Source organism: Geothrix campi, assembly GCF_024609265.1.
In the GTDB taxonomy this organism is placed as follows: domain Bacteria; phylum Acidobacteriota; class Holophagae; order Holophagales; family Holophagaceae; genus Geothrix; species Geothrix campi.
Genome location: NZ_JANHMP010000001.1, coordinates 110,973 through 166,018, shown reverse-complemented (window position 1 = coordinate 166,018; position 55,046 = coordinate 110,973). Strand labels below are relative to the sequence as shown.

Here is a 55,046-nt window from a genome sequence, read left to right as displayed (position 1 = left end):
TGTGCCGAGCAGAGGCTGGCCACGGTGGAGGATATCGACGCGGCCATGAAGCTGGGCTGCGGTCATCCCATGGGCCCCCTGCACCTCAGCGACTTCATCGGCCTGGACACCATGCAGAGCGTGGCCGAGGTACTCTTCGAGGCCTTCGGGGAACCCCGCTTCAAGGCCCCCTCCGTGTTGCGCCAGCTGGTGGCCGCCGGCCGCCTGGGCCGCAAGTCCGGCGCGGGGTTCTACCGCTGGGAGGGCGATAAGCGTCTGGAGGCTGTTCCGCTCTGATCTGCCTGGGATAGTCTGGCAGTCATGCTGGACCTGCTGCTGATCCCCGCCGCGATCCTACTGGCCCTCGCCCTGCGAGCGGTCCGGCGGGGGGAACACCGGCTCCACGGGCACCTCATGATGGCGGCCTTCACCGTGATCGGCCTGCGCGTTCTGCTCCATCCGCGGAGCCTGGGCCGGCAGCAGCTCCTCCTGTGGCTGGCCGTCATCGCCGCCGCTGGATCCACCATGCTCCTGGGTCGCGCGGCCCTGGCCTGGCGGGAGGGCCGCAGCGCCCGGTCCGCCATCCCGCGCATCCATCGGGCTTCAGGAGCCTTCACCCTCACGCTGTCGGCCCTCACCCTGCTGGTCTGGCTCCTGCGGAACCGCTAGGGGGTTGCCCCTCACCAGGGATCCTGGACGGTCTTTCCCGCCTCCGCATGGCGCAGGGCCTTGAGGCCGATGTCATGGCGAACCTGCATACCGGGCCACTGAACCTGCGGCAGGGCGGCCTCGATGGCGGCGCGGGCCGCGGCGAGATCTGGTGCGGAGGTGGCCAGGTTCATCACGCGGCCGCCATTCGTCAGCCACCGCCCATCCTGCTTGCGCGTTCCGGCGTGGATGACGGTGACGGCGGGCGTCCCGATCTGGATGGGCACCCCCTTCTTCGCCCCTTCCGGGTAGCCTTCGGCCGCCAGCACCACGGTGATGGCCGTGTGCGGCTTGAGTTTCAGATCGCGGGCCACCAGCCGGCCCTCGGCCACCTCCAGGAGCAGGGCCGCCAGGTCCTCATCCAACAGCTGCATGAGCACCTGGGTTTCGGGGTCCCCGAAGCGCACGTTGTACTCCAGCAGCTCCGGGCCGGTCGCCGTCCACATGACCCCCAGGAACAGCACCCCCCGGGCCGCAAGACCATCCCTCTGAAGGCCGCGCACCGTGGGCTCCACCAGCTCTGTCCGCATCCTCTGGATGTCCTCGGGACGCAGGAAGGGGATGGGCCCGAAGGCGCCCATGCCGCCGGTGTTGGGTCCGCGATCGCCTTCGTAGATGCGCTTGTGGTCCTGGCAGGCGGGCAGCATGGCAAACGCGGCGCGATCGGCGCCCACGTCCACCAGCACATGGAGTGACAGCTCCATGCCGATCAGGGGTTCCTCGAACACCACCGTCTTGCTGGCCTCCCCGAACTGGCCGGCCATGAAGGCCCGGAACGTCGCCAAGGCTTCGTCTTCGCTCTCTGCCAGCACAACGCCCTTGCCCGCCGCCAGGCCATCGGCCTTGAGGACGATCGGATAGCCGTGGGTCCAGGTGTGGATGAGGGCTTCGCCCACGGCAAGATCCGTCACCGTATGGCTGGCGGCGCAGGGGATGCCGTGCCGGTCCATGAAGGCCTTGGCGAAGGCTTTGCTGCCCTCCAGTCGGGCGGTGGCGGCCTCATGGCCAAAGACCGGGATGCCCAGGGCCCGCACCGCGTCCGCCACACCTGCCACCAGGGGCACCTCGGGCCCGGCCACCACCAGATCCGGGCGGTTCGAAGCGCACCAGGCCGCCACGGCCGCGGGGGCCTCCAGGTCCAGGGTCACGCAGGACCCCACTTCCGCCAAGGCATCGCTGCCCGGCGCCGACACCAGCTCCACGGGACTGGCCGAGGCCTTGAGCTTCAGCGCCAGCGCATGTTCCCGGCCGCCAGAACCGAGGAGCAGGATCTTCATGGGTGCCTCCGTCTTCCAGTATCGCCCAGCCCGGCCGTACCCCGTTCGCCGGGTATCGCGCGTCTCCCGATACCCCCGGTCTGCCCCCTCCAGGGGCCCCTTCGCCCATCCTCAAGCCGCTTCGCCCCAGATCCGTGGCCGGATCCAGTGCCCGCCCGCATCTTGTGGGGCATTCACCCGCCCGTCGGATCGCCGCACCGGGCTCTCCTCAACCTGCCGCCGAGGGCACTCCCCGACGGCCCTTGCCCCCGGAGGCAACATGAACCGCATCTCGACTTCCCTCGCCGTGGCCGTGGCAGTCTTCGCCGGCCTGGCCCTCCATGCCGAGGACTTCCAGCCGCTGCTGAAGACCACCCGGGCCACCTGGCCCGAGAAGCAGCACATCGGCGTGATCTGCGACTACAGCGCCAGTCGCGACGAGGTCATGGCCCTGGCCAAGGCCGCGGGCGAGGGCGCCCTCATCACCGTGGCCGACACCCGCCACATCGAGCAGGCCACCCCCGCCGCTCATCTCATCGCCAACCACGGAGCCAATTACCTGGTGCTCCTGCCGGGGGATCGGGTGTTCCGGGACGGTTCCTTCGGGGCCACCCTGGCCATCTCCCAGCTCGGAAAGAGGGGCGTGCCGGCCCTCGGCACCACGGCCGTGGCCCTGAAGCAGGGGGCGGTCTTCAGCATGGGTGACGGCACGAAAGGCGAATTGCTTGTCACGGACCGCCTCATCGGAACTGTCGACGTGATCCTGCCCAATCGCACCCTGGCCCAGAAAGCCGCATTGGTGCTCCGCAAGGAAGGCATGGCCACCATCGCGGTGCTCGCCGCCGAGTGACGGGTCCCGTTACCCAGGAAAGGCCTGGCTCCGCCGGGCCTTTCCTGTATCAGAGCCACTTCCCGAATTGTTCCCGAAACGTGCGACTGAGGGTCAGCTTGGTGCCGTCGCGCATGATCACCAGGTGGTCCCCGCCGGTCCAGGGCTGGAATTCCTTGATGCAATCGAGGTTCACGATGGCGGAGCGGTGGATGCGCCTGAATTGTGCCGGGTCCAGCCGCGCCAGGAGGCTCGCCATGGTCTGGCGGAGGAGGTGGGAGGTGCCCTCCACATGCAGACGGACGTAGTTGTCTTCAGCTTCGATCCATTGCAGAGCGCTCGTCCTGACCAGCACGTGGCGGTCCCCCTGGCGCACCAGCAGGCGGTCCACCCAGGGGCGCTCCTCGCGCAGGCTGGCCAGCAGGGCTTCCATGTCCGGCGCTTTCTCCGAAGGGGTCCGAAGGCACCATCGGCGGGCGCGTTCCAGGGCCTGGTGGAAGCGCTCCGGGGAGAAGGGCTTCAACAGGTAGTCCAGGGCGTGGACCTCGAAAGCTTTGAGCGCGTGCTGATCGTAGGCCGTGATGAAGAGCGTGGGCGGCATGCGGTCCGGACCCACGGCCTCCACCACGCCGAAGCCATCGAGTTCGGGCATCTGGATGTCCAGGAAGACCAGATCCGGAGCCTGGTCCTCGATGGCCTTCACCGCCTCCAGGCCGTTGGAGCACTCGCCCACCAGCTCGATGTCCGTGGAGCGCCGCAACAGATGGCGGATCCGCTGGCGGGCCAGCATCTCATCGTCCACCACCAGGGCGCGGAGATTCATGGTGCCTCCCCCTCCCCTGGTTCCAGGGGCAGATGGAGGACCACCAGGGTGCCCATGCCCGGCCCACCGCGAAGGTCCAAGCGGTGGCGCCCCTTGTAGATCAGGCCGAGGCGACCCCGGACATTGCTCAGACCCACGCCCTCCCGGTCTGAGGTGAGGCCTTCTCCGTCGTCCTGCACCTCCAGCACCAGGTACTCGGAATCCCGCGAGGCCCGCAGGCGCAGGGTGCCGCCGCCGGGCCGATCGGAGAGCCCATGCTTCAGGGCGTTCTCCACCAGGGGTTGGAGGATGAAGCTGGGCACCCGCACATCCTGGAGGCTGGCCGGAACGTCCACTTCGATTCGCAGACGATCCTGGAAACGCACCTGCTCGATGGCCAGGTAGGCTCGGATGAAGGCCAGTTCCTTGTGCAGCGGCACCATCTGGTCTGGTGGAGCCTCCAGGGTCATCCGGAGGAAGGTCCCCAGGCGGCTGATCATGTCGTCGGCCCCGTCCGGATTCGCGTGGACGAGGGCCGAGATCGAGTTGAGGGTGTTGAACAGGAAGTGCGGCTGGAGTTGCATCCTCAGGGCCTGGTTCTGCGCCTCGGCAAACCGGGCCTGCAGCTTCGCGGCCTCCACTTCCCGGGCTTTGTACTTCCGGTAGATCCGCACCCAATGGAAGGCCCCCACCACGGCCCACATGAAGAGCAGGTTCGTATGGAAATAAGCCCGGTAGAACTTGGGCAGGCCCTTTCGCAGATGGACCGGATCGAACACCTTCCCCCAGCCGGAATCCACCAGCAGGGAGATCAGGTAGGCCAGGAAGAGCCCCAGGGCCGCGACGAGGATGCTGGCCACGAGATGGAGGCCCCAGGTCCGCCAGTGGGACCAGGCGAAGGATTCGATGGGCCGACGGTCCGCCAGCCAGATCAGGAAAAGACCCAACAGTCCCCAGGTCCCGTTCTGAAGGAGGTTCAGCGCCAGCAGCCGGAGGACCGAGGCGGAAGGGTACAGGGCCAAGTCCCAGGTGGCCATGTAGAGCCCCATGAGGGCCCAGATGCCCCAGTACCAGCGCCACTTCATCCCCGAGGGACCCATGCCACAAGCCTAGATACCTGAGCCGGTTCCCGCCAGCGGGTTGGGGCCAGCCGAGGGATTCCAGGGGCGATCTCCCCAAAAGATCATCCATTGATCATGAATGATGGCACCCCGGTTGCCTGGATCGGGAGTAGGATGGGCCCGCGCGGAGGTCGCCATGGCCACGATCACCCTGAACGGGAACCCCCTCCACACCTGCGGCGAGCTGCCCACCATCGGCTCTGCCACCCCCGCCTTCACCGTCACTCGCACGGATCTCCGCGAGGTCGCCAGCGTGGACCTGGAAGGCAAGCGCGTGTTGCTGAGCATCTTCCCCAGCCTGGACACGACGACCTGTGCGGAGAGTGTGCGGAAGTTCAATGCCCTGACGGCGGACCTCAGCGATACCGTCCTGCTGTGCGTGTCCATGGACCTGCCCTTCGCCCAGGATCTCTTCTGCGGATCGAAGGGCCTGGAGCGCGTCGTGCCCGTCTCCACCTTCCGCCACCCTGAATTCGGCGCCGATTTCGGCGTCACCCTCATCGACGGACCCATGCGGGGTCTCCTCGCCCGGGCGGTGGTGGCACTGGACGAGAATGGCACCGTCATCCATACCGAACTGGTGCCGGAGCTCACGCGGGAACCCGACTACGATCTGGCCGTCCACGCCATCCGGAGCCACCACCATCCATGCCCAGAGGATGCGCTGGAGAGCACCGAATAGGCGTTCGGACCGAATCGGGAAATGCCTCCACGAAGGACACGAATAGGCCCCGGGGCGCAAGAAGATCACGAAGGTAAGGTGGGCAATCCCCTCCGCCTTCGTGATCTTGTCCTTTTCTTCGTGTCCTTCGTGGAGGTCTTTTCTATCAGACCTTGGCCATGAGTCTCGCCCGGGTGTAGGGGATGAGCCCACCGGCGTCCATGATGCCTTTGCGGGCGGCGGGGAGCTTCACCTGGTCGTAGGCCTTGCCCGTGGTCTTGTTGAGCACCTGGTCCGCCGTGATCTCCAGGTCGTCGCCTTCGCTCGCCTCGATGCCGGGGCAGATCACGACCTGCAGGCCCAGGTTGATGCTGTTCTGCAGGAAGATGCGCGAAATGCTCTTGGCGATCACGGCCACCTCGTACCCCTTGAGCGTGGAGCAGGCCTGCTCGCGGCTCGACCCGCAGCCGAAATTCTCGCCCCCCACGATGATGGAGCCGGGCGCAAAGGCCTTGGCCTTGAGCTGGGCGTTGAACTCCGTACGGTCGAAGAACGCGAACTGGGGCGTTTCGGTGGGCAACACGGTGGCCATGAAGCGGCCCGGATAGATGTCGTCGGTGCTGATGTCATTGCCGAGCTTGATGATGACCTTGGACATGGTTCAGCCCTTTCTCGGATCGGTGATGACGCCCGTGATCGCGGAGGCGGCGGCCACCACGGGGCTGCACAGGTAGACCTCCCCCGTGGGATTGCCCATGCGGCCCTTGAAGTTGCGGTTGGTGGTGCTGAGCGCCTTTTCGTGGTCGCCCAGGGCGCCTTCATGGACCCCCAGGCAGGGGCCGCAGCCTGAGTTCATCACCACGGCGCCGGCCTTCATCAGGTCGTGGACGTAACCTTTGTCCAGAGCCTGGGCGAAAATCTTGCTCGAGGCCGGAAACACCAGCATGCGCGTGCCCTGGGCCACTTTCTTGCCCCGCAGGATGTCCGCCGCGGCGGCCAGGTCGTCCAGCCGCCCATTCGTGCAGCTGCCGATGACGATCTGCTGGATCCGGGTGCCGGCCACATCGCCGATGGGCTTCACGTTGTCCACCATGTGGGGGCAGGCGATCTGCGGCACCAGGGTGGATACATCGATCTCCACCGTCCTGACATAGTCTGCATCCAGATCGGGTGTGACACAGGGGATGGGGTCCGTCACCCCCGCCTCTTCCCGAAGGTACCGCAAGGTCTCCGCGTCACCTGGGACGATGCCCGACGTGGCACCCGCCTCCACGCTCATGTTGCAGATGGCGATGCGGCCGCTGGTGCTCATCTTCCGGATGGTCTCGCCGTGGAACTCCAGCACCTTGTAGTTGGCGCCCTGGGCCGTGAGCTTGCCGATGAGGTGGAGGATGAGGTCCTTCGGCCCCACGAAGGGCGGGAACTCGCCTTTGACCACCACCTTGATGGTGGCGGGGACTTCGATATTCACTGCGATGCCCAGGCTCCATACAGAAGCCATTTCGGTGGCGCCGATGCCGAAGCTGAAGGCGCCCATGGCCCCGTGGCTGGTGGTGTGGGAGTCGGTGCCCACCACCACGAATCCAGGCCGCACATAGCCGTACTCCGGCAGGATCTGATGGCAGATGCCACCGACATCGCCGCGGATGTCATGGAACTTGGTGATGCCATGGTCGGCCACGAAGCCCCGGATCTTCTTCTGGTTGGTGGCGGTCTTCGGCGATTCAGCCGGCACGCGGTGATCGAAGATGATGGCGACCCGGGAGGGATCCCACACCTTGGCGGTCAGCCCAGTGCCTTCGTACACCTCGTGGAACTGGTTGATCACCAGCGCCGCGTTCTCATGGGACATGGCGAGGTCCACCTTCGGCTCCACCACATCCCCGACCTTCACGGACGGCAGGCCCGCTGCGCGGGCCAGGATCTTCTCGACGACCGTCATGCCCATAACTGCCTCCTCAGATCACACCTTTGGTTTTCAGTTCAGCTAGATCGGAATCAGCCAGGCCCAGGCGCCCGTAAATTTCCGCATTGTGCTCGCCCAGAGCGGGCGGCGGAGCCTCGACGGACCCAGGAGTCTTTTCGAAGAGGGCGGTGAGACCGAAAACCTCGATCTCGCCCACACCGTTCACCTGCACCTTGCGCAGCACCTCCCGGTGCTGGATCTGCGGCTGCCTTAGCGCCGCCTCCAGGTCGAGGATCTCGCCACTCGGAACATCCTTCGCATTCAGTTCCCCTACCCAGAAACGGGTAGATTTCTGGGCCAGCTTGGCCTCCAGCAATGGCGTCAACTCACGCCGGTTCTTCTTGCGGGTATCCCGTTCCTGGAACCGCGGATCGGCCTTCAGTTCCGGCACTTCCAGCACGTCGCAGGCCGCCTCCCACTGTTCCTGCTTGTTGGCGGCGATGTTGATGTGCCCATCCTGCGTACGGAAGGTACCGCTGGGCGCCGCCGTGAAGTTGTCGTTGCCCATGAGCACGGGCTGTTCACCGCCGATGAGAAGGTTCGCGGCCACCCAACCCATGAGGGGCATGATGCTATCCAGCAGGGCGATGTCGATGGCCTGCCCCTGCCCCGTGCGCTCCCGGTGGAAGAGCGCCGCCATCACGGCGAAGGCCGCGTTCAGGCCGCCCACCGTATCGCACACCGGAAAGCCCGTCCGCAGGGGGCTCAGCCGCTCATCACCGTTCACGGCCATTTCGCCCGACAGGCCCTGGATGATCTGGTCGTAGGCCGGCTTGAGGGCGTCCGGTCCGGTCTGGCCGAAGCCGGAAATCGCGCAGTAGATCAGCCTCGGGTTGAGCTCCGCCAGAACCTTGTAGCCAATGCCCAGCCGGTCCATGACGCCGGGGCGGAAGTTCTCCACCACCACATCCGCGTCCTTCACCAGTTTCCGGAACAGCTCCTTGCCTTCGGGTGACTTGGTGTTGAGGGTGATGGATTTCTTGTTGCAGTTCTGGGCCAGGAAGCTGGTGCCCATGAGCTTCTTGTTCAGCTCGGGGACGATGCCCAGCTTGCGGGCCAGATCCCCGTCCTTGGGGTTCTCCACCTTGATGACCTCGGCCCCGAGGAGGGCCAGATGCAGGGTGGTGAAGGGGCCCGACAGGACGTTGGTGAGGTCCAGGACCTTGATGCCGTCGAGGATCTGCCTGCTCATACCGTCACCTTTGCAGCGATGGGCCCAGTCTTGTGGACGCAGCCCGGCAGGTCCCGACCGAGGTGGGCCGCCACGTCCTGCGCCACCTTGATCAGGGTGGGGAGGTCGATGTCGGCCCGCTGACCCGAGCGCTGGAGGCCGTGCACCAGATCCTCGGTGGCCACATTGCCCGCCGCCACCTTGGTGAAGGGGCAGCCGCCGAGGCCGCCGAAGCTGGTCTCGATGGCCTTGGCGCCCGCTTCCATGGCTGCGTAGACACTCGCCATGCCCAAACCATAGGTATTATGGATGTGGGCAGTGAGCTCAGCGCGCGGATCCAGCTCCAGGACGCGCCCGACGTAGCGCCGGACCTGGTCGGGATGGGAGTGGCCGGCCGTATCTGCAAGGCTGATGGAGGTCAGTCCGGCCTCCAGGTAGGCCGCCACGATGCCCATGACGCGATCCTCGGGAATGGGGCCCTCGAACCCGCAGCCGAAGGCGCTCTGGACACTCACCTGCACCTTCCTGCCGGCCTCCCTGGCCGCCAACGCCGTGGCGATGATGCGCCGCTGGGCCTCCTCGGTGCCCATGCCCGTGTTCTTCCGGCTGTGGGTCTCGGAAGCGGACACACCCAGGCAGATGAGCGGCACGCCCACCTCCAGGGCCCGCTCCAGTCCCTTCTCGTTCAACACCAGACCCGATAGCAGGGCGCGGTGGGATTCCTTGGCAAGGATGCGGAACAGCTCATCCGTGTCTGCCATCTGGGGCACCTTGTCACCCCGCACGAAGGAACCCACCTGAACGATATCCACGCCCGAATCCGCCACCCGGCGGATCCAGTCGAGCTTGACCTCCGTGGGCACCACCGCGGCTTCGACCTGGAGACCGTCGCGGGGACCGACTTCGTGGATGAGGATCGGATTCATGGCATTCCTCAGAGCTTCCGTGCGATGGCTTCGCCCATGTCGAGGGTCGAGGCGCTGCCGCCCATGTCGTAGGTGCGCACCTGGCCTTCAGCGATGACGGCGGCCACGGCCTTTTCCAGGCGGGCGCCCTTCTCCGGCTCGCCCAGCCAATCCAGCATCATCTTGGCGGCGAGGATGGTGGCGATGGGGTTCACCTTGTACTGGCCCGCATACTTTGGCGCGCTGCCGTGGCTGGGCTCGAAGACCGCCAGCTTGTCGCCGATGTTGCCCGAGCAGCCGAAGCCCAGGCCACCCACCATCTGGGCCGCCAGATCGCTGACGATGTCGCCGAAGAGGTTCGTGGCCACCATCACGCCGTAGTTCTTCGGGTTCTTCAGCATCCACATAGTGATGGCGTCCACGTTGGCGTCGTCCATCTGGATGCCGGGGTATTCCCTGGCGATGCGCTTGCCGGTCTCCAGGAACATGCCCTCTGTGGCACGCACCACGTTGGCCTTGTGGATGACCGTCACCTTGGGATAGCCGAAGGTCTTCGCGTACTCGAAAGCGGCGCGGATGATGCGGTCGCAACCCTTCACCGTGTTGATCTTGCAGGTGATGGCGAACTGATCGCCCGGCAGGTCCGCGAAGTGGCTGAACGGTTTGCTGAGCCGCTTCAGGCTGTCCTTCAGCTCGTCGGGCACGGGGGCGAACTCGACGCCGGAATAGAGATCCTCCGTGTTCTCGCGGAAGATCACCATGTCGATGCCTTCCTTGTAGTTCAGCGGGTTGCCCGGGTAGGCCTTGCAGGGCCGCAGGCAGGTGTAGAGGTCGAACATCTGCCGCATGCGGACGATGGGGCTGCGATAGATCAGCCCTTTGCCCTTCAGCTCCGGGATCAGCTCGGCCTCGGCATCCTTCACGGGCTTGGAGGTGATGGCGCCGAACATGGCGGCGTGGCTGTTCTTGAGCAGGTCGATGGTGCGCTGGGGGAAGGACTCGCCTTCCTTGCACCAGAACTCCCAGCCGATGTCGCCATGGGTGTAGGTGGCGTCGAATTTCAGGGCATCGAGGCAGATCTTCGCCGCCTCCATGACCTCGACGCCCACGCCGTCACCGGGCAACCAGGCGATGTTGTATTGGCTCATGATCGGCTCCTGCGGGAAGGGGTCCTGCCCAGGCGCAAAGTCGCCCCGGGACCGCCCAATCATGACCTCCCCGTTAAGTTTGAGCTCCGATCGCCATCACAATTCCGGCCGAAAAGCCTGGTTTCGACTCTTCGGACCTACAGATCGTCAAAAACGATCGGCTATTTGCAGGCCAGCCAGCTCGCCCCGGAACGGACCTCCGCCGCCAGCTTCACGCCCAGGGCCCCCAGGTCGTCGGCGCCTTCCATGGCCTCCTTCAGCAGCAGCGAGGCGCGGTCCACTTCCTCGGGAGGTGCCTCCATGAGCAGCTCGTCGTGGACCTGGAGCAGCAGCCGCGCCTGGAGACCCGATGCCTGGAGGCTGTGGTGCAGACGCACCATGGCCCGGCGCATGAGGTCGGCGGCGGTGCCCTGGACGATGGTGTTCACGGCCTCGCGCAGACCCTGCGCCTGGAACTGCTTGTTGGGGCTCTCCAGCTCCGGGATGCGGCGGATGCGGCCCCAGTGGGTGCGCACCAGACCTTCCGCCAGGGCCCGTTCCTTGGCGTTCTCGATCCAGGCGGCCACCTTGGGCATGCGCTCGAAGTAGCGCTCGATGAAGGCCTTGGCTTCCTTCTGGCTGACGCCGATGTTGGCCGCGAGGGCGAAGGCCCCCTGGCCGTAGAGCAGGCCGAAGTTGACGGCCTTGGACGCGCTGCGCTGCTCCGAGGTGACCTGATCCATGGGCACGTTGAAGACCTCTGAGGCTGTCCGCCGGTGGATGTCCTCCCCGGCGGCGAAGGCGCCCAGCAGCACGGGATCCTCAGCCAGGGCCGCCACCACCCGCAGCTCGATCTGGCTGTAGTCGGCGTCCAGCAACACCCAACCGGGCTCGGGCACAAAGGCGCCCCGGATGGCGCGACCTTCTTCGGTGCGAATGGGGATGTTCTGGAGGTTGGGATCGCTGGAAGCCAGGCGACCCGACGCCACCGCCGCCTGGTGCAGGCGCGTGTGCACGCGGCCCGTGACGGGGTTCACCATCTGGGGCAACGCCTCCACATAGGTGCCCAGCAGCTTCACCATCTGCCGGTGGCGCAGCAGCTCGCTGGCGATCTCGGCACCCTGCTTCTCCGCCAGCTCCTGAAGCACATCCTCATCGGTGCTGGGGGCCTTGGTCTTGCCGGTGTACTTCACGGGCTTGAAGCCCAGCTTGCCGAAGAGGATGCCGCCCAACTGAGTGGGACTGTTCAGGTTGAAGGGCTCGCCGGCGAGCTCGAGAACGCGGGCCTCGGCGCGCTTGCGCTCGCCGTGCATGCGCATGGCGAGTTGGGAGAGGACCTCCAGGTCGAGTCGCACGCCATGGCCTTCGAGAGCCGCCAGGGCGTCCACGAGAGGAAGATCCACCTCTTCGTAGAGCCGCTTCAACCGGTCGTCCGCGAGCATGGCCCGCAGCTTGTCGCAGAGCTGGAGGGCGAGGTCCGCATCCTCGGCGGCGTACTGCACCGCATGGTCGAATTCGGCCTCATCGAAGCGCTTCTGGGCCTTGCCCTTCCCCACCACCTCTTCGAAGGCGATGGGCTTCACGTCCAGCAGGCGCACGGACAGATCGTCCAGGTTGTGGCGGACCCCGCTTTCCAGCAGGAAGCTCAACACCATGCTGTCGTCCGCCAACCCGGCCACCGGCAGACCGTGGCGGGCCAGCACCTGGAGGTCGTACTTCAGGTTCTGGCCGCACTTGCCCACGGAAGCGTCGGCCAGCAGGGGCGCCAGCACGCGCCGGGCCTCCGCGAAGGGCAGGTTGCGGGCATCCAGGTGGGGCGCCAACTCGGCAAAGAAGGTTGCCGCGTCTCCACGCAGATCCAGCAGGGATGCGGGCAAGCCGCTATCGGGCAGCAGTCCCGGCAGGGAGCCCTCCGTATCCGCGGTGGCCGGCTTCAGGTGGGCCAGCGGGACGTAGAGGCCTTCGTTGGGCGCCCAGGCCAGACTCAGGCCCACGATGTGGCCCCGCGTGGGATCGATGCTGGTGGTTTCGGTATCGAGGCCGAAGCGTCCCGCGGCGCGGCAGGCCGCCACGGCGGCTTCCAGATCAGCCACGGTGGCTGCGGAGCGGTACTTCCGCTCGCTGCCCGCCTCTTTGGCGCTCTGGGTGAACTCCTTGGTGAGGGTCTGGAAGCCCAGGGCCTTGAAGGTCTCCCGGGCCTTGGCCTCGTCCACGCCGGGATAGGCGAGGTCCTTCGGATGCAGAGGCAGCGTCAGATCCGTGACCACGGTGACGAGGCGCTTCGTGAGCTCCAGCCATTCGGCCGCGGCCTCCAGCCCCTCCCGCTGCTTGGGTTTCAGGCCAGCCTTGGCGGCCAGCACACCGTCCAGGCTGCCGTGGGCCTCCAGCAGCAGGGCCGCGCCCTTCTCGCCGATGCCGGGCACGCCCTTCACGTTGTCGGAGGCGTCGCCCACCAGGCTGAGGAAGTCCACCACCTGCTCGGGCCACACGCCCATGCGGGCCTTCACGCCCTCGCGGTCGTGCCAGATCTCGCCATCCTTGGTGTTCAGCACCTGGATCTTCAGGTCGTCGTCCACCAGCTGCAGCAAGTCCTTGTCCGGGCTGACGATGACCGCCGGCAGACCGTGGGCGGCGGATTCCCGGGCCAGGGTGCCCATGACATCGTCCGCCTCGTAGCCGGAGAGTTCGACGATGGGGATGGAGAGGGCCTCCACCAGCTGGCGGATCATGGGGATCTGGGGCCGCAGGTCCTCGGGCATCTCGGCGCGGTTGGCCTTGTACTCGGGATAGAGCTCATGCCGGAAGGTGGGCCCCGGCATGTCGAACACACAGGCGAGGTGCGTGGGCTGGTGTTTCGCCAGCAGCTGCAGCACCAGTCGCGTGAAGGTGTACGCCGCGCCGTTCTTCAGCCTGGGATTGGCGAAGTAGGCGCGAAAAATGAAAGCGAAGGTGTCGATCAGGTAGAGGCGGTCTTCGGACATGCCTCCAGTCTGGCAGCACTCTCTTCTCCGTCACCTCAGTCCATAGGCCCGGCGCAGGATCGCCTCCCACCAGGCCGCGGGCAGGAGGGCCTTCAGCTTGCCCACCCAGAAGGCGTCCCGGCCAATGACCACGCGCCGCGGGGGACGTTCAGCCACCAGGGCCTTCAGGATCTTCCGGGCGCAGCGCTGGGCATCCATGGCGAAGCGCTCGCCCTGCTGCTTCCGCACCGCCAGGTACCGGGCGAGGATGGCCTCATAGCGGGTGCCGCGGGCCCGCTCGGGCAGGTCGCCCCAGGCCTTCGTTAGGGTTTCCCTGAACTCCGTCCGGATGGCGCCGGGCTCCACCAGCACCACGGCCACTTCCTCGCCGATCTCCAGGCGCAGGCTTTCCGCCAGGGCCACCACCGCATGCTTGGAAGCGTTGTAGGGCCCCGCCAAAGGGATGGACAGGCGCCCCAGCATGGAGGCCACCTGAAGGATCCGCGCGCCGGGTTCCCGCCGCAGCAGGGGCAGGAAGGCGTTGGTCACTTGGTGGAGGCCGATGACATTGGTCTCGAACTGCGCGCGGAGTTCCTTCGCGCGTAGGAGTTCAAGGGGGCCCACCTGGCCGTAGCCGGCGTTGTTGACCAGGGCCTTGAGGGGCAGGTCCGCGCAGGCTGCGGCCGCGGCGGCGACGCTGGTTCCGTCGGTGACATCGAGAGGGAGCACACGGAGGTCCTCGCCCGGGGGTAGGTCCACCAGCGTCTCCACCCGCCGCGCCGTGGCCACCACGCCCCAGCCCGCCGCGCGGCAGAGCGGCACCAGGGCCCGCCCGATGCCCGTCGAGCAACCTGTGATGAGGACCCAGTTCCGCATGCAGCCATCTTTCCACATCCAGCAAAACGGGGCGCAAACGCGCCCCGTTTTGCTGGTACCGCCTTCGGCGGAATTACTTCTTCTTCTCGGTATGGCCTGTGGCCATACCGAGACCGCCGAGGCAATACTCCTCATCGTGAACTACTTCTTCTTGGCAGGGGCCTTCGCCGCAGCCTTGGCCTCGATCTTCGTGGCCACCTGCTTGTAGGTGACGGTCACCTTGTCGCCGGCCTTGAGGGCATCCTTCCCGGTGGTGCTGCTGTCGGTGTAGAAGCGCCAGGCCTCCTTGCCGAGGTCCAGGGTGAAGCTGTCGGGGGCCACTTCCTTCACGGTGCCGGTCTTCTGGTAGCTGGCTGCCGCGGCGGCCCAACCGAGGGCGGCGCCCAGGATGGCCGTAGCAGAAAGGACGACAAGCGACTTCATGCGCATGGGGCTCTCCTTGAAAAGGTGCCCCAAGGCTAGCAGTCCCCCATGAAAGGGCAAGAACTACACGATGGCCAGCAAACCCACCAGCCAGAAGCTCAGGTCCACGCTCAGCTCGAACCGGTGCTTCCCGGTGGTGAACCGCTCGTGGTAGAGCCACAGGTACAGCACGGGATAGGCGGCGCAGATCACGAGCACCAGCGCCACAGCCAAGGGGTGCCCATGCTGGCGATTGTCGAAGGTGAGCCAGAGAGTGCCGGCCAGGAGGGTTCCCAACAGCCCCACCAGCACGGCCTTGGTGGCTGACTTGCCCATGAGGATCGGCAGAGTCTCCTTCCCGACGATCTGGTCGTTCTGCATGTCCCTGATCTCGTAGATCACCGTGCGGACAAAGGCCAGGACACCCACCAGGAAGACGGCCGCGAACGCGCGGAGATCCCAGGCCCGGCCCTCCTGCCAGACGGGCATGATGACCGCCACCGTAGCCAGGGCCAAGGCCACCACCACGTCCTTGGAGCCGGGGATCTTCCGCAGGCTCAGGGTCCACCCGCCTACCTGGAACCGCCGCTTGTAGGCTGCGCCCACCAGGGAGGCGCCGGCTGCCACCGTCAGGGCCTTCAGGCCCAGGCTCACCGCCAGACCGAGGGTGATGGCCAAGGCCACCAGGCCCGCCGACAGCAGGAGGGTGCGGTTGCGCTCCAGGAAGCGCGCCCGCGCCGGTCCCTTGGCACCGAGGCCCAGGGGATCCAGGAAGGGGGTCAGCAGGTACATGGCCAGCACATAGGTGCCCGCCAATACCGGATAACGCCAGCCCAGGGGGAGTCCCAACCACTTGTGCACCCCGAGGGTCATGAAGGCGGCGCCCATGGCCAGCAGCGACGAGCTGCCGAAAGCAGCCTGCAGGAAGCTCCGCCAGCGGCTGGGACCGTCACCCAGCTGCTCCAGCACGTCCACCACCTCATCCACCAACCAGGTGGGGGTGGAAGCGCCGGCCAGCACGCCCACGGTCTCGCGGCCCGTGAAAGCCTTGAGATCCAGTTCCGCGGCAGTCTCCACGTACTGGACGGGCTTGCCGTAATGGTGGGCCAGCTCGGCCAGGTGCTTGGTGTTGCTCGAGGCCTTGCCACCCACGACGATGACCGTGTCCACGGTGCGGGCCAGCTCCTTGGCCTCGTCCTGGCGCATCCAGGTGTCCTCGCAGATGGTGTTCTCGAAGACGGCGTCCACGGCCCGGGTTCTGAGGTAGTCAGTGATGGCGTGATAGTCCTTCACGGTGAAGGTGGTCTGGGCCACCACCAGCACCTTCTTGAGCTGTTCGTCGGTCAGGGCCTCGGCCTCGGCCATGCTCGACACGATGACGGAGCCGTGGTCCGCGAAGCTGCGGTGGGCCACGCTCTCCGCGTGGCCATGACTGCCCAGGATCACCGTGAAGTAGCCTTTGGGGCTCCACTTCTTGATCTTGTGGTGGACCTTCGCCACCTCCGGACAGGTGGCGTTGACGATCTTCACCTCGCCTCGGGCCTGGCGCTCCTTGAGACCGCGCAGGTCCTGGATGGGGATGCCGTGGGCGCGGATCACCACCGTGCCCGCCTGCACCTTGTCCGGCGCCTCCGCGACGGCCACGCCCCGCCTGCCGATGAGTTCCAGCGCCTGGGGATTGTGGATGAGCGGCCCCAGCGTCTGCACGGTGCGGCCGTCGTTGCGCACCGAGGCCTCCAGAACCGCGTCCATGGCGCGCTTGACGCCCCAGCAGAACCCCGCAGTCTTGGCGACGATGACTTTCATGGGTGCCCCAGAATCCTGACCGGGTTGGTCAGGTTATTCATCATAGCGCTCCCGCCGGCTCGACGCACAGCGTGTCTGTCGCCACATCCACAATCCTTGGCACCTGGATTTCCCTTACGCTAGGTCCCAGGCCGGCCTTCTTTTCAAAGGCCTGGGGGTACCTTATCCATGGACTCCGACCACCCCGACAAGGATCTGCCCCTGAAGGAGGACATCCGTCTGCTCGGGCGGCTGCTGGGAGACACCGTCCGGCTGCAGGAAGGTGAGGAGACCTTCCTGCTCATTGAGCGAATCCGGCAGAGTTCGGTGCGCTTCCACAGGGCCCTGGATGCAAGCGCTGGCCTTGAACTGAAGGCGATCCTGAAAGGCCTCAGCCCGGGTCGCGCCATTCTGGTGGTCCGCGCCTTTAGCTACTTCTCCCAGCTCGCCAACCTGGCCGAAGACCAGCATCACATCCGGCGGTCCCGCGCCCACCACACGGGGAGCGCCCCGCCCCGGCCCAGTTCCCTGGGCCACGCCCTGAACCGGGCCGCCGGTGCGGGACTGGATGCAGATGGTCTGCGGGCCTTCTTCGCCAGCGCCCAGGTCCGCCCTGTGCTCACTGCCCACCCCACCGAAGTGCAGCGAAAAAGCGTCCTGCATGCCCAGATGGAGATCGCCCGACTGCTTGATGAGCGTGACCGCCTCGCCTCGACCCCAAGAGAAACGGCCCTCCGGGACGAACACTTGCAGCGGCAGGTGTTGCTGCTTTGGCAGACCCGCATGCTGCGGCCCCAGCGGCCGGCGGTAGCCGACGAGGTCACCGGTGCCCTCTCCTATTTCGACCGCACCTTCCTGAGGGAAGTCCCTGCCCTCTATGCGGATCTGGAGGATCGGCTCGGGCTGGACCCGGCCTGGGGGGATGCGGAGTTGCCACCCTTCTTCCAGGTCGGCAGCTGGATCGGCGGCGATCGGGATGGCAATCCCTTTGTCACCGCCAAAGTGCTTCAGCAGACGCTGCGGATGCAGTCCCGCACCATCCTGGAATTCCTGCTTCGAGAGACGCGCGCCCTCGGCGAGGAACTCTCCCTCAGCTTGCAGGTCACTCGGGCCTCCCAGGAGGTTCAGGACCTGGCGGAACAGTCTCCGGACCGGTCTCCGCAGCATGTGGACGAAGCCTATCGACGGGCCCTCTCCTTGATCTTCGAACGACTCTCGGCAACCCATCGGAATGAGTTGGCCACCGAGGCAGCCCCTCTGCCCGGCCCAGGGGAGCCCTATGGCTCACCCGCTGAGCTGAAAGCAGATCTGGACACGCTGGACCGCTCCCTGCGCGCCCATGGAGGTCGGCTGCTGGCCCGGGGCCGTCTGCGGGACCTGCGCCGGTCGGTGTCAGTCTTCGGCTTCCACCTCGCGCCGCTGGATCTGCGGCAGAGTTCCGAGGTCCATGAACGGGTGGTGGCCGAGCTGCTGGAAGCCGTGCGACCCGGCACCGGGTACCAAGCCCTGGGCGAAGCGGAACGGTTGACCCTGCTGGTTGCCGAGTTGGAGAGCCCACGTCCTCTCGCCTCGCCCTACCTGGCCTACAGCGAAGAGACCCAGGGTGAGCTGGCCCTGTTCCACGCGGCAACCGAGGCCCAGCGACGCCTGGGGATGGAGGCCCTCCCCAGCTGCATCGTCAGCCACACGGAGAGCGTCTCCGACCTCCTGGAAGCGGCCGTGATGCTGCGGGAGGCGGGGATCCTGCGCCCGGCGCAAAGCCGCCTCGACATCAACCTCATCCCCCTCTTCGAAACCATCGAGGATCTCCAGCGCTGCGGCGACATCATGAATGGGCTGCTCCGCCAGCCCCTCTACCGTCGCCTGCTGGACAGCCGCGACGGTGTGCAGGAGGTGATGCTGGGCTATTCGGACAGCAACAAGGACGGCGGTTTTCTCACGTCGCGCTGGGAGCTCTACAAGGCTGAGTTGCGGCTGGTGGAAGTGGCCAGGCGCCACGGCATCCGCCTGCGACTCTTCCATGGCCGCGGCGGATCCGTGGGCCGGGGCGGCGGACCCAGCTACGAGGCCATCCTAGCCCAGCCGCCCGGTGCGGTGCGCGGCCAGATCCGCCTGACCGAGCAGGGCGAGGTGATCGCCGCCAAATACGGTCATCCGGCCGTGGCCCGCCGCAACCTTGACGTGCTGGTAGCCGCCACCCTGGAGGCAAGCCTTCCGGATGCTGATGGCGTGAGGATGGACCCCCGCTTCCCGGAAGCCATGGATGCGCTATCGAACGAAGCCTGCCGGGCGTACCGCGATCTCGTGTACGGAATGGAGGGCTTTGAGCAGTTCTTCTGGGAGTCCACGCCCATCGCCGAGATCGCCCAGCTCAACATCGGCTCGAGGCCGGCCAGCCGGAAGGCGGGCCACGCCATCACCGACCTCCGGGCCATCCCCTGGGTCTTCAGCTGGAGCCAGTGCCGCCTGATGTTGCCGGGCTGGTATGGGTTCGGCGCCGCGGTCGAAGCCTTCCAACGGGAGCGCGGCGAGGCGGGTCTGGCCTTGTTGAGGGAGATGCACGCCCGCTGGCCCACGTTCCGCGACCTGCTCTCCAACATGGACATGGTGCTCGCCAAGGTGGACCTTGGCATCGCCTCCCGCTATGCGGACCTGGTGAGCGACGCGGCCCTGCGAGGCCGAATCTTCGGCCGCCTGCAGGAGGAGTGTGGCGCCTCCATCCGCGCGCTGAAGGCCATCACGGGGCAACGTGAATTGCTGGAGGGCAATCCCGCCCTGAGGCGCTCCATCCAGCACCGCTTCCCCTACCTCGACCCCCTGAACCACCTCCAGGTGGAGCTGATGCGCCGCTACCGCGCCGGCGACAGCGACGACCTCACGGTGCGGAGTATTCTGCTCACCATCAACGGCATCGCTGCAGGGCTGCGGAACAGCGGGTGAACCCGGGCCTCAGTGAAGCGGGACCCGGGTTCAAGGGGTTTCGGAAGGTTCAGAACCCGCCGGTTCCTTGGGGAGAGCCCACACCCGTGACGTAGTCCCAGCCCACCAGGCACGGGAATCCGTTGTTTCCCGAGGTGATGTCGCGGAACACGGGTGGGGCGGGAGGATTCAGATAGCTGCCATAGATGGTCGTGAGCAGCTGCGTGGTGTTCGTGAACGTTCCGCCGCCCAGGTTCACCATGCCGGCGAGGCACGGCGAGGAGACGCTGGTGCCGCCCACCACCCACCACCCGGACCGCCCGTGGTAGGACGTGGTGTCGTACACCGCCACACCCGTATTGGGGTCCGCGTCGGAGGAGATGTCAGGTACGCCGCGGCCGGACCCCGTCATGGACACAGCGGTCTGCCAGCTGGGCTTGGCCTCGTAGGGGCTGTTGCCGCCTCCGCCGGCACTCCAGCCGGTCTCGCCCGTGAAGGTGCCGTTGGCATCCGTGGCCACGCTGGTGCCCCCCACGGCGACGACGTACGGCGAGGTGGAGGGGTAGATGGTCTTGCCGCCGGTGTCGCCGCTGGCGGCGAAGAAGGCTGGCCCATTCACGTTGAAGTGCGTGTCGTTGGCGGTTTCTCCCGAGGACTCACTGCCACCCCAGCTCATGGACACCTGCTTCACGCCGGCGAGGGACACCGCCAGGTCCACGGCTGCGTAGAGGTTCGCGTTGCTGTTGGACTGGGCCTCCACGAGGACGATCTTGGCGGCTGGCGCCAGGGCATGGGCCCACTCGATGTCGAGGGCCGCCTCCAGGGCCCAGCCGGCATTGGTCCTTGGCTTCTTCCCCCCCTGGTAGACAACCTGGAAGACCGTATTGGTGGCGGCCGTCGGATCCGTGGAAGTCTCCTGGGGCAACCCGAACATGGCGGAGAAGGTGTTGAAGTCATTCAGGGCCGTCGGATAGTGGAAGGCGTCGATGATGGCGATGACATCGTGGCCTCCGGTGGCTGAAAGGCCATAGAAGTCGCGGATCTGCATCGGAGTCATGCCGCCCCCCGGACCCAGGCCACCTCCAGGCCGGAGGAGCACCAGGTGGTTCGTGTGGGACCGGACACCGATATCCTCCCTGGCCTCCAGGCTGGTATCCGGGATCAGCACGTCCCCGTGGATAACGGCGGGAGCCTCCTGCCCGGCAAGGTGGGCCAACCCCAGCCCAAGACCGAGGACCATCGCAAGTACTTTCGTCCTTCGCATGCCGCCCTCCTTTGGCGTCGTGCCCGGACCCCCCGGGCATCATTCAAGATCCCGTGGTAATTGATACCGTGTCTCATTTATTGAAAACGGCACGGAAATCTACTCCCGCCATCGAAGGGAGTCAAGGGATCGGGCCAGCGCTGAATAGCCGAATAGAAGGCCTGGAACGGTTCTTAGGACTGAACTTGTTCCACCGCCGGGCCGAGCGGTGGCAGGGTCGGTTCTGCCGTCATCAGTCTTCGCCGCAGGGCGTGTTCACTGGGGGTGGAAAGGTAGCGCGCGACCAGCCAACCGAGCAGCCAGGAGAGTGCAGCGGCGGGCAGGTACCAGAGGATGCCCCACCGGAGGCTGGCGCCGGTCGCCTTGAAGGCGCGAACCACCGGCCACACCACGAACATGTGGGTGAGGTAGATCTCGTAGCTCAGACGCCCGAAAGAACGCAACCAACCCGTGCCGGGGAGCGGGTTGGCGGGCCCGCTTGAGACCCGCCAGTGGAAGGCCAGGACAAGGCCGGCCGTCGAGAGCGTCAGCAGGAGAAGGGTGCCGTTCCCCAGGTAGGGCCAGATCTTGCCTTCGAAGCAGAGCACTGCCGCCAGGCCCATGGCGCCGGCCGCCCCGACCAGCCGCACCATCCCACGTCCTTGCGGGCGAAGGTAGTCCGCGGCCAGAGCGCCGAGAACACCCATGGCAATGCCGGCCATGCCGGGCAGGTAGGCCTTCTCCTGCCATATCCCGTTTCCGGCGAGGGCGGCACGCGACACCGGCAGGGACAGGGCGAGCAGGATCAAGGCGGGCACCAGGAATCGCTTCCGGCGCAGCCCCAGGCAGACCAGGGGGAAGCCCAGGTAGAAGATTTCCTCGATGGACAGGGACCACAGTACGTCCCAGTTCCCGGGCAGCCAGCCCGTGCGTCCTTCGTACCAGTTCAGGTGGAGACCCAGCGCTGAAAAGATCGTCCTGGGGAGCGACTGGTTGGGGTGGCTGATGACGTAGTCCCGCGCACCGGCCAGATGGAGCGCGCTGAGGACCGCCACCAGCGCCACCAGGCAGGGCAGGATGCGCGCAGCCCTGCGAGTGTAGAAGCTTCGGGCATCGATCGCCCCCAGGGTGCCCCATCGGGCCAGCGTGTTCGAGGTGATGAGAAACCCCGAAATCACGAAGAACACGAACACTGCTTCGTAGCCGTTGTAGATCAGCGCATTGAGGAACCACCTCGGCAGAAAGGTGGCGAGCACCCCCTGCTTGAGGGGGATGCGCAGCCCCACGTGATGCAGCACCACCAACAGGATGGAGAGACCGCGCAGGAGGTCGATCCCAGGGTTCCGAGTCGAGGGGGCACCCTTCGACGTGGCCGCCTCGGTCATGGGCGCCACGCCGAACGTTGCTTCAGTGCTTCATCCGCCATGAGCCATCCTACCTGACCCCTGCCCGGGCTCGGCCACCCGGCTTATTTCCGGGCGGGCACCTGGATCATGGGCGTGGCGCCGCCCATGGGCGTGATGATCAGGTTGCCCTTGGCGCCGATGTCCCGCAGGGCCTGGATGCGCTGGTACTCGATGATCTGGGGGGTCAGGCTCTGGCTCACGATCTGCTGGGCCTTGGCCTGGCCTTCGGCCTCGATGCGCTTGCGCTCGGCCTCCTGCTTCTCCTTCTGGAGCACGAAGAGCATCTTCTGGGCATCCTGGTCTGCGCTGATCTTGTCGTTGATGGCCTTGGTGATCTGTTCAGGCAGGATGACGTTGCGGAGCAGCATCTGCTCCAGGGAGATGCCGCGGGCCTCGAAGGCGGCCTTGAGTGTTTTCGACACCTGGTCCACGAAAGACTGGCGCTTCGATGTGTAGAGCTCGGTGGCGGACAGGCTGGCGGCTGCGTCGCGCAGGCTGGCGCGGATCTCGCTGCGCACGATCCGATCCTCCACATCGGGCCCGATGGTGCGGTAGATCTCCGGCAGGCGCGCCTGCTGTAGGGAGTAGAAGATGGTGGCATCCAGCTTCACGGTCAGCCCGTCGCTGGTGATGACCGAGATCGAATCGTCGCCCCGCTTCTGGCCTTCGTCGCCCACGGTCGACATGGTGTAGTTCCGGGTGCGGACTTCCATCTCCACCACCTGGGTGAAGGGGTTGATGAAGTGGAGGCCTGAAGGCAGGGGCTCGCTGTTCACCTTGCCGAACAGCACCTGGATCCCCGCCTGCCCCGGGGGCACGATGACAGCCATGGAGGCCAGCAGGACGACCAGACCCAGGCCCAGCCCTGCCCACTGCAGGATCACCAGGCGGGCGGACAGGGGATACCCGACCTTGGTCTTCCATCGCCAGGCCAGCGCACCAACGACAAACAGCAGAAGAGCGATGAGGACCACAGAGCACCTCCCAAGGGGCGGGTCAGGTTAACAGGGCAACTTCCGGCGGCCTGGACAAGGGAAAGGCCCCCGCCTCGCGGCGGGGGCCTTTCCCTGTTCGTTGGAGCTCAGTCCTCGGCCACTGCGAAGGCGGGGACCGCGTCCACTTCTGTGCGGGCAGGCTTGATCTCCTCGGCGGTCCTCCAGCCCCAGGCGCCGATGACGGCCTTGAAGGTGAAGATGATCACGGCGAGGGCGCCGAGGCCGAAGAGGGTGTCGCCGGGCATGCGCAGCCAGGTGAAGGTGCGCATCAGGGGGGACTGCACCACTTCGGCGCTGCGGGCATACCAGGTGCCATGCTCGAGGCTCTGGGCGACCTGGTAGAAGCCGCTGGGGATCAGCGACAGCGCCAGCATCAGGACAAGGCCCAGGTTCAGGCCCCAGAAGCCCCACTTCAGCCACTTCTCGTCCCAGGCCTTGTCCGGCGTCATGCCGCGCAGGGCGAAGAGCATGAGGGAGATCGCCAGGAAGCCGTAGACCCCGAAGAGTGCGGCGTGGCTGTGGATGGGCGTGGTGTTCATACCCTGGCCGAAGTAGAGCACCGAGGGCGGGTTGATGAGCATGCCGAAGACACCGGCGCCCAGCAGGTTCCAGAAGCAGACCGCCGCGAAGAACTTGAAGGGCCACTCGTACCCGCTACCCAGAGCCCGGCCGGCCTTCAGGCTCATGGCGATCTCGAAGCCCACGATGGTGAGGGGCACGATCTCCAGGGCGCTGAACACGGAGCCCAGGGCCGCGATGGAGGCCGGGGAGCCGGTGTAGTAGAGGTGGTGGAAGGTGCCGATGACACCGCTGCCCAGAAAGAGGCCCATGGAGAGGCTCACGGCGCGGAGCGCGGTGCTTTCGCGAAGGAGGCCCATGCGCGTGGAGAGCAGCGCGATGGCGACGGTGGCGAAGACCTCGAAGAAGCCCTCCACCCAGAGGTGGACCACCCACCAGCGCCAGTATTCCGCCATGGCGATGTGGGTCTCACGGGTGTACATGAACCCCGCGGAGTAGAAGAGCGGGATGGCGATGGCCGACAGCACGAAGAGCTTGAGCAGGCCCAGGCGGCCCTTCTCACCCTTCAGGGCGGGCAGCAGCGAGCGCAGCACCAGCACCAGCCAGATGACCATGCCGACCGTCAGCAGGATCTGCCAGAGGCGGCCCAGTTCCACGTACTCATAGCCTTGGTGGCCCAGCATGAAGGAACCCGACAGCTTGCCGACAATGGCCTGGTGGGCACCCACGAGGGCCCCGACCACGACCACCACCAGGGCGGCGAGTAGCCCGGCGACGCCCAGCCACTGGCCCTTGGGCTCCTTGGCGCTGAGCTTGGGGCCCAGGTAGAGGCCCGTGGCCAGCCAGCAGGTGGCGATCCAGAAGACCGCCAGCTGCAGGTGCCAGGTGCGGGAGGCCGCGTAGGGCAGGATGTGCGACAGATCCAGCCCGTAGAGCCCGTTGCCTTCCACCGCGTCGTGGGCCGTCATGACGCCCATGCCGATCTGCACCAGGAACAGGGCCATGGCGACCGCAAAGTAGATGGCGGACCAGCGCTGGCTGGGAGTGGCCGGAGCGGGGGGGATGGGCTTGGGATCCGGGAATTCCTCGGCCGGCTGGGTGGCGTGGTGCCACACCATGAGACCCACGCCCAGGATCAGGAGAATGATGGAGAGGATGCTCCAGAGGTGGCTGATGGGCGTGATGGTGTTGCCCACCAGGGGCTCCTGGGGCCAGTTCTGGGTGTAGCTGTGGTCCGCGCCGGGACGGCGGGCCGCGGCGGACCAGGCCGTCCACAGCCAGAAGTCGGCCACCCGCTCGCCCTCCTGCATGGTGGGAATCCACCGGGCAGGAATGGCCGCGCCCTTGTCGCCTTCCACCGCGACCTTCGCCAGCTCGGCGCGGGTCGCCAGGTAGGCAGCGGCCTGGGCGGCATTCAGCGTCAGCGTGTCGGTGGATAATTCATACCTATTGTTCTGAAATATGGATACGGTGCTTGCCTTGGCATCCGCGATGGAAACGCCCTGGGCCTTCACCCCGTCGAGGGTGTGGGAGGCCCACTGGTGCAGGGCCTTGGCCGACCAGTCCGGCGCCAGGTAAGCCCCGTGGCCCCAAATGGAACCGATGTGCTGGCCACCGTGACCCAGGTAGCTGACCTGGCCTTCGAGGATCTGTCCGGGGCCCACCAGCTGGGTGCCGTCCTCCGCCACGATCCGCTGCGGGATCGGGGGCGCATTCTGGGCGATCTGCCGCCCACCCAGTCCCAGCACGCCGAAGCCCGCGAGGAGCACCAGCAACACCAGCCACCACCTTGCCTTCATTGGAACCTCCGTACATGCCCGCTCTGGGCGCCGGAAAGCAGTGTTCCACGATTCTCCATATTTAGGACTGTTAATTCTTAATTGTGATCTCCGGCACGCCCCCAGCCCGGTTCGGATGCCTTGTGCGCTCAGGCAAAACCTCTGGCCCCCGGAGGCGGAATCCAAGTACCTTGACCTTGGCACTCCGGATCTCTGAAAGGGAATTTCCGTCTTATGGCCCACCCCGCCCTACTGCCCGTCGTCCTCACCTGCAACACGGACCTGCGCTTCATCGACCTGATCCAGGTGGTGGGTGCGGAGTTCCTGAAGCATCTGAGCTTCACCCAGGAGGATGGCGAGCGGCTGTGGCTGGCGATCCAGGAAGGCATCGCCAACGCCATGCGCCATGGCAACAAGCTGGACCGGGACAAGCCCGTGAAGGTCACCTTCACGCCCAAGACCGATCGCTTCGAGATCCGCATCGAGGACCGGGGTCCCGGCGTGGATCTGGAGGCCCTGCCCGATCCCAACCTGCCCGAGAACCTGCTGAAGCCCGGTGGCCGCGGCGTGTTCTTCATGCGCCAGGTGATGGACGAAGTGCACATGGAGCGCCACCCGGCGGGCTCCACCTTGGTGCTCGTGAAGGCCCGGAAGGTCCGCGAGCCGCATCCGTGACGGAGAAGCCCGTGGACTGGCGCCGCCGGGCCCTCTGGCTCTCCGGGATCACCATCGCCTACAACCTGGTGGAAGGCCTGGTGTCCATGGCGTTCGGCTGGGCGGACGACTCCGTGGCCCTCTTCGGCTTCGGCGCGGACAGTTTCATCGAGGTCGCCTCGGCGCTGCTGGTGCTATGGAAGCTGCTGGATCACGGCAACCTCGAGCGCGAGCGCAAGGCCACGCGGGGCATCGGCTGGCTGTTCCTCTTCCTGGCCCTTGGCATCGCGGGCGGAGCCATCCTCCAGCTCACGGCCCGCACCCACCCGCCCACCACGGTGCCGGGCCTCGTCATCGCCGCCCTGTCCCTGTCCTTCATGGCCTTCCTGTGGCGCGCCAAGCTCAAGACGGCCAAAGCCCTGGACAGCGCCACGGTGGAAGCCGACGCCGCCTGCAGCCTCGCCTGCATCCAGCTCTCCGTCGTGCTGTTCCTCGGCAGCCTGCTGTTCCTGCTCGCCCCAGCCCTGTGGTGGGTGGACGCCGCCGCCGCGCTGGCCTTGGCGCTGCTCATCGGGAAAGAGGGCCTCGGCATGGTTCGCGCCGCGCGGAGCGAATCCTTCACCGGCGGCTGCGGGTGCGGGCACTAAGAGCGCCTGACAAAACGCCTAAGAGCGTACCTGCTCGTTGATGAAGCCGCACTCGGCGGGCACACGGATGTAGAACATGGACTGGCCTTCGGCCTGGATGAAGGCGATCAGGCGCTCCGCCTCCTCTTCCGTGGCCATGAAGGTCACCTCGACGGGCAGGTCCCCGGCCAGCTCGATGAAGTGGTCCGCATGGATGAGCCCGTGGCGGCCGAAGCCCGCGATGGCTTTGAAGGCCGTGCCGCCCTTGAGGCCGAGGTGCCGCGCCTCCTTCAGCAGCCACTCGTAGACCAGGATCCCGTGGTGGGTCCGATCCTCCTGGACGAAGAAGGTCAGGTAGGTGCCCTTCATGACGCCTCCTCAGGCTTTCACGAACGCCTTTACCGTCAGCAGGCCCAGCAGGGTCATGGAAAGGGAGCCTGCCAGGTGGACGGCCATGTGGCCGGCGGCCCAGGCGTACTCTCCGCGGGTCAGCAGGTGCACTGCCTCGGCGGAGAACGTCGAGAAGGTGGTGAGCCCTCCCAGGAACCCAGTGATGATGAGGAGCCTCGCTTCAGGCGCCAAACCCGGGTGCTGGGTGAACACGGCCACGGCCACGCCCACAAGGTAGCCTCCCAGCAGGTTCGCCGCCAGCGTTCCAAGGGGCAGAGATGGAACAAAGGGATTCAGGAGGACACCCAGGCCCCAGCGCAGCCACGCGCCCAGAGCCGCACCGACGCCCACCGCCAGAAACGAATAGAAAGCCATGCCTGTGTCCTCCAGGAGTCACAGGCGTCATCAGCCAATCAGGCGGTTATGGGGCGGACGCCATCGCCAGGAAACAGCCTATCACTTGGCCAAGTCACTCGCCTTCACGAAGCGCACCTGCCCCTTGCTGCGAGGCACCAGCTTCTCCAGGGCCTCCACGGTCTCGGGGTAGATGTGCCCGATGATGAGCACCGAACCCTCCTTCTCGGCCAGCTTGAGGGCCCGGTCCCACTGCTTCTCCATCTCGGGGAAGGCCTTGTCGTCATCCAGGAAGACCTTCCGCTGCACCGCCGGAATGCCCAGTTCCTCGGCGACGTCATAGGCCACGCTGTCCTTCTCCGTGCGGCTGTCCACGAAGAAGAGCTTGCGGGACTTGAGCTCCTGGAGCACCCAGCCCATGCGGGTGCGGTCGGGCGTGATGCGGCTGCCCATGTGGTTGTTCACGCCCGCGCGGTGGGGGATGCCATCCAGGGCCATCCGCACCCGGCGGCGAACCTCGGGCTCCGGCAGGTTGTAGAGGATGGCATTGGGTCCAGGATCGCGACCCGGCCCGGGGTAGCCGATGGGTTCCATGGGCAGGTGGAGCATGACCTCCTTGCCCAGGCGGTAGGCAATGTCCGCGCTGTCCCGCGTGAACTCCTGGTAGGGCAGCACCGCCACGCTGAAGGGCACAGGCAGGCTGCACAGCCGTGTCACCAGCTCCGGCTGCATGTAGCCCAGGTCGTCGATGACGAGGGCGAGGCGGGGCAGCGGGCGCTCCGGTTCCTCGCCCGGAGGCTTGGCAGCCTCAGAGCCGGGCTTCGCCTTCGGCTCAGCGGATTTCTTTTCGGGCTTTTTGGGTTCCGGAGCGGGGGCTTCCCGCTTGGCCGGCGCCTGGCGCCGGTCGCAGCCCTGCTGCCCCAGCATCAGGCCAGCCCCCAGCCCCAGGAGGAGGGTGAAGGTGGCCCAGCCCAGCAGGGCCAGGGTGGATGTGCGCTTCCCCTTGCCTCGCGCCAAACTAGGAAGCCTTCGCGGCGGGTGGTGCGGCCGGCACGGGGGCCTGGAGGGCCGCCATCACCTTGGCCAGGGCATCGTCCGAATCCGCGAGTCGCAGCACCTGATCCGGCACCACGCCTTGGCGGTCCAACTTCTCGCCGCCGAGGCCCACCCAGCGGCGGGATACCAGCTCCACGGCTCCGCCCTGCTTCAGGAGAAAGCGGCTGCGTTCGACACCCAGGCCCGGAGTCCTTTCGCCGAGCGTTCTCGCGCCCCCCTTCTTCAGGCAGGAAGCCAGCACTTCGGGAAGGCCCATGGTCGAGCGTCCCACGAGAAGCGCCAGACGGGCGAAGGGGGTTCCGGTCCCAGCCACGGCCATTCCGCGATCGGGCTTTCCGGCCTCCTGAAGGGTGCCGAACGCGCCCTTGGCGCCCAGCAGGCCCGCCACGGCAGCGGCCTCCTCGGCGGAGCCCTTCACGCACTGGCGCAAGTCCAACACCAGGGTCTGGCTGTGGTCCACCGTGGCCAGCAGCTTCTTCAATTCCTCGGCCCGCCCGGAGTTCAGGTCCGGCAGGGACACCAGCAGAGCGCCGGCCCCCGGCTTGAGGGTCACGGGAGCCTTCGTCAACCGCTGCCGCTGCAAGGTCGTCTTCGTGAGGTCACCGGTGGCGTTGTAGCGGTAGAGGTCGAGGGTCGACCCTTCCGGCCCGGACAGGCGGCGCTCAAGGGCCCAGGCGCTGAGCCGGCCCACGGAATCGCCGTCCACCTTCCGGATCACATCCCCCGCCTGGATGCCCGCCTTGGCAGCGGGACCACCGGGCGTCACCGCGAGCACCGTCGCGTAGATGCCCCGCTTCACCACCACCAGACCAGCCTCGGCGGGCCCGGGATCCGGCAGCCGAAGATCCTCCGCCGACAGGTAGGCGTTCAGAGGGTGCGAGCGCTCCAGCACCGCCTGGATGCCACCGGATACGACCTTCTCCATGTCGGGAGGGTCGACGTAATTCTGCTGCACCAGGGCCAGCACGTCCTGGATATCGGAGAGGCCCGCCAGGGGATCCTGGGGCGGCGCCTTCACGCCCGGTTTCGGTTGGGCCTTGGCCTGCTCGCCCTGCTGGATCACCGGCAGGGTGAAGGCGGCCACGAGAGGGAAGGAGAAAACTGAGAGCCAGGTACGGGCATGCATGGACACAGTCTACGTGGAAATAGGCTCTCGGCTGCCAGCTATCGGCTGTCAGTTGCCAACGCCGCCCAGGGGATCCCTGGAGTGGAGAACGGGCTTACCCCTGGGCGCTTCTGAACCAGTCGCTGCCGGACTGGAAACCCTTCTGCTTGGCGGCGGTCTGGGCGTGGCGGGCCAGGGCCAGGTCGATGAGCCGAGTCAGCAGTTCCGCGTACGGCACACCGCTGACGGCCATCATCTTGGGATACATGGAGATGCTGGTGAAGCCGGGGATGAAGTTCAGTTCGTTCAGGAACACCCGCCCCGTGAGCCGCTCCAGGAAGAAGTCCACCCGCGCCATGCCGTAGCCGTCGGAGGCGGCGAAAGCCTTGGCTGCCAGCTTCCGCACCAGGTCGGCCAGTTCTTCGGGGATGTTCGCGGGAATCTCCGTGCGGCTCTTGCCGTGGAGGTACTTGTCCTCGAAGGTGTAGAACTCGTCGGCCACGATGACTTCCCCCGGTTGGGACACCAGGGGCTCGTCCCCACCCAGCACGGCCACTTCGATCTCGCGGACATCCAACCCCTGCTCGACCAGCACCCGCCGATCGAAGGTGAAGGCCCGGTCCAGGGCCGCGGGCAGGTCCTCGGCGCGCTTCACCTTCTCCACGCCGATGCTGCTGCCGAGGTTCGCAGGCTTCACGAAGAGGGGCAGCCCCAGCTTGGCGCATTCCACTAGGCAGACCGGCTGCTCCCGCCGCCACCGTTCCTCGGTCAGGCCGACATAAGGCACCACCGGAAGGCCCTCGGATTCCCAGAGGCGCTTGGTGATCCACTTGTCCATGCCCGCGGCCATGGCCAGCAGGCCGGCCCCCGTGTAGGGCCGGTGTAGCAGCTCCAGATAGCCCTGGATCTGGCCGTCCTCACCGCCCGCGCCGTGCAGGGCGTTGAAGAAGAGATCCGGCAGGGGCGTGGCCTCGGCGCCCTTCTCCAAGGGCAGGAAAGGATGGGCGCTGCGCTCGGGCACCTCCCCGGCCGCCAGCCGAGTGAAGGGATCGCCAGTCACCACCCACACACCGTTCCGGGCGATGCCCATGGGCCGCACCTCGAACCGCTCCGGATCCAGGTGCTCCGCGATGGCCCGGGCCGTGACGATGGAGACTTCGTGCTCGGGGGATTCCCCGCCGAAAAGGAGGCCGACGCTCAATTTCTCGTTCATGTCCCTACTCTAGCACCCGCCCCTGGCGGGTTCTCCGGCGAGGGGACCCTGGTCCAGTGCGACGAAAATCACTTTTAAGAATTGTTGATCATTTTTATCTGATATTCATGATGCCTGGGGATGGCCCCCACGGAAAGACACCATGAGCGAACTCCTCAACAACCGGGAGCATCGGATCGCCACCCTCAAGGAGATCATCCTGCACCTGCATCGAGGCGAAGCCCCCGAGCAGGTTCGGGAACGGCTGGCCCACCTGGTCGGCGAAGTGGATGCCAGCGAGATCGCCGCCATGGAGCAGTCGCTCATGGCCGACGGTATGAGCCCCCAGGAAGTGAAGTCCATGTGCGACCTCCATGCGGAGGTGCTCCAGGACACCGTGACCCCAGCCAAGGCCCAGGAGCTGCCCGCAGGGCACCCCGTGGACACCTTCCGCCACGAGAACCGGGCCCTGGAAGCCGCCATCGGCGCCGCCCGGCAGCAGGTCGCCACCCTCGAAACCGTGGTGGACCAGACCTATCCCACTGCCGAGCGCCTAGCCGTACTGGGGGCCTTCAACGCCCTCATGGACGTGGACAAGCACTACCAGCGCAAGGAACACCTGGTCTTCTCCATCCTGGAACGCCACGGCAACACCGGGCCCTCCAAGGTCATGTGGGCCAAGGACGACGAGGTGCGCGAGCTGCTCAAGGGGGCCATCGAGGTGCTGCGGGAGGAGAGCCTCAGCGGCGCCGAGCTGAAGATCCTCGTCCCCACGGTGCTGCGCCCCGCCCTGGCGGCGCTGGAATCCATGATCTACAAGGAGGAGACCATCCTCCTGCCCATGTGCCTGGGTTTGTTCACCGAAGAGGAGTGGGGCGAAGTCTGGCGGGACAGCCCGCGCTACGGCTGGTGCCTGGTGGAGCCCGCCATCGGCTACGCGCCGCCGGTGGCCGCCCTGCCCGAGGATCCCATCCAGCTTCCCGCCGCCTCGGCGGTGGCCTTCCCCAGCGGCTCCCTCAGCTTTCAGCAGCTCATCGGCATCTTCTCTTCGCTGCCCGTGGACATCACCTTCGTGGACGCGGACGACCGTGTGGCCTTCTTCAGCGAGGGACCCGACCGCGTCTTCGCCCGCAGCCGCACCATCCTGGGTCGGGAGGTGAAGCACTGCCACCCGCCCAAGAGCGTGGACGTGGTGGAGCGCATCCTCAACGACTTCAAGACCGGCCGCCAGACCGTGGCGGAGTTCTGGATCCAGATGCAGGGGAAGTTCGTCCACATCCGCTACTTCGCCGTGCGCGACGAGGCCGGGGCCTACCTGGGCACCCTGGAGGTTACCCAGGACCTCACGCGCCTCCGCGCCCTCGAAGGCGACCGCCGCCTGCTCCAGTACGACGAAGCCTGAGGCGCCCATGGCCATCACCCCCGAAACCAAGATTGGCGACTTCCTGGCGGCCCACCCGGACCAGCAGGAGGCCCTCATTGCCCGCATCCCCGAGTTCGCCAAGCTCCGCAACCCCATCCTCCGCCGCACCGTGGCGAAGCTGGCCACCGTGGAGCTCGCGGCCCGCATGGCCGGCCTCCCTACGGCGGAGCTCGTGTGCTTCCTCCGGGAGCTGGCCGGCGAAGCCGCTGGCCCCGTGGCAGAGCGGGCGCCAACTCCGATGGGGGACCTCCGCCCCGAGTGGGCGCAAGCCAGCGCCGTGCGCACCACCCTGGACGCCGATGCCCTCCTGGCGACAGGCGAACACCCCCTGGCCCGCGTCCGTCGGGCCCTGCTGACCCTCACCCCAGGCGAAGCGATGCAGCTTCTGAGCCCCTTCCGCCCGGAACCTTTGCTGGATCAATTCCGCCAGGAAGGCACCCCCTGCTGGTGCGAGGCCGAGGGCGCGGGCCGCTTCCGGACCTGGATCCTCAAGGCCTGAGGGATCACTCCAGGAATTCGGAGGCATCCCAGTAGGTGGCGCGCTCCATGTGGCGCAGCCGCACGAGCCTGAGCATCTGCTCATTCCTCAGGCGGATGCTGTCCTCCGGCAGGACGTCCATGGTCCCGCGCCGCCGATCCGGGCCGGCATAGGCGACGTCGCGGGCCCGGCGTTCAGTGCCATTCCAGGCCATGGTTCACCTCCGTCCAGGGAAAGGTAGGCCCGGCAGAGGATCCCGCCACTCGACCCTTCGGACGAGGTCGCCTCATCCTCCGGATCCGGGTATGGCGTCCAAATGCCAGCGGCTGGGGGGGTGTCTGCAAAATCCCGCGAGGCGTAACGGCGCCAACCGATTCCCGGCGAGTTTGGCCCGGAATGCGCCTGGGTTGCGCTAGGCTGATTCCCCATCCTGACGGAGTGCCCGTGCGGTCGGCCATTTATCCAGGCTCTTTCGATCCCGTGACCCTTGGCCACTGGGACCTCATCCAGCGGGCCGCCAAGCTCGTGGATCGCCTCGTGGTGGCCGTGCTCCACAACCCGACGAAGTCCCCCGCCTTCAGCGTGGACGAGCGGGTGACCATGCTGAAGGAACTGACGGCCTCCCTGCCCCAGGTGGAGGTGACCACCTTCCACGGCCTGCTGGTGGACTTCGCCAAGGCCCAGAACGCCCAGTTCATCATCCGGGGGGTGCGGGCCTTCAGCGATTTCGAATACGAGTTCCAGATGGCCCTCATGAACCGCAAGCTGGCGCCGGAACTGGAAACCGTCTTCCTCATGCCCAAGGAGAAGTACAGCGCCGTGAGCAGCCGGTTTGTCCGCGAGATCGGCAGCATGGGCGGCAACCTGACGGACCTGGTGCCGGAGGGGCTGCGCAGCCGCATCGCGGACCGGTTGATGAACCCGTAGGCTCCCCGGGGGGCCTTGGGCTCCATTAGCCCAGGATCCGCTCGACCTTCGCCACGTGCATCACGACCACCCCGCGGCACCAGGGGTACTTGGCCTTCATCCGCTCATGGAGCGCTTGGCCCGACTGCACTTCCGCAGTTCCGGTGAGCCGGAAGCCGATCGCCTTCTCCGAGGGGCCGTGCTTGTCGGCGATCACCATCTGGACCTTGGCATCACGCGCCAGATTCTCCTCCGTCTCCCGATAACCTCCGGCGGGAAAAGCGAGGGTCTCATCGTCCAGGATGTCGAGGTAGCTCTGCCAGGTCGCCACGAGGTGAGGCCCGTCCGGACCGTTTGTCACAAAGGTGGCGGACCCTTCGGCCCTGAGTACGTCGCGAACCGTGGCATCAAGCAGCATGGAACGCCTCCGGGTCCAAGGTAGCACCGGAGGCTTCCAGGGCCCTGCTCCCTCACTTGAAGTTCATATGGACGGCCCGCACATCAGCGATCTTGCCGGCGGAGTGGCACAGGAAGCACTGCTCCTGCCGGATGAACTTACCGCCGGCCGTGACGCTGGCCCGGCTGCCGTAGAAGGTGCCGCCATTGGTCTGCATGTGGGCCACGGCCAGGGGGCTGTCGTGGCAGTTGGAGCAGGCGGCGACGTAGGGCGAGTTCACCAGGGTGGTGCCCGCGGCGGGCGTGGTGGCGCCTGTGTTGGCGTTGTAACTGAAGCCGCTCCCGAAGACATAGCCGGAGCCGTAGGCCGCGGCGAAGGGCGACCAGTAGACGCCCGGGATGGGCTCGGTACCCGTGAGGATGACGTTCACGGGCGTGGGCACGGTGCCAGTGGCGACCGTGGTCCAGAGCAGGTCGGGCAGTTCACCCGCGTTGAAGGACAGGCCGAAGTCGTAGGTGCCGGGCAGGTGGCAAGCCTCGCAGTTGTTCAGGACGCCTGGATAGGTGGTCTTCCAGTACGTGGCGCCTCCCGAGGTCTCCCAAGAGAACTTGTTCACCCGCTTGTCGGCCCCGTGGATGGCGTGGACGAAGTCCTTCATGTTCACGCCCCAGCCACTGTTCACGCGCTGGCCGTTATGGCAGAACTCGCAGGTCTGCGGATCATTGCGCTGGCCCGCGTGGAAGGCCTCAGTGGTGAAGACGCCCATGGCGCCGTGACAGTTGAGGCAGTTCGCATTGGCCACGATGGTCCGGCGAGGGGTATTCGCGGGCCCCGTGGTCGTGCTCCCGGCGTTGAGGGGGAAGCCGACCGGCAGCGGGCCGCTGATGAGCTTCGAAACATTGGGCGCGGGCACGCTCAGGCCCCCCTGCCCCGTTCCGGGGGTACCCGCGACCCTGGGAATGTAGGGATAGTTCGGCACGTTGGTCTGGGTCAGGGGCTGGGTGAGGGTCAGCCCGTAGGTGTAGCCGATGCCGCCGGTGATCATCCCGGCAGTGGTGGGAATGACCACACCAGTCATGGTGAGCGTGTAGTAGCCGCTGGCGTCGGGCGTGGCGCTGAGGGTGCCCTGCGCTGAAGCCGCCAGGGGCGCCCCGGCCATGTCGAGACCGTCACCCCGCCAGATGTTCTTGAGGTACGTGCTGGCCGTGGCGTTCCAGTCCGCCGGGTTGGCGATGCCGTCCTGGGGCACGGAGAAGGCGACGTAGAAGCTGGGGCCGCCCACGAAGTTGTCCATCAGCTCCGTGACGGTTCCCGCGGCGTAGGTGTTGAAGACCACGGGGACGCCATCCTTCAGGAACCGGAAGGTGAAGACGGGCTTGGCGCTCGCGTCGAGGGCCACGCTCTTGAGGTCCCACGTCACCTGGCTGGCGCCGGCCGGCAGGTTGCCCACGAAGGCGGCCACAGAGGAGGCGTTGGTGTTGTTGTTCGTCCCGCCAGTGTTCCAGATATTGGCGGGATCGGGCGGGACCACGGGGAGGTGCACGAGCTTGATGCCCACCGCGCCATGGCAGCCGGAGCAGTTGTTGTCCGCAAAAGCCGCGCCGCCGGGATGGTTGGTACCGGTGGCCCAGTCGATGTCGTCATGGCACCCGCTGCACGCGAAGCGGCTGGGCACGTTGAACCAGTTGTCGCCCTGGGGCGTCGCGGTGCTGGCGGTATGGCACTTCACGCAGTTGCGGTGGTCCTGGGGGTAGGTGACTTCGTTGAATGCGATGCCGCCGTAGGAGTAGCCGGCCCTCGCCAGTTCCTCCCCCCGGTGGATCCGGTGGATGAAGGAGGGGAAGTCCCCCGAGGCATGGCCGGCCAGCTTCCCGGTCTCGCCGGAGACCGTGGTGGCCGTCAGGGTGGCTTCGGCCCGGCCGTACTTGCGCTGGTCGTTGTGGCAGATCACGCAGTAACGGGTGTCCTGGCGGCCGGAACCGTGGAACTCGAACTTGGCATGGCAGCTGAAGCAGGCGGAGACATTGACGATCTCCCGCTGGGCGTCGGACGCCCCGGCGGCTGCGCCCGTGGCGGGGATGAAGTCATAGGCGGTGTTGGCAGGATTCAGGATGGGCACCGCGACCACGCCGCTGTTGGACCCATCCGACGTGTTGGTGCCCGTCCCCCGCGCCGTGCCGCCCACGAAGAGGGTCAACCGGTGAGTCAGGTTGGGGTTGAAGCTGACATCCCCCAGGTCCGCCCGGAGGTTGTTGCCGGAGTAGGTGGCCGCATCCAGCAGGGCCTGAGTCTGGGTGATGTCCCGGCGGAAGGTGTAGACGTAGGAACCGTCGCCGTTGTCCACCAGGGTCCCGATGTTGTCGGTGGAGGGTCGGGAGGGGACCCAGGTCGTCGGAGCTGTGGTCGTCGGATTGGCAGTGACAACGTAATTGACCCATATGCTTGGGCTTCCATTGGAACCCGGCACCAGCTTCGCCAAGCCGAAGGCCATGTTGGCGTAGCTGGCGAAGGCCGCCGAAGAAGCCCTGCTCGTGAAGCCCAGGCCCTTGACCGGCACGTTGTGGCCGTCGGTCACCTTGAAGGCCACCACGGGAGACGAGCTGACGGTGACACTGGTGAGGGTGGCCTTGAGGGTCAGGGCGCCCCACTCGTCCGCCGTATAGGTGGTGGCGTCGATGGCGTAGGCGGGTCCAGGCGCTCCGTTGGTGCCATTGGTACCGTTCGTGCCGTTGGTCCCGTTGAGGCCATTCTGGCCTGAGGAGCCCCGGCAGCCCAACAAGGCCAGAAGCGTGACGACGGCGGCGGTAGCCGCCCAGAATCCCCTGAAAGTGACGGGTTTCATGACGACCTCCCCTGTGTCCGGTGCCGGTGGCTGGAACTGGTCTTTCAAATCGACTTGATTGTTAAAACAAGTAACTACAATGTTTGATTCGACAGCAGCCGGGGGGTCAACTTCACACCACCCGGTGCCTTTCGGGACATCCAGGGGTAGAGAGCCCAAATGTAGGCCGAAGGCCACCCGGCGGAAGTATTTCGATGACAATTCCGGCAAGCCCGATTCCGTCGGCTGAGAACCTGCTCGCCTCTCGTCACCTTCCTCACGACCGCGGCCCACCACCAAGGGGGCTTCGGCTTCAGTCAGCCCGGAGGGGGCCTTCCGCTGGGATATCCGTCGGCAGCACCCGGTGGCCAGGCATCGAATTCAGCTGACGTCCGCCAGTTTCAGCCGCACTTGCTCCCGTTTCAGCCACTGGGCCTGGGCTTCGCTGAGGCCGTGGGCCAGAGCCCGCTCCGCGGCCTCCCTGCAGCGGGCCAGGAGGCGGCGATCGCGCACCAGATCGGCCACCTGGAACTGGGGCAGGCCGGCCTGCCGCACGCCGAAGAATTCGCCGGGGCCACGCAGCTCCAGGTCCCGCTGGGCGATGCGGAAGCCATCCTGCGTCTCCACCAGCGTCTGCAGCCGTTCCGTCTCCGAGCCGCTGATCATGAGGAAGTGGCTGCGGTGGGCCCCCCGGCCTACACGGCCCCGCAGCTGGTGGAGCTGGCTGAGGCCGAAGCGCTCGGCGTGGTCCACCACCATCACCGTGGCGTTCGGAACATCCACACCCACCTCGATCACTGTGGTGGCCAGCAGGATCTTCGCCTCGCCGGAGGCGAACCGCGCCATGCGGGCCGCCATCTCATCCGTCCGGACCCGGCCGTGCACCACCTCGATGGCCACTTCCGGGAAGATGCCGCGCAGCAGCGCCTCCATGGCCTGGATATCCCGCAGCTGCACCTTGCCTTCGTCGGAGGGATCGATGCTGGGGCTCACCACGAAGGCCTGGCGGCCCTCGGCCAGCTCGCGCCGCACCTGCTCCCAGGCCCGCTCGGCGAACTCGGACTTGTGCAGCTTCGTGGTGATGGGCTGGCGCCCGGGAGGCAGCTCGTCCAGCACGCTCTGGTCCAGGTCGCCGAAGATCGCCAGGGCCAGGGAGCGGGGGATGGGCGTGGCGCTCATGACCAGCCAGTGGGGATCGCCGCCCTTCTCCTTGAGAGCCTCCCGCTGCTTCACGCCGAAGCGGTGCTGCTCGTCCACCACCACCAGTTGGAGTTTGTGGAAGGCGACGGCCTCCTGGAAGAGGGCGTGGGTGCCCACGACGTAGCGAGCCTCGCCGCTGGCGACGCGGGCCAGGGCCGCGCGCTTCTCCGCGGCCTTCATGCCGCCCAGGAGCAGCTGCAGGGAATCAGCCCGATCGCCCAGGTAGCGCCGGAAGCTGGCGGCATGCTGGCGCGCGAGCACCTCCGTGGGCACCAGCAGCGCCCCCTGCCCGCCCGTTTCCGCGACCATCGCCATGGACAGGAGGGCCACCAGGGTCTTGCCACTGCCCACGTCACCCTGCAGCAGGCGGTTCATGACCCGGCCCGAGGTGAGGTCGTCCACGATCTCCTTGAAGGATCGACGCTGGGCACCAGTCAGGTGGAAAGGGAGGAAGGACCGCAGCCGCTCGCGCAGTTCCGGCGACGTGGGCACCACCAGGCCTTTGCGTTGGAGGCGCCCGGCCCGGCGCAGGGCCACGCCCAGGGAGAAGGCGAACAGCTCCTCCGTCGCCAGCCGCTGATGGGCGGGCGAAGTGCCGGAATCCAGGAGGGCAGGATCGCTGTCGTCCGGCGGTTCATGCAGCAGGCGGAAGGCGGTCATCCCGTCCGGAAGATCCTTGACCAGGTCCAGGGGTAGCCACTCTTCCGCGGCATGGGCCCGCCCCAGGGCCTCCTGGACCAGCTTCTGCCGCACCCGGCCCGTGAGGGGGCCCAGCTTGCGGTACAGCGGCAGGAAGCGCCGGACCCAGCCGATGTCCTCGCCCCGGCCCATCAACTCGAACTGCGGGCCGCGCATCTCCAGGCCATGACGGCCCACCGAGAGCGGACCGAAGGCCAGCAGGCGGTCCCCCACCTTGAAGGTGCGGGCCAGGTAGGGCTGGTTGAACCAGATAAGGCGCAGGGTGCCAGTGCCGTCCTCCAGCAGGGCCTCGGTGAGGGCCATGTGCTGCACCCGGGTGGTGCTCTGGCGCAGGTCGCGCAAGGTGCCCATGACCGTGACGATCCCCGACTCCGCGGGCTCCAGGCCCCGCAAGTCCAGGTTGCCCAGGGGGCGGAGGCTGCCGCGGTCCACGAAGCGATAGGGCAGGCTCCACAACAGATCCCGCAGGGTGTCGATGCCCGCCTCCTGCAGGGCCGCCGCCCGTGCCGGTCCCAGGCCCCGGAGGACCGTGACCTTGGAGGACAGAGGCAGGGGCGCGAGAGTCATGGCGGCTATTTCAGCCTAGCCGCGCCTCCATGGACTCCACCATCTTTGCCACGAAGCGATCGCCGTACCAGGCGCCATGGCGGGGGTCCTCCAGTTTCCGGAGCCCTGCCATGAGGGCTGGCAGTTCGCGCACACCCTGGTCCAGCAGTCCGCGAATCTGTGTGCGGGTACGACCGGGACCCTCCGCCGGGTGGTCTTCCGCCAGCCGCGCCAGGGCCCGGGCCAGCCAGGGAAGGGCGGTCAGGCCGCAGCCAGCCAGGGCCCCCCACCCCCCTTCCAGGAACCCACTCCACAGATCCCGGGCCTGGGCGAGGGTCTCCTCCTCAAGCAGGGTGCGCTGGACGAAGAGGCCCGGCAGGGCGGCGGGCGGGGTCTGGGCCACGCTGCGGTCCAGGGGGACCAGATCCGCGAGGGAGCCGTCCGGCAGTTCCGCCAGCAGCCATAAGAGACAAGCCTGCTCCCAGGGATCCGGGCCGAACCATAGAACGGGTTCTGCGGCGCCGCCCAGGTCCTCGAGGGCCACCCGCACCGGGGCTTCATCCTCCGGCAGGCCCCACCAGGCGGCCCTCAGGCCCGGCAGTTGGAGGGCATCCGGCGTCCAGGGACCCACGGCGGGTGAATCGCGGCAGATGCGCACGGAGCCGGGCAGGCCGGAGCGGCGATGCACCACTGCGGAAGCGTCACCGCAGTGGAGATGGATCAGGCTGTCATGCGAAGCCATGAATCGCTCCGAGGTGGGCACCTCAGCATACGATCAGGGTCAATCTGCTCGCGGGGGGCGGCCGTTGAGACCAGCCGGTCAGCCCGCGCTACCCACGGCCTGGCGCGCCATGGCCTTCGCGAGGGCCTGCTCCAGATCCGCCCACAGGTCCTCGGGGCTTTCCAGTCCCACCGAGAGGCGCATGAGGGACTGGGAGATGCCGGAGTGCTCGCGGGCCTCGGCGTTTACCACGCGATGCGTGAGCGCGGCCGGATGCTGGATGAGCGTGTCCACGCTGCCCAGGGACACGGCGGGCGTCATGAGCTTCACTTCGGCCATCACCACGCTGGCGGCCTCGAAACCACCCTTCAGCTCGAAGGCCATGAGCGACCCGGGACCCTTCATCTGACGACCCACAAGGCCCTTGGGATCCTGGCCGGGCAGGCCCGGGAAGTGGACGGCGGAGACGGCGGGATGCTGGGCCAGCCGCTCGGCGATCACCTGGGCACCCGCCTGCTGGGCGCGCACGCGCAGGGGCAGCGTGGGCAGGCCACGATGCAGCAGGTAGGCCGCCAGCGGGTGCAGCACATTGCCCGTGATGACGCGGACCTTGCGCAATTCCGTGGCCCAGTCGTTGTTGGTGGCCACCAGGCCCGCCAGCACATCGCCGTGGCCGCCCAGGAACTTCGTGGCGCTGTGGAGGACCAGGGTCACGCCGTGCTTGATGGGATTCTGCAGAATGGGCGTGGCGAAGGTGTTGTCCACCAGCACGGGCACCTTGCCCGCCTGGCGCACCACGTCGTCCAAGTCCACCATCGCGAGGGTCGGGTTGGCAGGCGTCTCCACGATGACCATGGCCGTATCCGGCCGGATCGCCGCGGTGATGCCGCCGGCCTCGGCCCAGGTCACTTCGAGGCCGAGCAGACCCGAAGCCAGCAGGTGGTCCGTGCCGCCATACAGGGGACGCACGGCCACCACGTGTCCACCCCGCTGCTTGGCCGCCATGAGGCAGGCGGTCACCGCCGCCATGCCGGAGCCGAAGGCCACGGCCTCCTCGGCGCCCTCCAGCTGGGCCAGGGCCTGCTCATAGCGGGCCACCGTGGGGTTGTAGAGCCGGGAGTAGACGGGACTTCCGATGGGCAGACCGCCCATGGCCATGGCCTCCAGGCTGCGGCCACCCTCGTCCAGATCCTGGAGAGGGTAGGTGCTGCTCAAGTCGATGGGCATGGCGTGGATGCCCTGCTCGTGCAACACCTCGCGGCCGGCGTGGACGGCCTGGGTCTCGATCGACGTGGAGGTGAGGGGCTTGGACATGGGGATGCTCCTGTCCACAATGTAGGTTTCAAAGATTCGCCAATCCCTCGAATTTATTTCGTGAAACAATGGCATTCATGAATCTGGACCGAATTGACTGCGACATTCTGACGCTCCTGCAGAAGGATGCTCGGCTATCCAACAAGGAACTGGCCGCGGCCGTGGGTCTGGCACCGTCGTCCTGCCTGGCGCGGGTGCAGCGCTTGCGTTCCGAGGGAGTCCTCCGGGGCGCCCATGCCGAAGTGGATCCCCAGGCCCTCGGCGTCGGCCTCCAGGCCCTCATCGCCGTGCAGTTGCGTCAGCACAGCCGCGCCCAGGTGAAGGCCTTCTGGAAGCACGCCCTGGGGCTGCCCGAGGTGCTGTCGGTGTTTCATGTGGCGGGGACCCACGACTTCCAGGTGCACGTGGCCGTGCGCGATGCCCACCACCTGCGCGACCTGGCCCTGGACGCCTTCACCACCCGCAGCGAGGTGGCCCACATCCAGACCAGCCTCATCTTCGAGTGGGCCAAGGGCCAGGTGATGCCGAACTACCGGGGCTGATCCAACGGCTCGGCGATCTGGGTCCCCCACTGCGTGACGGCCTCCACCACTTGGCGGAAGCCCTGCCCCTTGCAGGTGAGCTCGTACTCGACCCGCACGGGCGTGGTGGGCAGGACGCGCCGCACCAGCAGGCCCTGACACTCCAGTTCCTTCAGGCGAGCCGAGAGCACCTTCTCGCCGATGCCTTGCACCTTGGTGGCCAGTTCGTTGAAGCGCAGCGGCCCCTCCTGGAGAATCCACAGAATCTGGCCGGTCCAGGGCTTGCCCAGAAGGTCGATGGCCGTGCGAAAGCATCGGCAGCTGGCGGATTCGGGCATGTCCATGGGCTGATCCGGGACCCAGGATGGGTCGCCTTAAAACTATCCCAAAGAAAGCTGCTTGACAAGGGGAAGTGATAATCCCAATATTGCTTTCATAGGGAAATAGACTTCCCAAAGGAAAGCAAAAGCCGGACCAACCCGGCTCCCGATTCCCACCATCACCCGGACCCTGGCCCGGCGGGGTGGCTCGCCCAACCGCAGCCATCCAAGGAGTTTCCTATGCGTGCCGTGCTCGCGCTGGCCCTCGGCCTGTCCCTCCAGGCCCAGGACGAGCCCTACCCCGAAATGGGCCCCCTGCCCACCCGCAACATGTTCACCCTGCTTCAGGCCCCCATGACCTACCAGCCACAGGCGCCTCGTCCCATCGGGCCCGGCCAGTGGCAGCTGACCCTCACCCATGTGCGGGCCAATGTGTTCGAGTTCTCGAATCTGATCAAGGATCACCCGCCCGCCTGGTTCCAGGGCCGGCACCGCATGGATCGCGCCTCGCTGGAGGCCCTGGCCGCCGAATACCCCACGGCCCCCTTCGTCTTCTACTTCGACGAGGAGATCGCCCGGACCACCCTCCAGGTCCGCCGGGGGCTCACCGAGCGCACGGACATCTGGATGGAACTGCCCGTGGAAAGTCATGGCGGAGGGGACCTGGACGCCCCCATCGAAACCTTCCACAAGACCTTCGGTTTTGGCCAGTGGGGCCGTTCCGAGGTGGCGCGCAACCAGGCCGTGGTGGCCACGATCCGCTACGGGCGCCTGGACTTCGTGCGGGAAGGCGCCCAGCCCACCCGGATCCAGGACCCCCTGTTCGGCCTGGTCCACCTGATCCACCAGGGCGCCGCCACGGGGTTGAGCGCCACCTTCACCGTGAAACCGCCCCTGGTTCGCACCTACAGCTCGTTCAAATCCGGCTGGGACCTAGAGGGGGGGCTCAGCGGCTGGTGGCAGCCCAGCGCTACCCAGGTGATCTACGCCGGCGCCGCCTACACCCATCGGGGCCGGGGCAACGCCGCCTACAACCAGCTGGACTACACCTCGGACATCGGGGCCCACGTGACCTGGCAGGGGCGCCGAAACAGAATGGTCCAACCCTTCGTCCAGCTCTACTTCCTGAGCGGCTTCAGCACGCCCCAGCCCTTCGCCAAACTGCACGACGGCAGCCTTCAGCACGATCTCGGAATTCACGTCTACCTGAACGCGCAAACCACACTGACCTTCCGCTACGTCAACAACATCACCCACAACGAGAACACCGACGACGCTTCCTTCGCCGCCGGTCTCACCCACCGGTTCTGAGCGGTTTCCCGGCCCCCCTCAGAGCCTGGGGCCATCCTCCCCTACGGCCTCGCGGGCCAGGATCCGCTCGATGCGCCGGTCCGGCACCAGCCAGACGAGGGCGACCACCCAGTAGAGGGCGAAGCCGACCCAGCGGTTGGCGAAGGACAGGAGGATGGCGGTGGCATAGATCGCGATGGAGATCTTCCCCTTGAAGTCCGCACCCACCGCGGCCTCCAGCAGCGACCCCCTTCCGTGGTGGTGGATGAGGCACTGGCTCAGCAGGTAATAGGCCAGAGCGGCCATGAGCAGGACGACCCCGTAGACGGCCACGGGCCGGGCCGCGAAGTGGTTGCCCCCCATCCAGGCCGTGGCGAAAGGCACCAGGGAGAGCCAGAACAGCAGGTGTGTGTTGGCCCACAGGATCGGCCCGTTCACCTTTCTCGCCGCGTGGAGCATGTGGTGGTGGTTGTTCCAGTAGATGGCGATGTAGATGAAGCTCAGCGCATAGCCCGCGAAGGCCGGCAGGAGCGGTCTGAGGGCCGCGAAGGTATCGCCATGCGGCGCCCTCAACTCCAGCACCATGATCGTGAGGATGATGGCCAGCACGCCGTCACTGAAGGCTTCCAGCCGGTTCTTGCCCATGCTCGACCTCGACTCGCGATTGTTCCATGGCCCGAGGCGGATGGGTCAAGCCTTCAGGTGCTTCGCCGCCAGCCGCTGCAAGGTGCTGAAGCTGCGGAAGGTACCCCGCACGCCGAGGGCCCGCTCGAAAACCGCGTTGGAGAAGGTGGATTCGCTCTGCTTCATCTCACAGAGCCACCACACCTCGCGGCCGTTGGTTCGAAAGGCGTCCACCGCGGTGCCGAGGGTCTGGAGCTTCGTTTCCTGGGCCTCCGTGAGCGGCGCGGCGAGAAGGGCCACGTTCAATGCCTTGGCGGCGGACACCTCGGGCTCGCGGAAGGGACACTCCTGCAGCAGGGCAGCCAATTCCGCCTCTCCGCGGAGAAAGACCGCCACCTCGTAGCCCAGGGCTGCCTTCAAGCCCGCTTCGATGCGTCTGGAAAGGGCCGCCTCGGTCTCTGGGCTGGTCTCGAAGATCAGGTTGCCGCTGGCGATGAAGGTTTCCACGCCCCGCAGGCCGAAGCCCGCGAACAGCTCCCGCAGCCGTTCCATGGTGACCGCATGGCCACCGACATTGATGGCACGGAGGAAGGCGAAGGTTCGACTCACGGCCGATCCGCGGCCAACGCCCGGTCTGCCAGCCGCCCCAGGTCCCCGCTGCCCTGGCTGTTGGCCAGGCTCTTGGCCAGTGCCGTCAGCATGGCCTCCTGCACTGAAGGCGGCAAGTCGGGCAGCAGGTCGGCGGCGGCGGCCACGGCCAGCACCTGGTGGGCGTGGTTGAAGGTGGGATCGTCCTGGGCCGCGGCCTCGGCCAGGGCCGCCAGGGCGGCCTCCGCACGGCCGGCCCTCGCCAGCCCACCGGCATGGGCCATGGCCAGGGCCGGCTCGACGTCCAGCACCGCATCGGTCAGGGCCCCGGCCTCCGGCTCCCGGATGGTCGCGGCCCGCACCCGCTCCTCGGGTTCGTCCGTGGGAAAGAGGTTCACCAGGGCCGCGGCCTGGCACCAGATGCGCGGATCCGTGGGGCGAATGCGGGCCAGAGTGGCCAGGTAGACATAGGTCCAGGCGGTCTTGCCCTCGAGGTCGCGGCGGGCATCCAACTGTTTTTCGGAGGCGGCCAGCACCAGGGTCGCCAGCGTGTCCACCGCCCCCTGCCCGTCTTTCAGCCGCGCGGTGAAGCGGTCCAGCAAAGCCACCAGGCCCAAGTCGCACAGGTCACGCACCTGGAGATCCCACCCGGCGAGGTCCAGGGTGGCTGGCGTCCAGGGCACGGTCACCGCCGCGTCTCCCAGGCGCTTGGCCGCACGGCGGGCCCAGAAGGTGTCTTCCGGCGTGGCCGCCACCCAGGCCGCGAGGCCGAGCAGGCGCCGGCCGGTGGCCCTGGGGCGCTCCAGCCGCTCCTGAAGATCGCTGAGGTGATCACACATCACGGCCTTGTGGCCGACGGTGGCCATGTCCTCGTCCGTGAACCGGCGGAGACGTTGGAAATCCGCCACCTCCGGCCCTTCGAACCCCTGGACCTCCGCATAGGCCAGGCCGGGCCGGCGGGACTGGATGAAGGCCTCCAGGTTCGGCCAGTGGCCGCTGCCCTTGGCCGCCGACACCTGGGCCAGGACCTGGAGCGACCGGCGCCCTTCGTGGGCGGCCATGTGCAGCTGTGTGGCCAGGGCCCGATGAAAGCTCTTCTCGCTCAGCAGGGGCCGCAGGCGCAGCACCGACCGCAGGCCGAGGATGCCGTGCGGCACGTGGGGCAGGTAGGCCTCCCAGTCGATGCGGGGGATGAGGGTCTTCACCGCCTCCCGCACCCCGTCGCGCACGCCGTCCGGCTGGGTGAGCTGGGCCGAGAAGGCCTCGAAGAACCGCTCCGTCGGAGCCTCCAACTCCTGCTGCCAGCGGGGATCTGCCGTCATGCGCCCTCCAGGGGCAGGTTCCAGGCGGCGGCCACGAGGCGGGCCCAGTGGTGGTTCCAGGCGCGCTTCCACACGAGGCTGTCCGCCTTCATGTCGGCGGCCTCGAGGCGCTGGCGCAGGTCGGCTTTCAGCGCCTCGGCTGCAGGCCCCAGGGTCGCCTCGGCCAGGGCCAGCAGGTCGGCGCGGGCCTCCCGCTCCTGGTCGTGGTGCGCCAGGTAGCCCGCGGATTCCGGCGAGGGCGCGGCGGCTCGCAGACGCTGCCAAGCCTCGAAGGCGGCCTTGGCGGCTGGGTCGTCCTTCAGGGGCGCCTTCACCTGGGCCCAGCCCTTGCCCGCGTCCAACTCAGGGCCCGCCCGGACCACGGCTTCATGCAGCTTCACGGCCTTGGCCACGTCCCTGTCGAGGTGCTTGAGGGCCACGAAGGTGCGCGGTTTCTCGCGTTTTTCACGGCGATCGAAGAAGGCGTTGAGGGCTGACACCACCAGATCCATGGGCACGCCGCCGGCCTCCCAGGTCAGCACCTGGCGGTAGTCGTCGGTGCTGAGCAGGCCCGCGCGACCCCAAGCCCGGAAGGCCCACTCGCGCTCCAGCCAGTCCTTCTCCTCGCGGGTGTAGGGCATCAGGGCTTGACCGGGGCTTCCGGCACCAGCACCGTGCCGTCTTTCAACTGCAGGACGCCGTTCTCCCAGGCCAGGACCTCTTCGGGGACGATCTTGGCCTTGGCGAAGCCGCGCAATCGGAAGTAACCAGAGGCCAGGGTACGGCCTTTGCGATCCCAGATCTCCAGCTGCCAGAGAGTGCCCTGGTGCCCGCCGACATTGAGGAAGAGGCCCTCCTTGGCCTCGGCGCACCACATGGCCTCGGGAGGGACCGTGGCCGGGCGGGAGGGGATGCCGCGGCAGGCCATCAGACCACCCGCAAGGATGATTGTCGTCACCAGGATCGTCGAAGGTCGCGCCATGCCGACATTCTAACGTCTACCCGCTAGACTGGTGATCGAGGGGAAGATGGTCCTGATCCGAGAACAGATCCGATACAAGAGCCGCAAGGAAATCGAGAAGCTCCGCGAAGCCGGCCGCGTGGCCGCCAACGCCCTGCGCCTGGCCGCCCGCGCCGCCAAGCCCGGTGTGAGCCTCCTGGAGATCGACCGCGTGGCCGAAGCCTACATCCGCCAGCAGGGAGCCTCGCCCAGCTTCAAGGGCTACCACGGCTTCCCCGCCACCCTCTGCACCTCCGTGAATGACAAAGTGGTGCACGGCATACCGTCCAAGTACGTGCTCCAGGAAGGCGACATCATCTCCATCGACTGCGGCGCCAAGCTGGATGGCTACCACGGCGACACCTGCCTGACCGTGGGTGTGGGCCAGATCAGCGACGAGGCCCGGCGCCTCATCCAGACGGCTCAGCTGGCCATGTTCGTGGGCATCGAGCACTGCCGCCCCGGCGAACGCCTGGGCGACATGGCCACCGCCGTGCAGACCTTCGCCGAGGAGCGCGGCTACTCCGTGGTACGTGAGTACATCGGCCACGGCCTCGGGCGCGACCTGCACGAGGATCCGCAGGTGGTCTTCGCGGATCAGCGGCCCGGGACCGGCTTCCGCATGGAACCGGGCATGACCATCACCATCGAACCCATCCTCAACATCGGCAGCCACAAGTGCCTGGTGGAGCCCGATGGCTGGACTGTCCGCACCCGCGACGGCCAACTCTCCGCCCAGTTCGAGCACGACATCGCCATCACCAAGGACGGTCCGGAGATCCTGAGCATCCCCGATCCCGAATTCGAGCTGGAGGACGGGCTGTAGGGTAGCCCTCAGGTTCCATCCTTCAGTCCTCAGACGCGCGGGCTGAATCCGTGCGTATCCGAAAAACGCGAACGCGTTTTTCGCCTCACCCCTTCGCCCACCGCCTGATGGACTCCGGTAGTTCGAGGGGCGGTCCTTCGTACTCCATCTGGCGGAGCACCTCGGCCACGGGGACGTTGCCGTCCTTGCCCCTGAAGAGGGCCTTCACGACGCCTTCGGCAGCGAGGTCTCCGCCCCGCTTCAGGAACCGCTGCTCCAGGAAGACCCATTTCTCGTCCCAGCCCAGCAGACGAGTGTGCAGCTCGTAGGGTTCGAAGGGGGCGAGGCTGCGGCGGTAGCGCATGGTGATGCCGCCGACCAGCGGCTGCCAGCGGTTCCGCAGCATGACCCGGCCCAGCTTCGTACGGAAACTGAGGTCAAAACGGCCCAGGTCCATGATGCTTAGGAAGCGGCCATTGTTCATGTGGACGTTCACGTCCAGGTCATTGGGCCACACGCGGAAGCGCAGGACCGACGCCCCCAACGGCGCCAGCCCCGGGCGGAACCAGAGGGTGAGGAGCTTCCAGAGGGTGCGGAAGAACAGAACCATCCTCTGAGCCTAACGGATGGTTGCGCTACCTTGGAGCCATGGTTCTCGCGATCCAGGCTCCCGCCAAGCTCAACCGCTTTCTCGCCGTGCTTGGCCGGCGGGCGGACGGCTTCCATGAGCTGGAGCTGGTCACCACCGTGCTGGAGGGTGTGGCAGACCTGACTGACACGCTGGAGGGCGAGGCCGCGGCTGAATTGTCCCTCACCATCAGCGGCTCCACAGGCGGAGGCCTGGTGGCCGACGAATCCAATCTGGTGATCAAAGCCTGGCGCCTGCTGGAGGAGGCCGCCAAGCGCCCCCTGCCCGCGGCCCTGCGCCTGGAGAAGCGCATCCCCCATGGCGCCGGCCTCGGCGGCGGCAGCAGCGATGCGGCGGCCGCCCTGCGCCTCGGCAATCGGCTGTTCGGCCTGGGGCTGGATGAGCACGATCTGCTGCGCAAAGCCGCCCACCTGGGCAGCGATGTGCCGCTGTTCCTCCTGGGTGGCACCGTGCTGGGCCTCGGCCGCGGCGAGCGGGTGTTCCCCCTGCGCCCCGTGCCTCTGGAACCCATCCTCCTCGTCCATCCCGGCCTGCACGTGGGCACGCCCAGCGTGTACCGGGCCCTCCAGGACGTGGGCTACCCCTTTCCAGAGGCGCTGGCCTCCCAACCCGCCGGCACGGTCCCGCCTTGGCGCAACGACCTCACGGGCGCGGCCCTGTGGGTGTGTCCGCCCCTGGCGGAGGTGCGCGACGCCCTGCGCGACACCGGCGGCGAGCCCCTGCTCTGCGGTTCGGGCAGCTGCTGGGCGGCGCGCTATGCCAGCGTCCAGGCTCGGGACGCGGCGGCAACGCGGGTGTCCGGCCATCCCGGCTGGGGCGTCTGGCGCGTGTAAGATGACCGTTCTCGACTTGGGCGGAGGGCCTGCGTGGACGATCCCAGGGACAGCCACCCCCGCAAGATCCTGGTGATCCTGGGCCATCCCCGCCAGGAGAGCTTCTGCCAAGCCCTGGCCGAGGCCTACCTCGAAGGGGCCGAGGGCGCGGGCCTGCAGGTCCGGCGGTTGGCCCTGGCGGACCTCACCTTCGACCCGAATGTCGCGATGCCCTCGCCGCGGGATCAGCCCCTGGAGGAAGACCTGGTACGGGCCCAGGAGCTGATTCTCTGGGCGGACCACCTGGTCTTTGCCTATCCAGCCTGGTGGGGCACCATGCCCGCCCTGCTCAAGGGGTTTCTCGATCGGGTGCTCACGCCCGGATTCGCCTTCGAGGCCGGGCAGGAGGATCCCTCCACCTGGACGAAGCTCCTGAAGGGGCGTTCGGCCCACCTGTTGGTGACCATGGACACCCCGCCCTGGGTGTACCGCCTCGTCTACCGCCAGCCCGGCCACCAGGCCATGCGCCGGGCGACGCTAGGGTTCTGCGGCGTCGCCCCCACCTTCATCTCCACCTTCGGCCCCGTGCGGCCCTCCTCGCCGGAGCAGCGGGCCCGCTGGCTGGATCAGGCCCGCAAGGCACCCCTCCGCCTGGGGGACCGGCTCCGCCGTCACCAGGCCGGCCGTCGCGCCGGGGCCTGGCTCAGGCTCTTCCGCCTGCAGTTCTACCCCATGGCCTGGGTGGCCTACACCATCGGCGCCCTGGCGGCCTGGCGCCGCGGGGGAACCTTCTCTCCGCCACTCTATTGGCTGGGCTATCTCTGTCTCTTCCTGATGGAAGCCCTGACCGTGCTCAGCAACGAGTGGTTCGATCGGGACACGGACCGCCGCAATCGCAATGCCGGTCCCTTCAACGGCGGCAGCCGGGTGCTGGTGGAGGCCGAGCTGGCTCCGGAAAGTGTCCGCCGGGTGATGTTCGGCCTGGCCCTGCTGCTGGGCCTTGGCCTCCTGGCGCTGGCCATCATCCTCCCCCGAGCCTCTGGCCTGATTCCCTTGGTCATGGTCGGCCTGGCGGGGCTCGCGGTGGGTTACACCGTACCGCCCCTGCGGCTCATCTACCGCGGGCTGGGCGAGCTGGACGTGGGCCTCACCCATAGTTTCGCCGCGATCCTCGTCGGCGGCCTCCTCCAGTCCGGAGTCTGGCGGGATCCCTACCCCTGGCTCATCGGGGCACCCCTCTTCCTGGCCACCCTCGCCGCCATCACCTTGTCGGCCCTGCCGGACCATGAGGCCGACCGGGCCGCGTCCAAGCGGACGCTGGCGGTCCTCCTGGGCCGCCGGGGCGCCGCGCTGGCCGCCCTGGGGTTCGTGGCTGGCGCGGCCCTTTGCGGCGTGATCTGGCAGCGGCTGGGACTCTACGGAGGGCTCAGCGGATTGGCCGTCTTCCTGGCGATCCCCCACGGCTTTCTGCTGGCCCGCGCCATCCGCCGATACATGCGCGAAGGCGCGCCCTGCACCCGGATCAACGGGATCATGATCCTGGCCCTGACCTACAGCCTGTGGTTCGGCCTCATCCCCTTGGCACACCTGTCCTGAAGGTTGCCTGTCCCCACAGAGATCGAACCTGGGGCATGATGGTCGTTCCGGAGGTTTCCATGTCGGCTCCAGCCCTCCGCATCCGCGGACTGCGAAAAGCGTTCCCCAAGGTCGTCGCCGTGGACGGAGTCGAACTGGAAGTCGCCCGAGGCGAGGTGTTCGGCCTGCTGGGCCCCAACGGGGCGGGCAAGACCACCACCCTGGAGATCATCGAGGGCCTGACCGAAGCCGATGCGGGCGACATCGAGATCCTGGGCCTGACGTGGGCCAAACAGGGACAGGAGATCCGCTCCCGCATCGGCGTCCAGCTTCAGAGCACCAGCCTGTTCAACAAGATCACCCCGCGGGAGGCCTTGGACCTCTACGGCAGCTACTACCCCAAGCGCCGCAGCACCTTAGAGCTGCTGGACCTGGTGCAGCTCCAGGAGAAGGCCGACGCCTACCACATCACCCTCAGCGGCGGCCAGCAGCAGCGGCTGGCCCTGGCGCTGGCCCTGGTGAACGATCCGGAACTGGTGTTCCTCGACGAGCCCACCACGGGCCTCGACCCCCAGGCCCGCCGGAGCCTCTGGGACGTGGTGCGCCGCATGAAGGGCGAGGGTCGTACCGTCATGCTCACGACCCACTACATGGACGAGGCCGAGGCCCTCTGCGACCGGTTGGCCATCATGGATCATGGCAAGGTCATCGCCACGGGCACACCGGCTTCGCTGATCGCGGAGCTGGCCATTCCCAGCGTGGTGGAACTGACCTTCGAGGGCGCCGCCCCCGATGCGACGGCTTTCTCTGCCCGCCTGGACCAGGCCGTGGAGCGCCGCGGAGACCTCTGGGAAATTCCCACGCCGGATCCCAAGGCCCTGCTGCCGAGGTTGCTGGAGGCCGCTGAAGTCGCCGCCGTGCCTTTCCAGCAGGTCCACGTCCGACGAGCCACACTGGAGGACGTGTTCCTCCACCGCACCGGCCGCAGCCTGAGGGAGTGACGATGATGCTCTGGCGCCAGTTCGCGATGGAATGGCGGCTCTACAGCCGCGACCGGGTGGCCATGTTCTGGACCTTCGCCTTCCCGGTGATCCTGCTGCTCGGTTTCGGGACCATCTTCCGGGACGGCGGCGGGCCCAAGCTCTCCGTGGTCCGTGTGCAGGCCCCGGCCCCGGGCCCGCAGGATGCCGCCCTGGATCAGGCCCTGACGGACCTCCAACTCAAGGTCCAGGCCCTCCCGAAGGCCGAGGCCGAGGCCCGCTGGGCGAGGGGCGAGACCGCCGCCCAGGTGGAAACGGAGGGCACGGGCTACCGCCTGCGCCTGAACAGCTACCTGATGGCCCAGGCCGGTGCCACGGCCGGACTGGTGAACCAGGCGTGGCTGGTGGCCCAGGCGCGATTGAGCGGGGCGCCGGAACCCGGCCGCATCCCGATCACGGTGGAAAGCCCCGGCCGCAAGCACTCGGACAATTACGCATCATTCCTGCTGCCGGGCCTGCTGGGGTTGAACCTCGTCAGCATGGGCCTCTTCAGTGTCGGCATGGTGAACGTGTCCTACCGCGAGAAGGGCAAGTTCCGCCGGCTGGCCGTAACCCCCCTGCCCAAGTGGATCTTCCTGCTCGGCCAGGTGCTCCACCGGCTCACGGTCACCGTGGTCCAGGCCGCCATCCTGCTGCTGGTGGGCCGCCTGGTCTTCGGCATCCAGAACCAGGGCTCCTTCCTGGACCTGCTGCTCATCATGACCCTGGGCACCGGCTGCTTCATGGCCTTCGGCTTCGCCCTCAGCGGCTTCGCGGAAACCTCCGAGGGCTACGCCGCCATCTCGAATCTGGTGTTCTTCCCCCTGATGCTGCTCAGCGGCGTCTACTTCACCCTGGATTCGGCTCCGGCCTGGCTCCAGCATGCGGTGGCCGCCATGCCGCTGGCCCCCTTCCTCCGGGCCCTGCGGGCCGTGTTCAACGACGGGGGCACCCTGGCGGGACACGGGGTCGGGTTGGCCATCGTGGCGGCCTGGGGCTGCGCCGCCTTCGCCCTGGCGGTCCGCCGGTTCCGCTGGGCCTGATCTTCATCCAGAACTTGTGCCGAGAGGGTGGGAGGACCGATAACAGGTCCATGCACCCACCCAGGGAACCCCAGGACCCGGCTGAGGCCCTGGCCTTGGTGCGCCGCTACCTGCGGGCGACCTATCGCATCGCGGAAGCCGCCCTGAGGGCCACAGATCTGCAGGAACTGTACGGCCGGGTCCACGTCATCGTCCGTGATCTCATGCCGGCGGAGAACCTCTATTTCGCGCTCTGGGAACGGGCCTCGGGAACGGTTTCCTTCCCCTATTTCGTGGACACCCAGGATCCCGCCCCGAAACCCCGGAAACTCCGCAGGGGACTGACGGAGTATGTGCTGCGCACGGAGAAGCCCCTTCTCCTCGACCGGGAAGTCCTGAAAGCGCTGGAGGGCTCCGGCGAGGTGGAGCCGATCGGCACGGATTCCCTGGACTGGCTCGGGGCCCCCCTCGTGGGAACCGAAGGGGTGTTCGGGGTCCTGGCCATCCAGATCTATGAGGGAAACCGCCATTACACGCCGGAAGAACGGGACCTGCTCGTCTTCGTGTGTGGGCAGGTGGCCATGGCCATCGAGCGCCGGGCCGCCGAGGACGGTCTCAAGCTGAGCGAGGAGAAATTCTCCAAGGCCTTTCAGGCCAGTCCCGACGCCATCAACCTCACCCGCCTGGACGGGGCCCTGCTGGATGTCAACGAGGCCTTCACGCGCATGAGCGGTTGGACGCGGGAAGAGGCCCTGGGGCGGACGACCCTCGATCTGGGGCTCTGGGGCGATCTGGCGGAGCGGGACCGGGCCATGGATCTGATCCGGCGGAACGGCAGCTTCAACGATCTGGAGGCCTCCTTCCGGATGAAGGACGGCAGCCGCCGGACCGGGATTCTCTCCGGAACCATCATCCATGTGGATGGACAGCCCTGCATGTTGTCCATCACGAGGGACATCACGGAGCGCAAAGCTGTCGAAGCGGCCTTGCGGCGGAGCGAGGACAAGTTCTCGAGGGCCTTCCACGCAACCCCTGACGCCATCAACTTGAGCCGCCTGACGGATGGCACCTACCTGGACGTCAGCGAAGGCTTCACCCGCCTCACCGGGTGGACGCGGGAAGACGCCATCGGGCACTCCGCCCTGGACCTGGGGATCTGGGTCAACCCCGAGGACCGTGCCCGCGCCGTGGAACTCATCCGGAAATTCGGCGAATTCACGGGATTGGAGGCCACCTTTCGTCGCAAGGACGGGACCATCCTGACCGGTCTCATGTCGGGAAAGGTCATGGAGGTGGATGGCGCCCCGTGCCTGCTCTCCATCACCCGGGACATCACGGACCGCAAAGCCGCCGAGCAGGCGCTGCGCAGCGCCGAGCGGCGCATCAGGACGGTCCTCGCCTACTCCCAGGCCATCATCTACCAGCTGGATCCGGAGGGGCGTTTCATCCTGTCGGAAGGCCTGGGGCTCGCCAAGATCGGCCTGCGACCCGGAGAGATGGTGGGCCACTCCGTGTTCGATGGTCCTGGATGGGACCCGCTGGTGCTGATCCAGGTCCGACGGGCCCTGCAGGGACAGGCCTCCCGGGAAACAGCCCACCTCCGCGAGCGGATCTTCGACAACCTGCTCACACCTGTCTTTGATGACCACGGACACCTCGAATCCGTGATTGGCATCGCCACGGACATCACCGAGCGGCAGCGGGCCGAAGAAGAACTCCTGGCGGAGCGCGGCCTCTTCGTGGGAGGCCCGGTGATGGTCATCAAGTGGCGCGTGGCGGAAGGGTGGCCCGTGGACTACGTTTCGCCCAACATCCTGGCCATTCTCGGCTATGCGCCGGAGGATCTCGTCAGTGGCCGCGTCTCCTACAATTCGCTGGTGCATCCCGATGAAGTGGAGGCCATCCACAGCGCCGCGGCGGAATTCAAGGCGCAGGGCCTGAATCACTACGAGCAGCAGTACCGCCTCCGTACCGCAGCCGGTGAATACCGTTGGTTCTATGACTTCAGCACCGCGGTGGCCGGCCAGGGGTCGGATCCCGGCTACCACCTGGGCTACCTCCTGGACCTCACGGACCGCCGCCGGGCTGAAGAAGCCCTCCGCCAGTCCCAGAAGCTGGAGAGCCTGGGCGTGCTGGCGGGAGGCATCGCCCATGACTTCAACAACCTGCTCACCGTGGTGCTGGGCAACCTGAATCTCGCCCAGATCAAGCTTCCGGACGCCTCCCCCGT

At 67.1% G+C, this 55,046-nt stretch carries 52 protein-coding genes and 1 riboswitch (2 of these 53 cut by a window edge); of the genes, 18 read left to right on the top strand and 34 right to left on the bottom strand.

Features of this window, described 5'->3' with window-relative positions; all coding sequences use genetic code 11:
* Positions 1-276 carry the end of a 3-hydroxyacyl-CoA dehydrogenase family protein gene (locus tag NOV65_RS00780; protein ID WP_257303361.1) on the top strand. Its footprint begins 612 nt before the window's first position, so the window shows 276 of its 888 coding nt (coding positions 613-888); the start codon falls outside the window, past its left edge; its stop codon occupies positions 274-276.
* Between the two features lie 24 nt (positions 277-300).
* Positions 301-648: a hypothetical protein gene (locus NOV65_RS00775; protein ID WP_257303360.1), complete on the top strand. Its 348-nt coding sequence runs from the start codon at positions 301-303 to the stop codon at positions 646-648.
* Between the two features lie 11 nt (positions 649-659).
* On the opposite strand, the gene purD is transcribed toward NOV65_RS00775, so the two are convergent.
* A complete protein-coding gene (purD, locus tag NOV65_RS00770) occupies positions 660-1,964 on the bottom strand; it encodes a phosphoribosylamine--glycine ligase (protein ID WP_257303358.1) in 1,305 nt (434 codons plus the stop codon).
* Between the two features lie 259 nt (positions 1,965-2,223).
* Here purD and NOV65_RS00765 point away from each other — a divergent pair, with 259 nt between their 5' ends.
* Complete coding sequence (locus NOV65_RS00765) at positions 2,224-2,793, top strand: hypothetical protein (protein ID WP_257303356.1); 570 nt, start codon at positions 2,224-2,226, stop codon at positions 2,791-2,793.
* A gap of 49 nt (positions 2,794-2,842) precedes the next feature.
* Here NOV65_RS00765 and NOV65_RS00760 read toward each other — a convergent pair whose 3' ends face one another.
* Entirely contained in the window at positions 2,843-3,595 is a 753-nt protein-coding gene (locus NOV65_RS00760) for a LytR/AlgR family response regulator transcription factor (RefSeq protein ID WP_257303354.1), read from the bottom strand.
* The gene (locus tag NOV65_RS00755; protein WP_257303352.1) at positions 3,592-4,659 is read right to left on the bottom strand and encodes a sensor histidine kinase; all 1,068 of its coding nucleotides are present in this window, start codon (positions 4,657-4,659) and stop codon (positions 3,592-3,594) included. The genes NOV65_RS00760 and NOV65_RS00755 overlap by 4 nt, the downstream gene beginning before the upstream one ends.
* A 172-nt stretch (positions 4,660-4,831) precedes the next feature.
* Here NOV65_RS00755 and tpx point away from each other — a divergent pair, with 172 nt between their 5' ends.
* Positions 4,832-5,377 carry a thiol peroxidase gene (gene tpx, locus NOV65_RS00750; protein ID WP_257303351.1) on the top strand — a complete coding sequence of 182 codons (546 nt, stop codon included), beginning with the start codon at positions 4,832-4,834 and terminating at the stop codon, positions 5,375-5,377.
* A 145-nt stretch (positions 5,378-5,522) separates the two neighbouring features.
* On the opposite strand, the gene NOV65_RS00745 is transcribed toward tpx, so the two are convergent.
* The 9 genes from NOV65_RS00745 to ispH all read right to left on the bottom strand — a co-directional run bounded on the left by NOV65_RS00745 (position 5,523) and on the right by ispH (position 16,569).
* Positions 5,523-6,014 carry a 3-isopropylmalate dehydratase small subunit gene (locus NOV65_RS00745; protein WP_257303350.1) on the bottom strand — a complete coding sequence of 164 codons (492 nt, stop codon included), beginning with the start codon at positions 6,012-6,014 and terminating at the stop codon, positions 5,523-5,525.
* 3 nt (positions 6,015-6,017) lie between these two features.
* Positions 6,018-7,298, bottom strand: a complete 1,281-nt coding sequence (locus tag NOV65_RS00740; protein WP_257303348.1) for a 3-isopropylmalate dehydratase large subunit — start codon at positions 7,296-7,298, stop codon at positions 6,018-6,020.
* A 16-nt stretch (positions 7,299-7,314) separates the two neighbouring features.
* Positions 7,315-8,514: a CaiB/BaiF CoA transferase family protein gene (locus NOV65_RS00735; protein ID WP_257303346.1), complete on the bottom strand. Its 1,200-nt coding sequence runs from the start codon at positions 8,512-8,514 to the stop codon at positions 7,315-7,317.
* On the bottom strand, positions 8,511-9,419 hold the full coding sequence (locus NOV65_RS00730; protein ID WP_257303344.1) for a hydroxymethylglutaryl-CoA lyase: 909 nt from the start codon (positions 9,417-9,419) through the stop codon (positions 8,511-8,513). The genes NOV65_RS00735 and NOV65_RS00730 overlap by 4 nt, the downstream gene beginning before the upstream one ends.
* Positions 9,420-9,427: 8 nt before the next feature.
* The gene (locus NOV65_RS00725; protein ID WP_257303342.1) at positions 9,428-10,546 is read right to left on the bottom strand and encodes an isocitrate/isopropylmalate dehydrogenase family protein; all 1,119 of its coding nucleotides are present in this window, start codon (positions 10,544-10,546) and stop codon (positions 9,428-9,430) included.
* 161 nt (positions 10,547-10,707) lie between these two features.
* Positions 10,708-13,506: a DNA polymerase I gene (gene polA, locus NOV65_RS00720; RefSeq protein ID WP_257303340.1), complete on the bottom strand. Its 2,799-nt coding sequence runs from the start codon at positions 13,504-13,506 to the stop codon at positions 10,708-10,710.
* A 30-nt stretch (positions 13,507-13,536) separates the two neighbouring features.
* The gene (locus NOV65_RS00715; protein ID WP_257303339.1) at positions 13,537-14,361 is read right to left on the bottom strand and encodes an SDR family oxidoreductase; all 825 of its coding nucleotides are present in this window, start codon (positions 14,359-14,361) and stop codon (positions 13,537-13,539) included.
* A gap of 141 nt (positions 14,362-14,502) precedes the next feature.
* Entirely contained in the window at positions 14,503-14,790 is a 288-nt protein-coding gene (locus tag NOV65_RS00710; protein WP_257303337.1) for a hypothetical protein, read from the bottom strand.
* A 57-nt stretch (positions 14,791-14,847) separates the two neighbouring features.
* Entirely contained in the window at positions 14,848-16,569 is a 1,722-nt protein-coding gene (gene ispH, locus NOV65_RS00705) for a 4-hydroxy-3-methylbut-2-enyl diphosphate reductase (RefSeq protein ID WP_257303335.1), read from the bottom strand.
* A 168-nt stretch (positions 16,570-16,737) separates the two neighbouring features.
* Here ispH and ppc point away from each other — a divergent pair, with 168 nt between their 5' ends.
* Positions 16,738-19,488, top strand: a complete 2,751-nt coding sequence (gene ppc, locus NOV65_RS00700) for a phosphoenolpyruvate carboxylase (protein WP_257303333.1) — start codon at positions 16,738-16,740, stop codon at positions 19,486-19,488.
* 49 nt (positions 19,489-19,537) lie between these two features.
* Here the strand turns inward: ppc and NOV65_RS00695 are convergent, their stop codons facing one another.
* The 4 genes from NOV65_RS00695 to NOV65_RS00680 all read right to left on the bottom strand — a co-directional run bounded on the left by NOV65_RS00695 (position 19,538) and on the right by NOV65_RS00680 (position 25,429).
* Positions 19,538-20,731: a S53 family peptidase gene (locus NOV65_RS00695; RefSeq protein WP_257303331.1), complete on the bottom strand. Its 1,194-nt coding sequence runs from the start codon at positions 20,729-20,731 to the stop codon at positions 19,538-19,540.
* 173 nt (positions 20,732-20,904) lie between these two features.
* Positions 20,905-22,095 carry an acyltransferase family protein gene (locus tag NOV65_RS00690; protein WP_257303329.1) on the bottom strand — a complete coding sequence of 397 codons (1,191 nt, stop codon included), beginning with the start codon at positions 22,093-22,095 and terminating at the stop codon, positions 20,905-20,907.
* 83 nt (positions 22,096-22,178) lie between these two features.
* Entirely contained in the window at positions 22,179-23,090 is a 912-nt protein-coding gene (locus NOV65_RS00685) for a prohibitin family protein (protein WP_257303327.1), read from the bottom strand.
* 107 nt (positions 23,091-23,197) lie between these two features.
* The gene (locus NOV65_RS00680; RefSeq protein ID WP_257303325.1) at positions 23,198-25,429 is read right to left on the bottom strand and encodes a nitric-oxide reductase large subunit; all 2,232 of its coding nucleotides are present in this window, start codon (positions 25,427-25,429) and stop codon (positions 23,198-23,200) included.
* Positions 25,430-25,642: 213 nt separating this feature from the next.
* Between NOV65_RS00680 and NOV65_RS00675 the strand changes: the two genes are divergently transcribed.
* Together NOV65_RS00675 and NOV65_RS00670 are read left to right on the top strand one after the other, a co-directional pair.
* Positions 25,643-26,083, top strand: coding sequence for an ATP-binding protein (locus NOV65_RS00675; RefSeq protein ID WP_257303323.1), 441 nt, complete (start codon positions 25,643-25,645; stop codon positions 26,081-26,083).
* Between the two features lie 11 nt (positions 26,084-26,094).
* Entirely contained in the window at positions 26,095-26,709 is a 615-nt protein-coding gene (locus NOV65_RS00670) for a cation efflux transmembrane domain-containing protein (protein ID WP_257303322.1), read from the top strand.
* Between the two features lie 18 nt (positions 26,710-26,727).
* On the opposite strand, the gene NOV65_RS00665 is transcribed toward NOV65_RS00670, so the two are convergent.
* The 5 genes from NOV65_RS00665 to NOV65_RS00645 all read right to left on the bottom strand — a co-directional run bounded on the left by NOV65_RS00665 (position 26,728) and on the right by NOV65_RS00645 (position 30,806).
* Positions 26,728-27,057 carry a DUF190 domain-containing protein gene (locus NOV65_RS00665; RefSeq protein WP_257303320.1) on the bottom strand — a complete coding sequence of 110 codons (330 nt, stop codon included), beginning with the start codon at positions 27,055-27,057 and terminating at the stop codon, positions 26,728-26,730.
* Between the two features lie 9 nt (positions 27,058-27,066).
* Complete coding sequence (gene crcB / locus NOV65_RS00660) at positions 27,067-27,453, bottom strand: fluoride efflux transporter CrcB (RefSeq protein ID WP_257303319.1); 387 nt, start codon at positions 27,451-27,453, stop codon at positions 27,067-27,069.
* 14 nt (positions 27,454-27,467) lie between these two features.
* A riboswitch (Fluoride riboswitch) is annotated at positions 27,468-27,530 on the bottom strand.
* 4 nt (positions 27,531-27,534) lie between these two features.
* Positions 27,535-28,449 (bottom strand): divergent polysaccharide deacetylase family protein, encoded by a 915-nt coding sequence (locus NOV65_RS00655; protein WP_257303317.1) that lies wholly within the window; start codon positions 28,447-28,449, stop codon positions 27,535-27,537.
* Position 28,450: 1 nt separating this feature from the next.
* Positions 28,451-29,614 carry a S41 family peptidase gene (locus NOV65_RS00650; RefSeq protein WP_257303315.1) on the bottom strand — a complete coding sequence of 388 codons (1,164 nt, stop codon included), beginning with the start codon at positions 29,612-29,614 and terminating at the stop codon, positions 28,451-28,453.
* A 94-nt stretch (positions 29,615-29,708) separates the two neighbouring features.
* Positions 29,709-30,806, bottom strand: a complete 1,098-nt coding sequence (locus NOV65_RS00645) for a D-alanine--D-alanine ligase family protein (protein ID WP_257303314.1) — start codon at positions 30,804-30,806, stop codon at positions 29,709-29,711.
* A gap of 142 nt (positions 30,807-30,948) precedes the next feature.
* On the opposite strand from NOV65_RS00645, the gene NOV65_RS00640 reads away from it, so the two are divergent.
* Both NOV65_RS00640 and NOV65_RS00635 read left to right on the top strand, forming a co-directional pair.
* A complete protein-coding gene (locus NOV65_RS00640; RefSeq protein WP_257303312.1) occupies positions 30,949-32,187 on the top strand; it encodes a DUF438 domain-containing protein in 1,239 nt (412 codons plus the stop codon).
* 7 nt (positions 32,188-32,194) lie between these two features.
* Positions 32,195-32,707: a DUF1858 domain-containing protein gene (locus NOV65_RS00635; protein ID WP_257303310.1), complete on the top strand. Its 513-nt coding sequence runs from the start codon at positions 32,195-32,197 to the stop codon at positions 32,705-32,707.
* A 4-nt stretch (positions 32,708-32,711) separates the two neighbouring features.
* Here the strand turns inward: NOV65_RS00635 and NOV65_RS00630 are convergent, their stop codons facing one another.
* Positions 32,712-32,900 carry a hypothetical protein gene (locus NOV65_RS00630; protein WP_257303308.1) on the bottom strand — a complete coding sequence of 63 codons (189 nt, stop codon included), beginning with the start codon at positions 32,898-32,900 and terminating at the stop codon, positions 32,712-32,714.
* Between the two features lie 230 nt (positions 32,901-33,130).
* On the opposite strand from NOV65_RS00630, the gene coaD reads away from it, so the two are divergent.
* Positions 33,131-33,613 carry a pantetheine-phosphate adenylyltransferase gene (gene coaD, locus NOV65_RS00625; RefSeq protein WP_257303306.1) on the top strand — a complete coding sequence of 161 codons (483 nt, stop codon included), beginning with the start codon at positions 33,131-33,133 and terminating at the stop codon, positions 33,611-33,613.
* Between the two features lie 25 nt (positions 33,614-33,638).
* On the opposite strand, the gene NOV65_RS00620 is transcribed toward coaD, so the two are convergent.
* The 5 genes from NOV65_RS00620 to NOV65_RS00600 all read right to left on the bottom strand — a co-directional run bounded on the left by NOV65_RS00620 (position 33,639) and on the right by NOV65_RS00600 (position 41,290).
* Entirely contained in the window at positions 33,639-34,010 is a 372-nt protein-coding gene (locus NOV65_RS00620) for a pyridoxamine 5'-phosphate oxidase family protein (RefSeq protein ID WP_257303304.1), read from the bottom strand.
* Positions 34,011-34,062: 52 nt separating this feature from the next.
* Positions 34,063-36,831 carry an OmcA/MtrC family decaheme c-type cytochrome gene (locus NOV65_RS00615; protein ID WP_257303302.1) on the bottom strand — a complete coding sequence of 923 codons (2,769 nt, stop codon included), beginning with the start codon at positions 36,829-36,831 and terminating at the stop codon, positions 34,063-34,065.
* A 360-nt stretch (positions 36,832-37,191) separates the two neighbouring features.
* On the bottom strand, positions 37,192-39,276 hold the full coding sequence (gene recG, locus NOV65_RS00610; protein ID WP_257303301.1) for an ATP-dependent DNA helicase RecG: 2,085 nt from the start codon (positions 39,274-39,276) through the stop codon (positions 37,192-37,194).
* A gap of 10 nt (positions 39,277-39,286) precedes the next feature.
* On the bottom strand, positions 39,287-39,997 hold the full coding sequence (locus NOV65_RS00605; protein WP_257303300.1) for a hypothetical protein: 711 nt from the start codon (positions 39,995-39,997) through the stop codon (positions 39,287-39,289).
* Between the two features lie 78 nt (positions 39,998-40,075).
* On the bottom strand, positions 40,076-41,290 hold the full coding sequence (locus tag NOV65_RS00600) for a trans-sulfuration enzyme family protein (protein ID WP_257303299.1): 1,215 nt from the start codon (positions 41,288-41,290) through the stop codon (positions 40,076-40,078).
* A gap of 77 nt (positions 41,291-41,367) precedes the next feature.
* On the opposite strand from NOV65_RS00600, the gene NOV65_RS00595 reads away from it, so the two are divergent.
* The gene (locus NOV65_RS00595) at positions 41,368-41,832 is read left to right on the top strand and encodes an Lrp/AsnC family transcriptional regulator (protein WP_257303298.1); all 465 of its coding nucleotides are present in this window, start codon (positions 41,368-41,370) and stop codon (positions 41,830-41,832) included.
* On the opposite strand, the gene NOV65_RS00590 is transcribed toward NOV65_RS00595, so the two are convergent.
* A complete protein-coding gene (locus NOV65_RS00590) occupies positions 41,820-42,155 on the bottom strand; it encodes a winged helix-turn-helix transcriptional regulator (RefSeq protein WP_257303297.1) in 336 nt (111 codons plus the stop codon). The two genes, NOV65_RS00595 and NOV65_RS00590, sit on opposite strands and share 13 nt — an antisense overlap.
* A gap of 216 nt (positions 42,156-42,371) precedes the next feature.
* Between NOV65_RS00590 and NOV65_RS00585 the strand changes: the two genes are divergently transcribed.
* A complete protein-coding gene (locus NOV65_RS00585) occupies positions 42,372-43,442 on the top strand; it encodes a DUF3187 family protein (RefSeq protein ID WP_257303296.1) in 1,071 nt (356 codons plus the stop codon).
* A gap of 18 nt (positions 43,443-43,460) precedes the next feature.
* On the opposite strand, the gene NOV65_RS00580 is transcribed toward NOV65_RS00585, so the two are convergent.
* The 5 genes from NOV65_RS00580 to NOV65_RS00560 are packed head-to-tail and all read right to left on the bottom strand — an operon-like array spanning position 43,461 to position 46,916.
* Positions 43,461-44,066, bottom strand: coding sequence for a TMEM175 family protein (locus NOV65_RS00580; protein ID WP_257303295.1), 606 nt, complete (start codon positions 44,064-44,066; stop codon positions 43,461-43,463).
* Positions 44,067-44,111: 45 nt separating this feature from the next.
* The gene (locus NOV65_RS00575; protein WP_257303294.1) at positions 44,112-44,654 is read right to left on the bottom strand and encodes a DUF1697 domain-containing protein; all 543 of its coding nucleotides are present in this window, start codon (positions 44,652-44,654) and stop codon (positions 44,112-44,114) included.
* Positions 44,651-45,955, bottom strand: a complete 1,305-nt coding sequence (locus NOV65_RS00570; protein WP_257303293.1) for a hypothetical protein — start codon at positions 45,953-45,955, stop codon at positions 44,651-44,653. The genes NOV65_RS00575 and NOV65_RS00570 overlap by 4 nt, the downstream gene beginning before the upstream one ends.
* Positions 45,952-46,575 carry a hypothetical protein gene (locus NOV65_RS00565; RefSeq protein WP_257303291.1) on the bottom strand — a complete coding sequence of 208 codons (624 nt, stop codon included), beginning with the start codon at positions 46,573-46,575 and terminating at the stop codon, positions 45,952-45,954. Before NOV65_RS00565 ends, NOV65_RS00570 begins: the two co-directional genes overlap by 4 nt.
* A complete protein-coding gene (locus tag NOV65_RS00560; RefSeq protein ID WP_257303289.1) occupies positions 46,575-46,916 on the bottom strand; it encodes a hypothetical protein in 342 nt (113 codons plus the stop codon). The genes NOV65_RS00565 and NOV65_RS00560 overlap by 1 nt, the downstream gene beginning before the upstream one ends.
* Positions 46,917-46,962: 46 nt before the next feature.
* Between NOV65_RS00560 and map the strand changes: the two genes are divergently transcribed.
* Positions 46,963-47,760 (top strand): type I methionyl aminopeptidase, encoded by a 798-nt coding sequence (map, locus tag NOV65_RS00555; RefSeq protein WP_257303287.1) that lies wholly within the window; start codon positions 46,963-46,965, stop codon positions 47,758-47,760.
* Positions 47,761-47,845: 85 nt separating this feature from the next.
* Here the strand turns inward: map and NOV65_RS00550 are convergent, their stop codons facing one another.
* Positions 47,846-48,349 carry a thioesterase family protein gene (locus NOV65_RS00550; protein ID WP_257303285.1) on the bottom strand — a complete coding sequence of 168 codons (504 nt, stop codon included), beginning with the start codon at positions 48,347-48,349 and terminating at the stop codon, positions 47,846-47,848.
* 38 nt (positions 48,350-48,387) lie between these two features.
* Between NOV65_RS00550 and ispE the strand changes: the two genes are divergently transcribed.
* The 5 genes in view from ispE to NOV65_RS00525 are tightly spaced (at most 59 nt apart) and all read left to right on the top strand, a layout consistent with a single transcriptional unit that may run on beyond the window.
* Entirely contained in the window at positions 48,388-49,221 is an 834-nt protein-coding gene (gene ispE, locus NOV65_RS00545) for a 4-(cytidine 5'-diphospho)-2-C-methyl-D-erythritol kinase (RefSeq protein ID WP_257303283.1), read from the top strand.
* 33 nt (positions 49,222-49,254) lie between these two features.
* Positions 49,255-50,796, top strand: coding sequence for an NAD(P)H-dependent oxidoreductase (locus NOV65_RS00540; protein ID WP_257303280.1), 1,542 nt, complete (start codon positions 49,255-49,257; stop codon positions 50,794-50,796).
* Positions 50,797-50,855: 59 nt separating this feature from the next.
* Positions 50,856-51,776, top strand: a complete 921-nt coding sequence (locus NOV65_RS00535) for an ABC transporter ATP-binding protein (RefSeq protein ID WP_257303278.1) — start codon at positions 50,856-50,858, stop codon at positions 51,774-51,776.
* Between the two features lie 2 nt (positions 51,777-51,778).
* On the top strand, positions 51,779-52,837 hold the full coding sequence (locus tag NOV65_RS00530; RefSeq protein ID WP_257303277.1) for an ABC transporter permease: 1,059 nt from the start codon (positions 51,779-51,781) through the stop codon (positions 52,835-52,837).
* 50 nt (positions 52,838-52,887) lie between these two features.
* Positions 52,888-55,046, top strand: the 5' portion of a protein-coding gene (locus NOV65_RS00525) for a PAS domain S-box protein (protein WP_257303275.1). It continues 1,009 nt past the right edge of the window; the window shows 2,159 of its 3,168 coding nt (coding positions 1-2,159); the start codon lies at positions 52,888-52,890; its stop codon lies off the right edge, out of view.

Bases quoted from the DNA above. Each gene is read 5' to 3' on its own strand.
- NOV65_RS00620 (WP_257303304.1), bottom strand. From the start codon at position 34,010: ATGCTGCTTGATGCCACGGTTCGCGACGTACTCAGGGCCGAAGGGTCC.
- NOV65_RS00580 (WP_257303295.1), bottom strand. From the start codon at position 44,066: ATGGGCAAGAACCGGCTGGAAGCCTTCAGTGACGGCGTGCTGGCCATC.
- polA (WP_257303340.1), bottom strand. From the start codon at position 13,506: ATGTCCGAAGACCGCCTCTACCTGATCGACACCTTCGCTTTCATTTTT.
- recG (WP_257303301.1), bottom strand. From the start codon at position 39,276: ATGACTCTCGCGCCCCTGCCTCTGTCCTCCAAGGTCACGGTCCTCCGG.
- NOV65_RS00755 (WP_257303352.1), bottom strand. From the start codon at position 4,659: ATGAAGTGGCGCTGGTACTGGGGCATCTGGGCCCTCATGGGGCTCTAC.
- NOV65_RS00535 (WP_257303278.1), top strand. From the start codon at position 50,856: ATGTCGGCTCCAGCCCTCCGCATCCGCGGACTGCGAAAAGCGTTCCCC.
- ispH (WP_257303335.1), bottom strand. From the start codon at position 16,569: ATGAAAGTCATCGTCGCCAAGACTGCGGGGTTCTGCTGGGGCGTCAAG.
- NOV65_RS00550 (WP_257303285.1), bottom strand. From the start codon at position 48,349: ATGGTTCTGTTCTTCCGCACCCTCTGGAAGCTCCTCACCCTCTGGTTC.
- NOV65_RS00530 (WP_257303277.1), top strand. From the start codon at position 51,779: ATGATGCTCTGGCGCCAGTTCGCGATGGAATGGCGGCTCTACAGCCGC.
- NOV65_RS00695 (WP_257303331.1), bottom strand. From the start codon at position 20,731: ATGCGAAGGACGAAAGTACTTGCGATGGTCCTCGGTCTTGGGCTGGGG.
- NOV65_RS00565 (WP_257303291.1), bottom strand. From the start codon at position 46,575: ATGCCCTACACCCGCGAGGAGAAGGACTGGCTGGAGCGCGAGTGGGCC.
- NOV65_RS00605 (WP_257303300.1), bottom strand. From the start codon at position 39,997: ATGGCTTCGCATGACAGCCTGATCCATCTCCACTGCGGTGACGCTTCC.
- NOV65_RS00760 (WP_257303354.1), bottom strand. From the start codon at position 3,595: ATGAATCTCCGCGCCCTGGTGGTGGACGATGAGATGCTGGCCCGCCAG.
- NOV65_RS00615 (WP_257303302.1), bottom strand. From the start codon at position 36,831: ATGAAACCCGTCACTTTCAGGGGATTCTGGGCGGCTACCGCCGCCGTC.
- crcB (WP_257303319.1), bottom strand. From the start codon at position 27,453: ATGGCTTTCTATTCGTTTCTGGCGGTGGGCGTCGGTGCGGCTCTGGGC.
- map (WP_257303287.1), top strand. From the start codon at position 46,963: ATGGTCCTGATCCGAGAACAGATCCGATACAAGAGCCGCAAGGAAATC.
- NOV65_RS00715 (WP_257303339.1), bottom strand. From the start codon at position 14,361: ATGCGGAACTGGGTCCTCATCACAGGTTGCTCGACGGGCATCGGGCGG.
- ispE (WP_257303283.1), top strand. From the start codon at position 48,388: ATGGTTCTCGCGATCCAGGCTCCCGCCAAGCTCAACCGCTTTCTCGCC.
- NOV65_RS00690 (WP_257303329.1), bottom strand. From the start codon at position 22,095: ATGACCGAGGCGGCCACGTCGAAGGGTGCCCCCTCGACTCGGAACCCT.
- NOV65_RS00635 (WP_257303310.1), top strand. From the start codon at position 32,195: ATGGCCATCACCCCCGAAACCAAGATTGGCGACTTCCTGGCGGCCCAC.
- NOV65_RS00585 (WP_257303296.1), top strand. From the start codon at position 42,372: ATGCGTGCCGTGCTCGCGCTGGCCCTCGGCCTGTCCCTCCAGGCCCAG.
- NOV65_RS00775 (WP_257303360.1), top strand. From the start codon at position 301: ATGCTGGACCTGCTGCTGATCCCCGCCGCGATCCTACTGGCCCTCGCC.
- NOV65_RS00600 (WP_257303299.1), bottom strand. From the start codon at position 41,290: ATGTCCAAGCCCCTCACCTCCACGTCGATCGAGACCCAGGCCGTCCAC.
- ppc (WP_257303333.1), top strand. From the start codon at position 16,738: ATGGACTCCGACCACCCCGACAAGGATCTGCCCCTGAAGGAGGACATC.
- NOV65_RS00560 (WP_257303289.1), bottom strand. From the start codon at position 46,916: ATGGCGCGACCTTCGACGATCCTGGTGACGACAATCATCCTTGCGGGT.
- NOV65_RS00570 (WP_257303293.1), bottom strand. From the start codon at position 45,955: ATGACGGCAGATCCCCGCTGGCAGCAGGAGTTGGAGGCTCCGACGGAG.
- NOV65_RS00765 (WP_257303356.1), top strand. From the start codon at position 2,224: ATGAACCGCATCTCGACTTCCCTCGCCGTGGCCGTGGCAGTCTTCGCC.
- NOV65_RS00645 (WP_257303314.1), bottom strand. From the start codon at position 30,806: ATGAACGAGAAATTGAGCGTCGGCCTCCTTTTCGGCGGGGAATCCCCC.
- NOV65_RS00730 (WP_257303344.1), bottom strand. From the start codon at position 9,419: ATGAATCCGATCCTCATCCACGAAGTCGGTCCCCGCGACGGTCTCCAG.
- NOV65_RS00590 (WP_257303297.1), bottom strand. From the start codon at position 42,155: ATGGACATGCCCGAATCCGCCAGCTGCCGATGCTTTCGCACGGCCATC.
- NOV65_RS00665 (WP_257303320.1), bottom strand. From the start codon at position 27,057: ATGAAGGGCACCTACCTGACCTTCTTCGTCCAGGAGGATCGGACCCAC.
- NOV65_RS00675 (WP_257303323.1), top strand. From the start codon at position 25,643: ATGGCCCACCCCGCCCTACTGCCCGTCGTCCTCACCTGCAACACGGAC.
- NOV65_RS00745 (WP_257303350.1), bottom strand. From the start codon at position 6,014: ATGTCCAAGGTCATCATCAAGCTCGGCAATGACATCAGCACCGACGAC.
- tpx (WP_257303351.1), top strand. From the start codon at position 4,832: ATGGCCACGATCACCCTGAACGGGAACCCCCTCCACACCTGCGGCGAG.
- NOV65_RS00710 (WP_257303337.1), bottom strand. From the start codon at position 14,790: ATGCGCATGAAGTCGCTTGTCGTCCTTTCTGCTACGGCCATCCTGGGC.
- NOV65_RS00725 (WP_257303342.1), bottom strand. From the start codon at position 10,546: ATGAGCCAATACAACATCGCCTGGTTGCCCGGTGACGGCGTGGGCGTC.
- NOV65_RS00595 (WP_257303298.1), top strand. From the start codon at position 41,368: ATGAATCTGGACCGAATTGACTGCGACATTCTGACGCTCCTGCAGAAG.
- NOV65_RS00740 (WP_257303348.1), bottom strand. From the start codon at position 7,298: ATGACGGTCGTCGAGAAGATCCTGGCCCGCGCAGCGGGCCTGCCGTCC.
- NOV65_RS00735 (WP_257303346.1), bottom strand. From the start codon at position 8,514: ATGAGCAGGCAGATCCTCGACGGCATCAAGGTCCTGGACCTCACCAAC.
- purD (WP_257303358.1), bottom strand. From the start codon at position 1,964: ATGAAGATCCTGCTCCTCGGTTCTGGCGGCCGGGAACATGCGCTGGCG.
- NOV65_RS00630 (WP_257303308.1), bottom strand. From the start codon at position 32,900: ATGGCCTGGAATGGCACTGAACGCCGGGCCCGCGACGTCGCCTATGCC.
- NOV65_RS00640 (WP_257303312.1), top strand. From the start codon at position 30,949: ATGAGCGAACTCCTCAACAACCGGGAGCATCGGATCGCCACCCTCAAG.
- NOV65_RS00650 (WP_257303315.1), bottom strand. From the start codon at position 29,614: ATGCATGCCCGTACCTGGCTCTCAGTTTTCTCCTTCCCTCTCGTGGCC.
- NOV65_RS00680 (WP_257303325.1), bottom strand. From the start codon at position 25,429: ATGAAGGCAAGGTGGTGGCTGGTGTTGCTGGTGCTCCTCGCGGGCTTC.